Origin of the sequence: Pseudomonas sp. MWU13-2100, assembly GCF_023242365.1 — a bacterium.
Classification (GTDB): domain Bacteria; phylum Pseudomonadota; class Gammaproteobacteria; order Pseudomonadales; family Pseudomonadaceae; genus Aquipseudomonas.
In genome coordinates this window covers 1-42,231 of the sequence record NZ_JALLIX010000052.1, presented here as the reverse complement: position 1 = coordinate 42,231, position 42,231 = coordinate 1, and the positions used below count along the sequence as shown (strand labels likewise).

The 42,231-nt window shown below is 63.1% G+C and carries 43 protein-coding genes; 22 read left to right on the top strand and 21 right to left on the bottom strand.

The features are described from left to right. Positions 1–156: 156 nt before the first annotated feature. Together M5B99_RS26300 and M5B99_RS26295 are read right to left on the bottom strand one after the other, a co-directional pair. Positions 157–753 (bottom strand): YceI family protein, encoded by a 597-nt coding sequence (locus tag M5B99_RS26300; RefSeq protein ID WP_248806800.1) that lies wholly within the window; start codon positions 751–753, stop codon positions 157–159. 31 nt (positions 754–784) lie between these two features. Beyond that, positions 785–1,336 (bottom strand): cytochrome b, encoded by a 552-nt coding sequence (locus M5B99_RS26295; protein ID WP_248806799.1) that lies wholly within the window; start codon positions 1,334–1,336, stop codon positions 785–787. Positions 1,337–1,620: 284 nt separating this feature from the next. Between M5B99_RS26295 and M5B99_RS26290 the strand changes: the two genes are divergently transcribed. Next, positions 1,621–3,027 (top strand): adenosylmethionine--8-amino-7-oxononanoate transaminase, encoded by a 1,407-nt coding sequence (locus M5B99_RS26290; protein WP_248806798.1) that lies wholly within the window; start codon positions 1,621–1,623, stop codon positions 3,025–3,027. Positions 3,028–3,226: 199 nt separating this feature from the next. Beyond that, positions 3,227–3,946, top strand: coding sequence for a 16S rRNA (uracil(1498)-N(3))-methyltransferase (locus M5B99_RS26285; RefSeq protein WP_248806797.1), 720 nt, complete (start codon positions 3,227–3,229; stop codon positions 3,944–3,946). Positions 3,947–4,092: 146 nt separating this feature from the next. Here M5B99_RS26285 and trhA read toward each other — a convergent pair whose 3' ends face one another. Continuing rightward, positions 4,093–4,710, bottom strand: coding sequence for a PAQR family membrane homeostasis protein TrhA (gene trhA / locus M5B99_RS26280; protein ID WP_248806796.1), 618 nt, complete (start codon positions 4,708–4,710; stop codon positions 4,093–4,095). Between the two features lie 211 nt (positions 4,711–4,921). Between trhA and M5B99_RS26275 the strand changes: the two genes are divergently transcribed. Both M5B99_RS26275 and M5B99_RS26270 read left to right on the top strand, forming a co-directional pair. After that, a complete protein-coding gene (locus M5B99_RS26275; protein ID WP_248806795.1) occupies positions 4,922–5,137 on the top strand; it encodes a hypothetical protein in 216 nt (71 codons plus the stop codon). 65 nt (positions 5,138–5,202) lie between these two features. Next, complete coding sequence (locus M5B99_RS26270) at positions 5,203–6,117, top strand: LysR substrate-binding domain-containing protein (protein ID WP_248806794.1); 915 nt, start codon at positions 5,203–5,205, stop codon at positions 6,115–6,117. Between the two features lie 248 nt (positions 6,118–6,365). On the opposite strand, the gene madM is transcribed toward M5B99_RS26270, so the two are convergent. The 9 genes from madM to mdcA all read right to left on the bottom strand — a co-directional run bounded on the left by madM (position 6,366) and on the right by mdcA (position 13,836). Next, positions 6,366–7,130, bottom strand: a complete 765-nt coding sequence (madM, locus tag M5B99_RS26265) for a malonate transporter subunit MadM (protein WP_248806793.1) — start codon at positions 7,128–7,130, stop codon at positions 6,366–6,368. A 1-nt stretch (position 7,131) separates the two neighbouring features. Next, complete coding sequence (gene madL / locus M5B99_RS26260; RefSeq protein ID WP_248806792.1) at positions 7,132–7,548, bottom strand: malonate transporter subunit MadL; 417 nt, start codon at positions 7,546–7,548, stop codon at positions 7,132–7,134. 65 nt (positions 7,549–7,613) lie between these two features. After that, on the bottom strand, positions 7,614–8,543 hold the full coding sequence (mdcH, locus tag M5B99_RS26255; RefSeq protein WP_248806791.1) for a malonate decarboxylase subunit epsilon: 930 nt from the start codon (positions 8,541–8,543) through the stop codon (positions 7,614–7,616). Then, complete coding sequence (locus M5B99_RS26250) at positions 8,540–9,169, bottom strand: malonate decarboxylase holo-ACP synthase (protein ID WP_248806790.1); 630 nt, start codon at positions 9,167–9,169, stop codon at positions 8,540–8,542. The genes mdcH and M5B99_RS26250 overlap by 4 nt, the downstream gene beginning before the upstream one ends. A gap of 6 nt (positions 9,170–9,175) precedes the next feature. Continuing rightward, positions 9,176–9,979 carry a biotin-independent malonate decarboxylase subunit gamma gene (mdcE, locus tag M5B99_RS26245; RefSeq protein WP_248806789.1) on the bottom strand — a complete coding sequence of 268 codons (804 nt, stop codon included), beginning with the start codon at positions 9,977–9,979 and terminating at the stop codon, positions 9,176–9,178. Then, positions 9,976–10,827 carry a biotin-independent malonate decarboxylase subunit beta gene (locus M5B99_RS26240; protein WP_248806788.1) on the bottom strand — a complete coding sequence of 284 codons (852 nt, stop codon included), beginning with the start codon at positions 10,825–10,827 and terminating at the stop codon, positions 9,976–9,978. Before M5B99_RS26240 ends, mdcE begins: the two co-directional genes overlap by 4 nt. Next, a complete protein-coding gene (locus tag M5B99_RS26235) occupies positions 10,820–11,119 on the bottom strand; it encodes a malonate decarboxylase subunit delta (protein ID WP_248806787.1) in 300 nt (99 codons plus the stop codon). Before M5B99_RS26235 ends, M5B99_RS26240 begins: the two co-directional genes overlap by 8 nt. After that, on the bottom strand, positions 11,119–12,162 hold the full coding sequence (locus M5B99_RS26230; RefSeq protein WP_248806786.1) for a triphosphoribosyl-dephospho-CoA synthase: 1,044 nt from the start codon (positions 12,160–12,162) through the stop codon (positions 11,119–11,121). The genes M5B99_RS26235 and M5B99_RS26230 overlap by 1 nt, the downstream gene beginning before the upstream one ends. Beyond that, positions 12,163–13,836 (bottom strand): malonate decarboxylase subunit alpha, encoded by a 1,674-nt coding sequence (gene mdcA, locus M5B99_RS26225; protein ID WP_248806785.1) that lies wholly within the window; start codon positions 13,834–13,836, stop codon positions 12,163–12,165. 470 nt (positions 13,837–14,306) lie between these two features. On the opposite strand from mdcA, the gene M5B99_RS26220 reads away from it, so the two are divergent. Further along, on the top strand, positions 14,307–14,837 hold the full coding sequence (locus M5B99_RS26220) for a hypothetical protein (protein WP_248795140.1): 531 nt from the start codon (positions 14,307–14,309) through the stop codon (positions 14,835–14,837). Positions 14,838–14,886: 49 nt separating this feature from the next. Here M5B99_RS26220 and M5B99_RS26215 read toward each other — a convergent pair whose 3' ends face one another. The 6 genes from M5B99_RS26215 to pilG are packed head-to-tail and all read right to left on the bottom strand — an operon-like array spanning position 14,887 to position 24,709. Continuing rightward, positions 14,887–15,342: a chemotaxis protein CheW gene (locus M5B99_RS26215; protein WP_248795139.1), complete on the bottom strand. Its 456-nt coding sequence runs from the start codon at positions 15,340–15,342 to the stop codon at positions 14,887–14,889. Beyond that, positions 15,335–21,256: an Hpt domain-containing protein gene (locus tag M5B99_RS26210; protein WP_248806784.1), complete on the bottom strand. Its 5,922-nt coding sequence runs from the start codon at positions 21,254–21,256 to the stop codon at positions 15,335–15,337. The genes M5B99_RS26215 and M5B99_RS26210 overlap by 8 nt, the downstream gene beginning before the upstream one ends. A gap of 10 nt (positions 21,257–21,266) precedes the next feature. Then, positions 21,267–23,324, bottom strand: a complete 2,058-nt coding sequence (locus M5B99_RS26205) for a methyl-accepting chemotaxis protein (RefSeq protein ID WP_248806783.1) — start codon at positions 23,322–23,324, stop codon at positions 21,267–21,269. A 3-nt stretch (positions 23,325–23,327) separates the two neighbouring features. Then, complete coding sequence (locus M5B99_RS26200) at positions 23,328–23,879, bottom strand: chemotaxis protein CheW (RefSeq protein ID WP_248806782.1); 552 nt, start codon at positions 23,877–23,879, stop codon at positions 23,328–23,330. Positions 23,880–23,890: 11 nt separating this feature from the next. Beyond that, on the bottom strand, positions 23,891–24,256 hold the full coding sequence (pilH, locus tag M5B99_RS26195) for a twitching motility response regulator PilH (RefSeq protein WP_248806781.1): 366 nt from the start codon (positions 24,254–24,256) through the stop codon (positions 23,891–23,893). A gap of 45 nt (positions 24,257–24,301) precedes the next feature. Then, positions 24,302–24,709 carry a twitching motility response regulator PilG gene (gene pilG / locus M5B99_RS26190; protein WP_100944626.1) on the bottom strand — a complete coding sequence of 136 codons (408 nt, stop codon included), beginning with the start codon at positions 24,707–24,709 and terminating at the stop codon, positions 24,302–24,304. Between the two features lie 251 nt (positions 24,710–24,960). On the opposite strand from pilG, the gene gshB reads away from it, so the two are divergent. The 7 genes from gshB (at position 24,961) to M5B99_RS26155 (ending at position 30,982) form a co-directional block, all read left to right on the top strand. After that, positions 24,961–25,914, top strand: coding sequence for a glutathione synthase (gene gshB / locus M5B99_RS26185; RefSeq protein WP_248806780.1), 954 nt, complete (start codon positions 24,961–24,963; stop codon positions 25,912–25,914). Between the two features lie 77 nt (positions 25,915–25,991). After that, positions 25,992–26,891, top strand: coding sequence for an energy transducer TonB (locus M5B99_RS26180; protein WP_248806779.1), 900 nt, complete (start codon positions 25,992–25,994; stop codon positions 26,889–26,891). A 210-nt stretch (positions 26,892–27,101) separates the two neighbouring features. Beyond that, positions 27,102–27,671, top strand: coding sequence for a YqgE/AlgH family protein (locus M5B99_RS26175; RefSeq protein WP_248806778.1), 570 nt, complete (start codon positions 27,102–27,104; stop codon positions 27,669–27,671). Continuing rightward, on the top strand, positions 27,671–28,111 hold the full coding sequence (gene ruvX / locus M5B99_RS26170) for a Holliday junction resolvase RuvX (RefSeq protein WP_248806777.1): 441 nt from the start codon (positions 27,671–27,673) through the stop codon (positions 28,109–28,111). Before M5B99_RS26175 ends, ruvX begins: the two co-directional genes overlap by 1 nt. A 67-nt stretch (positions 28,112–28,178) precedes the next feature. Then, positions 28,179–28,685, top strand: a complete 507-nt coding sequence (gene pyrR, locus M5B99_RS26165; RefSeq protein ID WP_248806776.1) for a bifunctional pyr operon transcriptional regulator/uracil phosphoribosyltransferase PyrR — start codon at positions 28,179–28,181, stop codon at positions 28,683–28,685. 24 nt (positions 28,686–28,709) lie between these two features. Further along, positions 28,710–29,714, top strand: coding sequence for an aspartate carbamoyltransferase catalytic subunit (locus M5B99_RS26160; protein WP_248806775.1), 1,005 nt, complete (start codon positions 28,710–28,712; stop codon positions 29,712–29,714). After that, positions 29,711–30,982, top strand: coding sequence for a dihydroorotase (locus M5B99_RS26155; protein ID WP_248806774.1), 1,272 nt, complete (start codon positions 29,711–29,713; stop codon positions 30,980–30,982). Before M5B99_RS26160 ends, M5B99_RS26155 begins: the two co-directional genes overlap by 4 nt. Before the next feature lie 193 nt (positions 30,983–31,175). On the opposite strand, the gene M5B99_RS26150 is transcribed toward M5B99_RS26155, so the two are convergent. Further along, the gene (locus M5B99_RS26150; protein WP_248795129.1) at positions 31,176–31,595 is read right to left on the bottom strand and encodes a TM2 domain-containing protein; all 420 of its coding nucleotides are present in this window, start codon (positions 31,593–31,595) and stop codon (positions 31,176–31,178) included. Between the two features lie 252 nt (positions 31,596–31,847). Between M5B99_RS26150 and M5B99_RS26145 the strand changes: the two genes are divergently transcribed. Then, positions 31,848–32,501, top strand: a complete 654-nt coding sequence (locus tag M5B99_RS26145) for a C40 family peptidase (protein WP_248806773.1) — start codon at positions 31,848–31,850, stop codon at positions 32,499–32,501. Positions 32,502–33,029: 528 nt separating this feature from the next. Here the strand turns inward: M5B99_RS26145 and M5B99_RS26140 are convergent. Further along, complete coding sequence (locus M5B99_RS26140) at positions 33,030–34,136, bottom strand: PilT/PilU family type 4a pilus ATPase (protein WP_248806772.1); 1,107 nt, start codon at positions 34,134–34,136, stop codon at positions 33,030–33,032. Positions 34,137–34,200: 64 nt separating this feature from the next. Beyond that, a complete protein-coding gene (locus tag M5B99_RS26135; protein WP_248806771.1) occupies positions 34,201–35,235 on the bottom strand; it encodes a type IV pilus twitching motility protein PilT in 1,035 nt (344 codons plus the stop codon). Positions 35,236–35,297: 62 nt separating this feature from the next. Between M5B99_RS26135 and M5B99_RS26130 the strand changes: the two genes are divergently transcribed. From M5B99_RS26130 to M5B99_RS26090, 9 genes are all read left to right on the top strand, one after another. Next, positions 35,298–35,984, top strand: a complete 687-nt coding sequence (locus M5B99_RS26130) for a YggS family pyridoxal phosphate-dependent enzyme (protein ID WP_248806770.1) — start codon at positions 35,298–35,300, stop codon at positions 35,982–35,984. A 39-nt stretch (positions 35,985–36,023) separates the two neighbouring features. Continuing rightward, the gene (proC, locus tag M5B99_RS26125; RefSeq protein ID WP_248806769.1) at positions 36,024–36,842 is read left to right on the top strand and encodes a pyrroline-5-carboxylate reductase; all 819 of its coding nucleotides are present in this window, start codon (positions 36,024–36,026) and stop codon (positions 36,840–36,842) included. 18 nt (positions 36,843–36,860) lie between these two features. Further along, positions 36,861–37,451 (top strand): YggT family protein, encoded by a 591-nt coding sequence (locus M5B99_RS26120; RefSeq protein ID WP_248806768.1) that lies wholly within the window; start codon positions 36,861–36,863, stop codon positions 37,449–37,451. A gap of 263 nt (positions 37,452–37,714) precedes the next feature. Next, positions 37,715–38,854, top strand: a complete 1,140-nt coding sequence (metX, locus tag M5B99_RS26115) for a homoserine O-succinyltransferase MetX (RefSeq protein ID WP_248806767.1) — start codon at positions 37,715–37,717, stop codon at positions 38,852–38,854. 7 nt (positions 38,855–38,861) lie between these two features. Beyond that, positions 38,862–39,482: a methionine biosynthesis protein MetW gene (metW, locus tag M5B99_RS26110; protein WP_248806766.1), complete on the top strand. Its 621-nt coding sequence runs from the start codon at positions 38,862–38,864 to the stop codon at positions 39,480–39,482. A gap of 26 nt (positions 39,483–39,508) precedes the next feature. Next, entirely contained in the window at positions 39,509–39,943 is a 435-nt protein-coding gene (locus M5B99_RS26105; protein ID WP_248806765.1) for a DUF4426 domain-containing protein, read from the top strand. Next, entirely contained in the window at positions 39,940–40,536 is a 597-nt protein-coding gene (gene rdgB / locus M5B99_RS26100; protein ID WP_248806764.1) for an RdgB/HAM1 family non-canonical purine NTP pyrophosphatase, read from the top strand. Before M5B99_RS26105 ends, rdgB begins: the two co-directional genes overlap by 4 nt. Before the next feature lie 59 nt (positions 40,537–40,595). Further along, positions 40,596–41,735, top strand: coding sequence for a radical SAM family heme chaperone HemW (hemW, locus tag M5B99_RS26095; RefSeq protein WP_248806801.1), 1,140 nt, complete (start codon positions 40,596–40,598; stop codon positions 41,733–41,735). Between the two features lie 9 nt (positions 41,736–41,744). Continuing rightward, entirely contained in the window at positions 41,745–42,068 is a 324-nt protein-coding gene (locus M5B99_RS26090) for a DUF3392 domain-containing protein (protein ID WP_060781995.1), read from the top strand. Positions 42,069–42,231 lie beyond the last annotated feature (163 nt).

The window sequence follows — 42,231 nt, the reverse complement described above, 5'->3', positions numbered from 1 at the left end:
GGGGTCGGTACTGCGGAGACCATCTTGACCCTTGACTCGTAAGTGCGGTCAACACGGTCACTGTGGGAGCAGAGCTTGCTCGCGAAGGGGACCTTGAAGCCGCCAAAAGCTTCGCGGGCAATCGAGCGTCGACCGGCTGCTCCTACAGCCCCAGCATTACTTCGCTTTCACACCCTCAAACGTGACGTACAGCTCTACCGCATCAGACGCTGGACCCAAATCCATCATCTTGCCAAAGTCCGAACGCTTGATGTGCGCTACGCCTTCGAAACCAGCACGGTAGCCGCCCCATGGGTCCTTGCCCTCACCCAGGAAGGTGGCCTTGACCACGATCGACTTGGTCACGCCGTGCAGGGTCAGGTCGCCCGTCACGTCAGCCGTGTCCTTGCCATCGGCATTCTTGCCAGTGGATTTGACGCTGGTGGAGACGAACTTGGCATCGGCAAACTTGGCAACGTCCAGGAAGTCCTTGCTGGAGATGTGCTTGTCACGCTCGGCGTGGTTGGTGAACACGCTGGCGGTACGCACGTTGACTTCGATCTTGCTGTCTTCAGGCTTGGCCGCATCAAAGCTGAACTTGCCGTCCAGGTCCTTGAAGGTACCGGTGATGAAGCTGTAGCCCAGGTGGCTGATCTTGAAGTCGACGAAAGCGTGCTGGCCTTCCTTGTCGATCACGTAATCCGCAGCCATCGCCTGACCGGCAACAAACAGTGCAGAACCGATTGCCAGAGCGGCGAGTGTCTTTTTCAACATACTTCTATTCCTTTTGAGTCGAGGTTGAACATCAGGCTTTGCGACCCAGCATGCGGATCAGCGTCGCATCACGGTCGATAAAGTGGTGTTTCAGAGCAGCCAGACCATGGAGAACCGCAAAGATCACCACCGTCCAGGCCAGGAACAAATGCACACTGCCGGCCACATCCGCCTGATCGGGAATGCTGGAAATCAAGGCAGGTACATCGAACAGGTTGAATACCGGAATCCCGACACCTTCGGCGGTGGAAATCAGGTACCCGGAAAACATCAGGGCAAACAGGCCGAGATAGAGGAACGCATGACCAAACTTGGCACCCAGGCGGGTCAGTCGACCATGATTGGCCGGTGACGGCGGCGGCGGGCTGATAAAACGCCAGATCAGCCGCAACACCATGACCGCGAACAGGGTCAGGCCGATACTTTTATGCAGGTCCGGAGCCGCCTTGCGCCACTCGCTGTAGTAGTCGAGCCCGACCATCCACAAGCCCAGCGCAAAAAGACCGAACACCACCAAGGCGACGCCCCAATGCAGGAAGATACTGACAGCACCGTAGCGAGAGGATGAATTGCGTAGCTGCATTGCCGGAATCCTGTAAGTGATGCGCCCAAGACTAATGGTTTACCTATCGAATTAAAGCGGAAAATTTCGCTTTGAAATATCGAAAAATACGATCATCAGTCTGAAACGAACGGGTTAAGAAAATATTAAGGTCGATTGCTATGGTGAACACCCGGGCGCGACCTTTTATTCGCCGCCACAGGGAGGTGACTGCCCTGCCATGGGTTGTCCTGCGGCCTCGCATTGCATAGGCTTGCGCGATTGTGTGTCCGCCTGCGTCGCGGACTGCCTGCCGGAGAGTGGAAATGAGCCTGAATAACCAGTGGATGCAACGCGACCTCGCGGTGGTCTGGCATCCCTGCACCCAGATGAAAGATCACGAGCAACTGCCGATGATCCCCATCAAGCGCGGCGAAGGCGTCTGGCTGGAGGATTTCGACGGCAAGCGCTACCTCGACGCGGTCAGTTCCTGGTGGGTCAATGTGTTCGGTCACTGCAACCCGCGTATCGGCCAGCGGATCAAGGATCAGGTCGATCAGCTTGAGCATGTCATCCTCGCCGGGTTCAGCCATCAGCCGGTTATCGAATTGTCCGAGCGCCTGGTGAAGATGACGCCCGAAGGGCTGACCCGCTGCTTCTATGCCGACAACGGTTCGTCGTGCATCGAAGTCGCGCTGAAGATGAGCTTTCATTACTGGCTCAACCGCGGCCTACCGGACAAGAAGCGTTATGTCACCCTGACCAACAGCTATCACGGCGAGACCGTCGCGGCGATGTCGGTGGGCGATGTGCCATTGTTCACCGAGACCTACAAGGCCCTGCTGCTGGACACCATCAAGGTGCCCAGCCCGGATTGCTACCTGCGTCCGCAAGGCATGAGCTGGGAAGAGCATTCGCGCAACATGTTCCTGGTCATGGAACAGACCCTGGCGCAAAACCACGCCAGCGTCGCCGCGGTGATCGTCGAGCCGCTGATCCAGGGCGCCGGCGGCATGCGCATGTACCATCCGGTCTACCTCAAGCTGCTGCGCGAGGCCTGCGACCGTTATGGCGTGCATCTGATCCATGATGAAATCGCCGTGGGCTTCGGCCGTACCGGGAGCATGTTCGCCTGCGAGCTGGCCGGTATCCGCCCGGATTTCCTGTGCCTGTCCAAGGCCCTGACCGGCGGCTACCTGCCGCTGGCGGCGTGCCTGACCACCGAGGATGTCTACAGCGCCTTCTACGACGACTATCCGACCCTGCGGGCGTTCCTGCACTCCCACAGCTACACCGGAAACCCACTGGCCTGCGCGGCGGCCTTGGCGACCCTGGATATCTTCGAGCAGGACAACGTCATCGAGAACAACAAGGCCCTGGCCCGGCGCATGGCCAGCTCGACCGCGCACCTGGTGGACCATCCGCATGTCGCGGAGGTCCGCCAGACGGGTATGACCCTGGCGATCGAGATGGTCCAGGACAAGGCGAGCAAGACCGCCTATCCATGGCAGGAGCGCCGTGGCCTGAAGGTCTTCCAGCATGCACTGGAGCGCGGCGCCTTGCTGCGGCCGCTGGGCAGCGTGGTGTATTTCCTGCCGCCGTATGTCATAACGCCGGAGCAGATCGACTTCCTCGCTGAAGTCGCCAGCGAAGGGATCGATATCGCTACCCGCACGGGTGTCAGCGTGGCGGTGCCGGGCAATTTCCATCCGGATTTCCGTGATCCGGGCTAGAGGACAATGATAAAGACCTGTGGCGAGCGGGCTTGCCCGCGCTCGACTGCGAAGCAGTCGTAAAACCGGATATCTTGGTCCATCTGATAGACCGAGTTCGCTGGTTTTAGGGGGAGCTTCGCGCCCCAGCGCGGGCAAGCCCGTTCGCCACAGAGATATCATCCGCCTGAGCAAATACGATTTTCAGCAGAGACTTCAGATGAGACTGTCCCGCTTCTTTATCGACGCCCCCCTGGGCCTTGGCGAACACGAACTGCCCGAGGCCCAGGCCCACTACATCGGCCGCGTGCTGCGCATGGCCGAAGGTGATGCCCTGCAAGTGTTCGACGGTTCGGGCACGGAATTCCTCGGCACCTTGCTGGAGGTCGGCAAGAAGCGCGTGCGCGTGCAACTGGCCGAACGCTTCGCCGGGCAGACCGATTCCCCCCTGCGCATCCACCTCGGCCAGGGCCTGTCCCGGGGCGAGCGGATGGACTGGGCGATCCAGAAGGCCACCGAACTGGGCGTGAGTGAAATCACCCCGATCGTCAGCGAGCGCTGCGAAGTCCGTCTCAAGGACGAGCGCGCCGACAAGCGTCTGGCCCATTGGCGGCAGATCGCGATCAGCGCCTGCGAACAGTGCGGTCGCTCGACGCTTCCGGTGATTCATCCGCCGCTGTTACTGGCCGAGTGGGTGAAACAGACCGAAGCCGAACTCAGGCTGGTGCTGCACCCGGTGGCCGAGCCGCTGACCAGTCATCCCAAACCGGGGACGCTGGCGTTCCTGATCGGGCCGGAAGGTGGGTTATCAGACAACGAAGTGGCCCAGGCCGCGCAAGCCGGTTATCTAGCGGCACGCCTTGGCCCACGGGTATTGCGTACCGAAACCGCGCCGGTGGTGGCCTTGGCCGTGGCCCAGCAGTTGTGGGGCGATTTCTGACCCCACGCACTTCCTGACACAGCGCACACCCTGTGAGAGCCGGCTTGCCGGCGATGGCGCCGATCAGGCGATGCAAGGTCACTGGCCTCATCGCCGGCAAGCCGGCTCCCACAGAGGCCCGCGCTCGACCTTGAGTGATGGATAACTCAGATCACGTACCAGGAAATCGCCACGAAGTGCAGCACGCTGCCGGCAATCACGAACAGATGCCAGATCCCATGGGCATGCCGCAGCCGATAGTCCAGGGCAAAAAAGATAATCCCCAAGGTGTACAGCGCCCCACCTGCCGCCAGCCAGACAAACCCCGCCGTACCCAGCGCAGCGATCAGCGGCTTGACCGCCACCAGCACGATCCAGCCCATCACCGCGTAGATCACGATGGACAGGATCCGCGCTTCGGAACGCGGCTTGATCTCCTGCAGCATGCCGATCACCGCCAGGCCCCAGACGATCCCGAACAGCGTCCAGCCCCAGGGGCCACGTAATGTCACCAGGCAGAACGGCGTATAGCTGCCGGCAATCAACAGGTAGATCGACAGATGATCGACCTTCTGCATGATCACCTTGGCCCGCCCGCGCACGCTGTGATAAACCGTCGACGCGCTGTACAGCAACAACAGGGTCACGCCATAGATCGTTACGCTGACAATCTTCCAGGGGCTGCCGTCCAGGCTCGCCACCACCAACAACCAGATCGCCCCGATACACGCCAATACGGCCCCTACCAGATGGGTCCAGGCGTTGAGTCGTTCCCCGTGATACATCTGCTACTTACCTCGCTTGATCGATACAACTGCGCGCAAGGCTCAGGCCTGGCGGACAAAAGCACAAGGGTCTTGGCGTGGTACCGCCAGGAAGGCGCTTTGTAGCGTTACCTTCCGATAAAAAACAAAGCACCCCGCCTTCTATATATATCGCTCCATAAGTTAAGAAAAAAAGACCTGCCCACACATAAAATGAAATGTCCGGAAAGGTTTGCGCCGGACAACAATACACACCCCGCCCTGCTCCTTGATGGCCATCGGCGGCAACATCGTGGCCCTGGGCGATATCCACCGCTACACCGAGCCCCAGATGAACCGGATCAACGCCGCCGTGGTCTATTTCAGTCGGGTCAATACCCTCTGGCCGATCATCGTCGGCGTCGCGCTTGGCTTGCTGAGTCGCACCCTGGGCGCCAACTGGTTCTGAAAAAAGCCCCAGCCAAAACCCCGGGACTTGGGCACAATCGGGGCATTCGAAAAAGAGCCCACGCCATGCTGATCGACGAAGAGCTGACCCTGAAAAAGCTGGAGGTGTTCCTGGCCTTCATGCGTACCGGCAACCTCGCGCGGGCGGCAGCCGAGTTGCAGACCAGCAACGTCAGCGTGCACCGGGCCATCCACTCCCTGGAAAGCGCCCTGCGCTGCCCGTTGTTCAAGCACGAAGGGCGCAACCTGACGCCGCTGGAAAGTGCCTATGTGCTGGAAGAGCGCGCGCAGAAGCTGATCCAGGATGTGCTGGAGACTGTCCGCATGACCCGCGAGGCCGCCGGCTTCTCCGCCGAGCGCTTCAAGCTCGGATCACTCTACTCGCTGACGGTGAAAACCGTGCCGCAACTGATCATGGGCCTGAAGATCCGTCGCAGCGAACTCAATATCGACCTGATCCTGGGCTCGAACTTCGACCTGCTGTACAAGCTCAAGAACATGGAAGTGGACGCGATTCTGGTGTCGCTGGATGAGACAACCAACGACTCCGACTGCGAGCAGCTGCCGCTGTTTTCCGATGATATTTTCCTGGCGACGCCCGCCGACTCACCACTGTCCCAACAGGACGAAGTTGACTTGGCGGACCTGAAGGACATGACTTTTATTACCTTGACCCAGGGTTTCGCCACGCACCGGGACGGTAATCGGGTGTTCGAGCAGGCGGGATTCGAGCCGAAGGTGGCGATGCAGGTCAACGATATCTTCACGCTGTTGAGCATGGTCAGCTCCGGCGTCGGTTACGCCTTGCTGCCGGGGCGGATTGCGGCGGTGTATGAGAACCGGGTGAAGCTGATCCCATTGCAGGCGCGCTACCGCCTGCAACAGCATATCGGGGTGGTGTTTCTGAAGGCCAAGGAGCGTGATCCCAATTTGTTGGCGCTGTTGGCAGAGTGTCGGATGTATGCCAACAGGTTGACCTGAGCTGCCCATGAGCAGGTTCGATCATGCATTTTCGGTGGTCTCAAGGGCCTCTTCGCGGGCAAGCTCCGCTCCCACAAGTTATGAGTCGTGCGCTCAACCTTCGTCCTCAGTGGACATTGTGGGAGCGGAGCTTGCCCGCGAAAGCGATATGACAGGCAACACATCTTTCCCTGACACAAACCGGCCCGGACATTGTGGGAGCGGAGCTTGCCCGCGAAGGCGTCAGAACAGGCGCCGCACTATCAGGATCAGCCCACCAGCCCACGCACGACAAAGAACAGCACCGAAGGCCCCAGCAGACAGCCCAATCCGGTATGGAAAGTCGCCGTCAGCGCACCATAGGGCACCAGCCGCCGATCCGTCGCCGCAAGCCCCGCGGTCACCCCACTGACCGTCCCCGCCAAACCACCGAACACCATCGCCGAACGCGGGTTGTCCAGGCCCATCCAGCGCGCCGCCACCGGCGTGCCGACCATCACCAGGATCGCCTTGATCAAGCCCGTCGCAATCGACAGCGCCACCACCTCGGAACTCGCGCCAATCGCCGCCCCGGTCACCGGCCCGACGATATAAGTCACTGCCCCGGCGCCAATGGTGGTGATACTCACCGCATCACGATAACCAAAAGCCCAGGCCATGCTTGCCCCGACAATGAACGGCAGCAGGGTACCCAACAGCAAGGCCAACGCGCCGACCAACCCGGCCTTCTTCGCCTCGGTCGCCTGGACCTCGAAGGCCGTTGCGACGATGGCAAAATCCCGCAGCATCGCCCCGCCCATCAAGCCGACACCGGAAAACAGCGCCACATCCGCCAGGCCTTTCTGCCCGCCGGTCAATGTGCCGCCGATCCACGCCAGCAGCAGGCCGATCGCGATGGCAATCGCCGAACCGTGGATCCGGCCATAGGTCAGGCGCTTGGACAACACCACTGACACCCACATCACCACGCCCACACCGGCAAATGCGGTGATCAGCCCATTCTGTCCCAGGTCCTTGCCAATGAGATCCCACATATCAGCGACCTCCCGCAACGGTGGAGGTCGGTGCAAGCGCGACCGGCTCATCCGGCAACGGCTCGCCTTTATGGGTCCGGCTGATCAGGGCAATAGCGCAGCCGCAGACCAGCACCGAACCGATCGCCGCCAGCAGTGCCAATGGCCCGCCATGCAGCGCCGCGACCACGTTCTGGTTGGCCGCCATGGCCACCACCACCGGAATGTACATGGCGCCCCAGAAACCGACGCCCATCTCGCAATCCCTGGTCAGGCCGCCACGCTTGTGCATCCACAAACGGACACAGATCAACAGGATCATCGCGATCCCGACCCCGCCGACATTGGACTTCACACCCAGCAACACGCCCAGCATGTCTCCCAGAATCACCCCTGCCAGCGTACAGATCGCCAGCAACGCCACACCGTAGATAATCATTCTTGTTGTCCTCACATTGCATTGTCGAAGTTGTTGTTTTTGTCCTTCGAAGCAGCAGCCGGTGTTTATCGGTGACGGCGTCCCTCCTCATCCAACAGCGCCTTGAGGGTGTCCAGGCGGGCACCGTCGAACGCAATGACGGTGCCTTGCTCGAATACCCGGCGCGCCAGGCCGGTCAGGACCGACCCCGGAGGCAGTTCGATCTGCAGGCGGGCACCCCGCTCGTAGGCGCTTTGCACGGTGCCGCGCCAATCGACGACGCGGCGCATGTTGAACGCCAGGTCATCGCGGATCTGTTCAGCGCTACGCAGCAGTCGCGCACTGCTGCCGCTGAGGTAACCCAACCGCGGTGCCTGCATCGGCACCGTGGCGAAAGCGGCGGCCAGTACCCGGGCCGGTTCGTCCAGCAGTGGACAGTGGGAAGGCACGCTGACCGCCAGGCGCCGGGCCACGCCGTCCTTTTGCATCAGGGCCACCAGGACGTTCATTGCCGCGTCGCTCCCGGCGATCACGCATTGGTTATCGGCGTTGATATTCGCCAGATACACCGGTGTACGTTCGCTGTGCACCTGGGCCAATAACTTATCCACAGCCGCCAGTTCCAACCCGATCAGGGCGGTCATGCCGTAACCCTGTGGATAAGCCTGCTGCATCAACTCGCCGCGCAGGCTGACCAGGCGCAGGGCATCGCTGAAAGTCAGCGTCTCGGCCAGGACCGCCGCCGGGTAGGCACCGATGGACAAGCCGGCGACATAAGCCGGCGGCGCGCTGTCTTCCAGCAACAGCCGGGCACAGGCCACACCGGCGATCAGCAGGCAAAGCTGGACCGCCCGGGTCGAGGCCAGGGCTTGCGGCGTATCCAGCAACCCGACGTCCTCGCCCAGCACATCACTCGCCTCGTGCAGGCAGCCACGAACGATCGCGGCATCGGCCAGGCGATGTAGCATGCCGGGCTGTTGCGCACCCTGGCCGGGAAACACCAGCAGGCTGCTCATACCACTCGCTCCCGGATATCCCAGGGATCGAGCACCAACCGAACACCGCTGGCCTGCTTGAGCAGGACCCGCCGCGCCGTGCCCGCCCACTCCACAAGCGCCAAGGCACCTGACGGGATTTGCAGTTGCAGGTCGACGCGGCAGAACGGGTTGTCGAGTTGCAGCAACAAACCATTGGCCTGACGGCGCGACAGCGTTTGCGGCGTCCGCAGAATCAGATCCAGGTCGCTCTGTTGATGCAGGGTTGGCAAGCCAGTGGCCAACTCGAAACCGGCACTGCCGCTAACCCCCCACACCAGCCCCGACGCATTCAACAACGGCCGCAGGTAATGCAACGCCTGCAAGGCCGGCCAGTCCTGTGCACAGATTTCAATGTCGACAAGGGCCTCGGGCCGCACACAACGTTCGACCAGTACCCTTGGCATCAGCGTGGCGAAACGCTGCCCACGCAAGGCCCCGCGCACGCCCACCGGCACCTGATCCGGCGCCGTCAGCGCCCGGCGCACCACCACCGGCTGACCGAGAGCCAATGCCTCGGCCACCCAGTCCGGCGCCTCTTTCGGCAACTGCGCCGGGGTCAGCCCCCAGAGCAGGTCGTGGGGCCGGAAGTCGTCCTCAACGCGCATCACGGCTCACCACTGTTCGCGCAACAATTGCCGGACCCGGCTCGACGCCGCGCGATTGCTCGCGCCCAGGCGCCCACTCAAGCCCGTGCCCTTGGCGGCCACATCGTGGATGGCTTCAACCAGACAGTCTTCCACTTGCGCCAGGTCGGCCGCCGTAGGCTGCTCGATCTGCTCCACGCCCAGGGTTTTCCAGAGCAGGCCGAGACTGGCGTAGCTATCAATGTCATAGGCCATTGGCGGCACGCTGGCGGCAAGGGCCTCCAGTTCATCGAGACTGCGCAAGGTCACCCGCGCCGCCGAGGCCTTGCCCATGGCATGCACCATCACTCCAGGGTCACGCAGGGCGATCAGCCGATTGGCCTGATAACCATGGGCGAGAAACGCCCCGGACATCGCCTTGCCCACCAACAGTGCAATCACCGCATGCCCCGCCAGGCGGGCGCGCGCATAACTGTCCGCCGCACCGGCCAGGGCCTGGTGAATCCCCAGGGCCTCTTCACGACGGCCGTAAGCCTGGCTCGGCACATCGACAATGGCGATCAAGGCGCGCTTCTCGGCACGGCCGCTGTCGGCCTCGATCACCTCGTCCACGGCCTTGGCCAGGCCCCAACCTTCCAGCAATCCGACCTCGCCGTTGCGGGCACGGACAAAGCGGTTGGCCGGATCAGCCACCACCGCCAGAAAGCGCACCGGCTGAACGCCGAGTTGGCTGTCGGCAACTTTCAATGAAGGCGGCAGGCCGCGGACTTCAACAGCGTTCGCCGCGAGTGCCTGGAACCAGTGCAAACCACGCAGGGAATAAGCGCTCATGGGCGATCTCCTTGGAAAAGACGGCGTACCGTGGCCGGGTCGATTTGCGGTTCGGCATCCAGTTCAGCGAGCCGTTGCAGATACCAGTCCGCCTGCCGACTGCGCTGTACGTCGGGCAAACCGGCCTCCAGCAACTCGGCGATCTGCTGCCGGATCGAAGCCACATCGTCGGCCACGTAACGATCCACCAGTCCGCTGGCGAAACGCTGCTCGCCGCCGGTCAGACTCCAGATAAACGGCCGGTCACGGGAGTCGTACTCGTCCAGCCCCGCCTCCTGCTCGATCACCTGGGGGCCGTTGAGGCCCAGACGGGCTTCCTGGGTCACCAGCAGATAACTGCACAGTGCCGCCGCGATAGACATGCCGCCAAAACAGCCGACGCTCCCGGCCACCACGCCGATCACCGGCTGATAACGGCGCAGGTCGACAATCGCCGCATGGATATCGGCGATGGCCGCCAGCCCCAGATTGGCCTCCTGCAAGCGCACGCCGCCCGTTTCCAGCAGCAACACGGCGCGGGTCGGAATGCCATTGCGGTTGTCTTCAGCCGCCAGCTCCAGCGCACCGGCGATTTTCGCGCCGCCCACTTCACCGAGGCTGCCGCCCTGGAACGCGCCTTCGATGGCGGCGATCACCACCGGCAAACCATCGATGCTGCCCTTGGCGATCACCACGCCGTCGTCGGCCTGGGGCACCACGCCCTGGCGTTCGAGCCAGGGCGACATGACCCGGGCGAAGGGGTCGAGCAATTCGCGGAAACTGTCGCGGTCGAGCAGGGCCCGCGCACGCTGGCGGGCGCCAAGTTCGACGAAGCTGTGCTTGTGCAACAAACGCTGGCTGTCAGTCATGGCCGATCTCCTCGAAACCTTGTTCCAGACGCAGCCGGACCACACCGGGGGTGGCGCCGAAATCGTGGATATCGATGGCCAATGCCGGCGGCAACTGGCCGTCGAACAGGCGCTCGAACAGGTGCTGCCAGCGCGAAGCGCTGCCGTTTACCGAGGTGGTCACCTGGATCGACAAGATGCCGGGAGGACCGGGCTCCAGCAACACTTCCAGGTCACCCGAGCCGACGCAGCCCACCAGTGCGCGGCCTTTGGGCGGTTGCCCGGCGGGGAATTCAAAGGACAACTTTTCCATCACAAGGCTTCCTGTTCGAGGCGGTCGATCAGCAGGCAGGCGGCAAGCAGATCCGCCGCGCCTCCCGGTGAAGCGTTCATCGCCAACAGCTGTTGATCCAATTCATGCAGGCAGCGGCGGCCGGCCAGGCTGGCACTGCCGCCCGCTTCCAGCACGGCGCGGGCGCCCTGTTGCATGGCCTGCAAACCCGGCACGCCGGCGCGGTAGAGCACGCAGGTGTCAGCCAGGTCGGTCATGATTGCGAGCAAGGCATCCAGCCGGGCGTTCTGTTCGCCGTGGCCGGCAAGCCGGCTGCGTTTGAGTTGCGGCAGGCCGAGGCGGGTCACCGCCGGAAAGCCCAGTTGTGCCTCTTCGCGAGCACCGCGCACGCCGTAGCGTTGGGCGACCTGGCTGCCGTGGCTGGCGGTGCGGGGGGCGTAGCGGTCTTCCAGCAAGGCCAGGCGGGCGGCGCGCAGGGTCAGGGTATTGGCACTGATGGCGCTTGGGTCCAGTGCGGCTGCGGCTACCAACAACCCCAAGGCCCAGATCGCCCCGCGATGGGTGTTCACCCCGCCAGTGGTCTGCAGCATCGCCAGCTCGCCTTCGCGACCGATGCGGCCCAGGGCTTCACGCAACGACAGGTCGATAGCGGTTGCCGGTGACAAGGCGCCGTGTCGGACGGCTGAACGCCCACTTTGTGGGAGCGGAGCTTGCCCGCGAAAGGATCCCTGGGGTCGCCAAAAGCTTCGCGGGCAAGCTCCGCTCCCACAGGCACTCTTGTGCTTTTCAGATAGCACTTCACAGGGGGGCAAGCCCCATCGCCACAATGTCCGCTCTTGGCTGGCGATAGCAGCATCGGCCATCTCCTTGAACATCGGCCACAGCGACAACGCCGAAGCATGCATCAGGCCCAGGTGCAGGTCGGTATGGGCACCGTTGCCACGGCGATCCACCAACGCCGGCTTGGGCGACAGGTCGGCTTCGTCGATCAATGCTTCCACCGCGAAGTCCGCCAGGCGCTCGGCCAGGGACAGGGGTTGGGCTTGCAGATTGAAGGCGTGCATTTACCAGCTCCTGAATTTGGCGGGCGGGTTGTAGAGGCCTCCCGACCATTCCACCAGGTCGGCCACGCTCTTGGCCGCCAGCAATTCGCGACTGGCATCGGTGCGCCGGATACCCAAGTCTTCGGGCAAGGCGATCAGGCCTTCGCGACGCATCCGCAGGGTGTCCTTGGGGTTATGCCGCAAACCGATAGCCGTGACACCGGCTACGGCGGCGATCATTGCCTGACGCTCTTCCAGGGAGCGGGCCTTGTACAGGTAGGCGATGCCCTCTTCGGTGAGCAAATGGGTGACGTCGTCACCGTAGATCATGATCGGCGCCAACGGCATCCCGCTTTTCCTGGCCACTTCCACGGCATCGAGGGTTTCGACGAAGGTCGGTTTTCCGCCCTCCTGGAAGGTCTCGACCATCTGTACCACCAGCTTCTTGCCGCGTTCGAGCAAGGCTTCGGGCGCATCGCTGGTATCCAGGCGCATATCCAGCCAGGCCGCAGTGCCATGCCGGCGACCGCGCGGGTCATGGCCCATGTTCGGCGCCCCGCCGAAACCGGCCAGGCGGCCACGGGTGACGGTAGACGAATGACCGTCACCGTCGACCTGCAAGGTCGCGCCGATAAACAGGTCAACCGCATACTGCCCGGCCAATTGGCAGAACATCCGGTTCGAACGCATCGAACCGTCGCGCCCGGTGAAGAACACATCCGGGCGGGCCGCGATATAGTTTTCCATACCCAGCTCAGTGCCGAAGCAATGCACGCTTTCGACCCAGCCGCTTTCGATGGCGGGAATCAGCGTCGGGTGCGGGTTGAGCGTCCAGTTGCGGCAGATCTTGCCCTTCAGGCCCAGGGACTCACCGTAGGTCGGCAGGATCAGCTCGATGGCCGCGGTGTTGAAACCAATCCCGTGGTTGAGGGACTGCACATTGTGTTTTTCGTAGATCCCGCGAATCGCCATCATTGCCATCAGCACATGCACTGGCTTGATATGACGCGGGTCGCGGGTGAACAGCGGCTCGATATAGAAAGGTTTGTCGGCCACCACCACGAAGTCGACCCAGGACGCGGGAATATCCACCCGGGGCAACTCGCTGACATCATCGACCAGTTGATTGACCTGGACGATCACGATCCCGTCGCTGAAAGCCGCCGGCTCGATCAATGCCGGGGTGTCTTCGGTGCTGGCTCCGGTGTAGATATTGCCGGCGCGGTCTGCCATGAAGCCGGCGCTGAGTACCACGTTGGGGATCAGGTCCACCACCAGGCGCGCATAGAGTTCGATGTAGGTGTGAATCGCGCCGATTTCCAGCAGGCCGTCTTCCAGCAACTGGCTGATGCGCAGGCTCTGGGTGCCGGCGAAGGAGAAGTCGAGCTTGCGGGCGATGCCACGTTCGAACAGGTCCAGGTGCTCGGCGCGACCGACACTGGGCATGATCATGTGCAAATCGTGGAGCTTGGCCGGATCGGCTTTTACCAGGGACCGGGAGAGGAAATCCGCCTGCTTCTGGTTATTGCCCTCCAGCACCACCCGGTCGCCAGGCATGATCAGGACTTCGAGGGCGGCGACGATCTTGTCGGTCGGCAACACCACGCCATCGGCGAGGGCTCGCACCTGCTCGAGACGGCGCTGCTTCTCGGTGCGCCGCCGCGTCCAGCGCGAGTCGGGGGATATTGTTGTCATGCTCACTCCACGGGTTCGCTTTCGTGGAGTAGACAGTAGGAGTGAATCGCCCGGGCATCAATCAAGCCCAGCGGCAGATCGTTACGCTTGGGGTAATGGTTATTGTTGAATAAGCGAGAGGTAGCACACCCGTGAGATTTCTGGCGTCCGGGCCGCCTTCTTCGCGGGCAAGCTCCGCTCCCACAATATTCGGGTAATACGCAAGTTCAGTGTACGACGCAAAAAACGGTGGGAGCGGAGCTTGCCCGCGAAGAGGCCAGCGGCCGTTACGCAAACGCTCGGACTGCCCACGGCGCTTATCAGACCAGCCCGGACTCCAATACAAACCGCTTGTCGGCCAACCGCTTCACCCTGTCAGTTCTGACAGTAGGCAAACGACCGTCTCCAGTTTCTACTGAAAGTTGCGCTGCGACCTCCAATGTCCGGCTCCACGGGCAGGATCAAAAGCGCCTGTGACCGGAGAAACAAACATGAAAAACCTGGATGATTTTACCGATTTCAAAGAAGGTAATTGGAACGGCTGGAAAAATGGCCCGGGAATTCGACCCGCCGGAGAGCTCAAGACCGAAAAAGGTTCGAATACGTTCTGGTCCGGCAAGCTGGAAAAGGAACGGGGGAGCGCGACGGGAATTCAGCCATCCCTTTTTAAAGAGTTTGCTATTCAGGACGGAGAGGAGAGGAAAGCACAGTATCACGTAACGTTCGATTATCGCATTCACCCACTGGAACCGGGTGAAGCGGAACAGATCGCGATCACGGTTACCACGGAGACCACAAGGCAATGGGTCAATAATTGGACGCAGCCTGACACTGAGCTCAACAAGTGGCATCACGTAACGTGGGGCTTTATCGGCAAGCTTTTCGCGGACGGTTCGAAACAAGTCTGGATCGGTACGCGAGGCGGGGCAGATTTCGAAACGTCCCGCAAGGTGGACATTGACAACATCCGAGTCCAGCGACTTTCCTTTCAGTATGAGCAGAGATCCCAAACCTCCGCCTGAACGGCTTGCTCGCGAAGGACCGGCAGCCGTTATGCCAGAGTCCGGGTTGTCAGGCCAACCCGGACTCCAGTACCAACTGCTCCAACCCCAGCAGGTCCGGTACCTTTGCCACCCACTCGCCGACCTGCACCGCCGCCTTCTCCAACCGGTACAGCGGCACATCGACAAAACTCAGCTGGCTGTCGAGCTTGTACGAACGCGGGATCCCCTGGATCACCAGCGCGATGAACTTCAACTCCGGGCGCCCGCCCAGGGCATTGAGCACCACGATCCGTGCCCGATCGCCCACCGCCAGCGGACAGCCGCAGGCCGCCTCGAAGCTGATCAGCGGCAATTGCTGATTACGCCAGGTCACCTGCCGCAAATACCACGGCGGCGCATCACTGGCCGGCTCGCCACGCTGGTAGTCGATCAACTCCGCCACCGCGACGTTGGGCAGCAGCAGGTAACGGTCCGCCAACGGCAGCATCAGCCCCGTCAGGCTGCTGGTGCTGTGCTCATGCATGAAGCGGGCTCCAATAGGCGATGCTCTCCAGCAACGCCGACTCCTGGTACGGCTTGCCCAGGTATTCGTTGACGCCAATGGCCATGGCCCGGTCGCGGTGTTTCTGCCCGGTACGCGAGGTGATCATGATGATCGGCAGATCCTTGAGCCGAGCATCGTTGCGGATCCGTGTCGCCACTTCGAAACCGTCCATGCGCGGCATTTCAATGTCCAGCAGCATCAGGTCCGGGGTGTGCTCCTCCAGCAACATCATGGCATCCACCCCATCCTTGGCCGTCAGCACGTTCATGCCGTTGCGCTCCAGCAGGCGACTGGTGACCTTGCGCACGGTGACCGAGTCGTCCACCACCATGACCAGGGTCGGACGCACCGGCGTGGCATCCACGCCGCCAGCACTGGACAGGGACTGCACCGGCGGCCGCGCCAGGGCGTTGCGCACATGGGCGATCAAATCGAGAATCAACACCACGCGACCGTCACCCAGGATGGTCGCTCCCGATAGCCCCGGTACCGCGGCGAACTGCGGCCCGAGGTTCTTCACCACGATTTCCCGCGAACCGGCCAGGGCATCCACTTGCAACGCCATGCGCTGGTCGTTGCAATGCACCAGCAACACCGGCAACGCCAGGTTCTGGCCGAGCAACTTCGGTTTGCCCACGGTTTGCAACAGCTCACCGAGATAACGCAGTTCGTAGGTCTGTCCGGCGTACTCGTAACGCGGCGGATCCAGTTGGTAATAACTTTCCAGCTCACCCGGCAGCACCCGCACCAGCCCTTCGACGGTGTTCAACGGCACCGCATATTGCTCGTCGGCGCACTGCACCATCAACGCACGGTTCACCGAGACGCTGAACGGCAGGCGGATCTGGAAGTGCACGCCCTGCCCCGGGATGGAATCGATGCGCATGCTGCCGCCCAATTGCCGCACCTCTTCGTGGACCACGTCCATGCCCACGCCGCGTCCGGAAATCTGGGTGATCTTCTCCGCCGTGGAAAAGCCCGGCTGGAGGATGAACTGCAACACGTCGCGGTCGCTGATCGGCATGTCCGGCTCCAACAGGCCGCGCTTGATCGCCTTGCGCCGCACCGCTTCGAGCGGCACCCCGGCGCCGTCGTCGCGAATATCGAAGACGATGTCGCCGCCTTCGTGGGACAGGTCCAGGGTGATCAGCCCCTGCTCCGGCTTGCCGGCGGCACGCCGGCCCTCGGCATTTTCCAGGCCGTGGTCGACGGCATTGCGCAACATATGCTCCAGGGGGGCGACCATGCGTTCCAGCACATTGCGGTCCATCTCGCCCTCGGCATTGCCGACGACGAAATCGACCTCCTTGCCCAACTCCCCCGCCACCTGCCGGACGATGCGCTTGAGGCGCGGCACCAGGCGCTCGAACGGCACCATGCGCGTGCGCATCAGACCTTCCTGCAACTGGGTGTTGACCCGCGCCTGTTGTGCCAACAGGTTTTCCGCATCCTGGTTGCGCCCGGCCAGGGTCTCCTTGAGGTCGAGCAGGTCGGAAGCAGACTCGAACAAGGCCCGCGACAATTGCTGCAACTGCGAATGCCGGTCCATTTCCAACGGGTCGAATTCTTCATAACCCAGGCGCTCGGCTTCCACCTGCTGGCGGCTGAGAATCCGCCCCTGGGTCTCCGTGTCGAGACGCCGCAGCTGGTCACGCATACGCTCGATGGTGGTCTCCATCTCGTTGAGCGCGATCCTGGCGTCGTTGACCTGCTGTTCGATACGGCCACGGAAGATCGAAGTTTCACCGGCCAGGTTGACCAGGTCTTCGAGCACGTCCGCCGAGACCTTGACCATATCCTGGGCCGCCCGCTCGGCCTCGGTCACCGTCGGCACCTCGGGCTTGGCCGCGGCCGGCGCGGCAACCGGGGCCGCGACCGGTAGATTGACCGGCGACTGCCGGCCAAACGCCTGGATATCCTGGATCAGCGCATCGGCGGGCAGCACCGGCTGTTCGGCGCGCACCGCGTCGAGCATCTGCGCCAGCCGGTCATGGCCGGCCTGCAACAAGCCGAACAGTTCGGCACTCGGTTGCAGCAGCCCCGCCGACAACCCTTCGTAGAGAAACTCCAGCTCATGGGCCAAGTCACCGATCGGCGCGATTTCCACCATGCGCGCACTGCCCTTGAGGGTGTGCAGGTCGCGCAGCAGGGTTTCCACGTCCTGCCGATTCGCCGGCTCGGCCTGCCAGCGCAGCAAGGCCGCGCCGGAGCTTTCGAGGATATCGAAGCCTTCTTCGAGGAAGATCTCCAACAACTCCGGGTCGTTGCCGGTAACGGACGCTGACGCTTCGGCGGCCTCGCTCACCTCCTGCGGCGCGCTGCTGCCCTGACGGAACAGGCGCAGACTCTCGATCAGCGCACTCGGATCGCCCAGGGGCTGGTGCCCCTGGAGTTGCTCGAGCAGGATCGCCAGGCGGTCATGGCTTTTCTGCAACAGCAGCGCCAGCTCGGGAGAATGGCTGAAGCGTCGGTCCACCAGGCCTTCGTAGAGATTTTCCAGCTCGTGGGCCAGATCGCCCACCGGGCCGATCTCGGCCATCCGCGCGCCACCCTTGAGGGTGTGCAGGTCCCGTTGCAGGGACAGCAGCGGCGCGGCGTTATCCGGCTCGTCGAGCCAACGCTGCAAGGCCAGCCCGGCACTGTCGAGGATATCCGCGGCCTCTTCGAGAAAGATCACCACGATCTCATCGTCGAGGTCCACTCCATCGAGAGCCAGGCTCGCTTCGGCGGTGGCGGCGCCCAGCTCGGCAATGCTCAAGGCGCGGCTGCCGTCAGTCTTGATCAAGCCGGTGGCGGAGGGGTCGAGGGCCTCGTCGAGCAGCTCGCGCAAGGCTCGGAGTCGTTCCGGCTGCGCCTTGATTTCCTGGCCGGCGGCCAGCTCGTCGAACATGTTGATCAGCGCTTCATGGGCATTCTGCGCCTCATGGAAAAACCGCTCGCTGACCGCCAGGCTGCTTTCTTCCACCGCGCCGTACAGGTCGAGCAAGGCTTCGCAGAGTTCGTCCACCGGGTGCAGGTCGGCACTGTGGGCGCCCTGGCCGAGGGTGGTCAGTTCGTCGAGCAGTTGGTCGAGCTCCTGGCGCTCGCCGGGGTGCTGTTGCCAGCGCAACAGCAGGTTCTCCGCATCGAGCAGGATATCCATGCCCTGGGCGAGGAAGTTGTTGATCAATTGCGGGTCGCGCTTGGTGCCGCTGGCCACGCTGAGCAGGGACTCCAGCCGGGCCGCGAGCAGCGCCTCGGCACGCCGGATCAGCTCCGGGGCGCCGTCGATGGCCGCCAGCGGATCGTCCGCCAGTTGCTTCAAGCCCTGGTGCAACAGGACCTCGGCCTCCAGCAGCAACTCGACCTCGTCCAGGTCCAGTGGCAACAGGTGGGCCTTGAACTCACGCACCAGGTGGTAGAACGGCGCCGCCAGTTCGGCAATCGGCCGCACGCCCGCCACATAGGCGCTGCCCTTGAGGGTGTGCAAGGCCCTTTGCAATTCGTCGCTGGCCGCCAGCGGCAGGTGTTCGGTGGCCTGTTCGAGGAAATGGTTGAGGCTGTCCAGGTGCGTCTCGGCCTCGTTGCGGAAAATATCCAGCAACTGCCGATCGATGGCCTCCTCGTCTGTCTCTCGCGCTTCCCCGCCCCCGACCTCAGCCGAACCCGCCAGCTCATGGGCGCGGGCGGCCAACAGGTCGATATCGTCGCGCTGACGCTGGGCCTGTTCGGCAAATTCACTGACCAGTTCCGGCAACACCTGCAGCACATCGTCGAGCAACTGGTGGACTGGCGCGTCGGCCTCGACGCTGTGTTCGAGCACGCGATTGAGCAAGTTTTCCACGGCCCAGGCCAGTTCGCCGAGCACCAGCGCCCGCACCATCCGGCCGCTGCCCTTGAGCGTGTGGAAAGCGCGGCGCAACTCGGTCAGGGCCGACTTGCTCTCGGTATTCAGCGCCCAACGCGGCAAGTATTCGCGCAGTACATCAAGCACTTCCGCGCACTCTTCCAGGAAGACCTCACGCAATTCATCGTCCACCGCTGCCTCGTCGCCCGGTGGTGGCAGCAAGCTGCCCGGGACCTGGCGGGCCGGCGGGTTGAGGGCGGACACGGGGCTGGCCAGGACATCGGCCAGGGACTGCACCACCTGCGCGTTGTCCAGCACCTGTAAGTCCTGCATCACTTGGGCTTCGTTGGGGCTCAGGACATCCTCGAGCACCGGCACGTCCTGCTCGACAGGCGTATACCCCAGTGCGTCGAGACTTTCCTCGGCCATGTCCAGCACCCGTTCACCCGGCGCCTCGTGGTCTTCGCCGAGGCGTTCGAGGTAGTACTCGATACTCGTCAGCGCATCGGCCAGGCGATCGAGCTGCTGCCAGGACGGCGGTTGCGGACCGTTCAACAGGTGATCGTGGATATAGCGATTACAGGTTTCCAGCAGGCTTGCGGCCCGACCGAGGGGAATCATCGACAAAGCGCCCCGGACCTGGGTCAGCAACTCGGGCAGGGGCAACAGGCGCTCGCGGTCCCAGTCGGCATCGATGTACTCGATGATCAGGTCCTTGGCCTGCTGCAGGCAGATCCGCGACTCCTTGACCACCAACTGGTGGATCTGGGTCAGGTCGGTGGTCGGCAGGCGGCTTTCTTCGCGACTTTCCGGTTCCACGGTGCCGATCATCCCGGCCAGGGTCGCCTCGACATAGAGCAAGGCCCCGGCAACGTCCATCAGCACCGCGTCATTCGGCTCGCGCTGGCCCTGGACCAGGCCCAGGACCACCGCCGTCTGGTCGATGATGACCTTGCGCGGCTGGCCGAAGCCGAGCACCGCCAGGGTATCGGCGATCTGCCGCAGGGGCGCCAGCAGACTGGACAGTTCGTCGGTGTGCTGGCGGTCGCCGCGCACGAACAAGTCCAGGCGCTCCTTGACCCGCACCAACTCCTCGCACAGCGCCGCCACCACCGAACGCATGGCATCACGGTCCGGGCCGGCCAGGCGCGCCCGTTCTTCGTTGACCACCGCCGTATCTGGAAGGGCCTCATCGAGGCCATAACGTTCTTTCAGGACGAGCATCTGCGCCGTCGGTTGCCGCGCCTTGGCGATATAGAACAGCAGGCTTTTGAGCAATTCTTCCGGTGCCGACTGATTGATCCCGGCGATGCCCTGCTCCAGCAGGCGCTTGAGCTCCTTGTCGGAGTCCTTGAGCAGGCTGCGCAGGGCCGGGCTGTTGGCGATGACGCCGGCGAGCATGCCCTCGACCAGCGCCGACTCGACTTGCCAGAGCGCCCCCAGCGGCGCCTCCAGGCAGAGGTTTTCAAGGCGGGCGAAGACCTTGGCCATGTAGCCGAGATTGGTCTCGTCGTCCTGCTCGCGGAGCAAGCCGACCAGGGCGGTCTGCAACATTTGCCGCAACTTGCGCAGCAAGGCCGGCAGTTCCGGCGGGGTCAATCGGGCGAGGCCGGCCTCGTCCAGCGGCGACAGCTCCGGCAGAGTCGGGCTGAACAGGCTGGTTTCCGACAACAGGCTTTCACCGCGGGCGCTGCGCAAGTCGTTGAGCAGCGGCAGTACCACCAACGGCAGATCGCGGCGCGCACTGTGGACCCGGTCCAGGTACAGTGGCATCTGGCCCAGGGCCTGGCGCAGCAATTTCAGCGCTTCCGGCAGATCGACCACCCGCCCTTGTTCCACGGCCAGGGCCAGGGCTTCGGTTTCTTCGGCGAGCAGGGCGGCGCCGTAGAACTCGACCATCTGCAAGCTGCCATGGACCTGGTGAATGCATTCCAGGCATTCGGCGATGTCCTGGGCCGAATGCGTCGGTTCATCGTACGCATCCAGGGCCTGGCGTGCCTGCTTCAGGGTATCGGCGATTTCGCCCTTGACCCATTCGAGGGCCACATAGTCGTGCTGATCGCTCATGACGACTCCACTAACGGGTTTCACGCGCATCTTGCGCCGCGGGCAGGGTAAAGCCGGAGACCGAGCGCCGTAGTTGGCTGGCCATTTTCGCCAGGTTGCCGATACTGTCGGCGGTGGCGGTCGAGCCCGACGAGGTCTGGGTGGTGATCTGCTGGATCACGTTCATGGTCAGCGAAATCTGCCCCGCCGACGTGGTCTGTTGCTGGGCCGCGTTGGAGATGCTCTGGATCAACGCCGCCAGCGTCTTGGACACCCCTTCGATTTCTTCCAGGGCCACCCCGGCATCCTGGGCCAGGCGGGCGCCACGCACCACTTCGGTGGTGGTCTGTTCCATGGAGATCACCGCCTCGTTGGTGTCGGTCTGGATCGCCCGCACCAGGGTCTCGATCTGCCGGGTCGCCGCCGACGAACGTTCCGCCAGGCGCTGGACCTCATCGGCCACCACCGCGAAACCGCGCCCGGCATCGCCGGCCATGGACGCCTGGATCGCCGCGTTGAGGGCGAGGATATTGGTCTGATCGGCAATATCGTCGATCAGACTGACAATATCGCCGATCTCCTGAGAAGACTCGCCCAGTCGCTTGATCCGCTTGGCGGTGTCCTGGATCTGTTCGCGAATATTGTCCATGCCATGAATGGTGTTGTGCACCACCTCGTTGCCCTTGTTGGCGATCTCCACCGAGCGCTCGGCCACCGCCGAGGACTCGGCGGCGTTGGCCGACACCTGGTCAATCGACTCGGCCATGTCGCTGATGGCGGTGGAGGCCTCGGAAATCTGCTGGGCCTGGTGCTCGGAGGCCTCGGCCAGTTGCATCGCGGTGGCCTGGGTTTCCTGCACGGCGGCGGCGACCTGGCCGGCGGTGAGGTTGATGGTGGCCACCAGATCGCGCAACTGGTCGACGGAATAATTGATGGAGTCGGCAATGGTCCCGGTGAAGTCTTCGGTGACCGAGGCAGTCACGGTCAGATCACCGTCGGCCAGATCCTCGATTTCATCCAGCAGGCGCATGATCGCGTGCTGGTTGCGCTCGTTCTTCTCGGCGGTCTCGTGCAGTTGCCGGTTGGTCTCGCGGACCATCACCAGGCCGATCAGGATGATCGAGGCCAGGGCCAGCAGGCCGAGGACATAACCACCGATAGTGTCCAGGGAGCGTTCGCCGGCGAGGTTTTCAAAACCGTTGGCCAGGTGCGAGGCTTCGTCCAGCAGGGTTTGCGACAGGCTGAAGATATTGCCCGCCGACTCGCGGACCTGGAACAACTGTGGCGAGGTTTCGAGGATTTCATCCACCGAGCCGGAGACGAATTCGAACAGCTCGGCGATATCCCCCAGGCGGGTGCGGGCGTCCTTGTCTTCGACCTGGGTGATTTTCAGGGCCGCATTGCCCTGCAACATGCCGTTGAGGACCTGGCCGAAACGGGCGGCGTCGCGACCGAAGGCATCGGCGGCCTGGGACGAGGTTTCGTCACCGGCCAGCACCGTGTTCACCGCCCCGAGGATGCGCTCGGCGAGCAACGACTGGCGCTGGGCCATGGCCACCTGGGCCGCCGGGGCACCGCGTTGCAGGAGGATCTCCACGACCTTTTCGTACTCGACCTGCAACTGCGGCACGGTTTCGGCCAGGGTCGCCGCCACCTGATGCAACGACAGCACGGTCTGTTCGCTGGCGAGGATGGCGTCGGTGTTGCGCAGCAGGTTTTCCCAGTCCTGCTGCACGGCGTGCATTTCCGTACGTACGGCGGGCGGCGCGGCGGGCAGGCCGGTGGCCGGGTCGCCTTTCTTCAGGTAACCCCAGCGCTGGGCGAAATCGTTGCGCGCATCGCTCAGCAGCTTGAACGCCGCGGCCTTGCCGGACGCCGCTTCCGTGGCGTTCTTGGCGATGCGCTGGGACAGCACCCGCAGCTCTCCGGCATGGCTGATGTATTGCTTGTCGTAGGTGGACTGGGTGTTCAGGTAGGCGAAGTTGGCGAACAGCAGCATGATGAACACGATCAGGGCGATAAACAGCACGATGATCTGCGAACGACTGCGCGATGCCTCCAAGGGCTTTCCAGTTTTAGCATTTGTCATCGATCAGGCCCCTGCCTGTAAGGCCACATCCAGAAACCCCGGCGCCTGCGCCAGGGCAAACGGGCTGAACACCCACCAACTGCGCTCACGCTCGAAACGACCCTGGACAAAGGGCGCCACCGCCGCATCCGGCGGCGGCAGCGCAAGCCCCTGCTGGCTGCCGAGGGGAAAATGTTGCAAGCCGGCCACCTCGTCAACCATCAGGCCGGCGAACACATCTTTGTATTCCACCACCAGCACCCGTCGCTGTTTGCGCAATACGGAAAGCTCATGGCCGAAAAACCCACACAGGTCCATGATCGGCAGCAAGCGCCCGCGCAGGTTGGCCACGCCCTTGACCCAGGGCTTGACCCCCGGCAACAGGGTGTGGCGCGGCTCATGCAAGACTTCGCCGACTTCGCCCATGGGCGCCACATACCAGTGCTCGCCGAGACGAAAGCCGATACCGCTCCAGGTGTCCTGGCGGGCCTGTTGCGACGGCAGGTCAGCCGCCAACAGGCGACAGCGCTGGTCGATTTCCAGCAGCAGCTGGAAGGCGGTCTGCGACGGGCTCATGGCGCGGGCCGTCAGCCGGCGAGAACGCTGTTCAGGGTCTTGATCAGGGTGTCTTCTTCAACCGGCTTGGTCAGGTAGTCGCGAGCGCCCTGGCGCGTGCCCCAGACCTTGTCGGTTTCCTGATCCTTGGTGGTGATGATGATCACCGGGATATGGCTGGTTTCACTGTCCTTGGTCAGTTGCCGAGTGGCCTGGAAGCCATTGAGGCCCGGCATGACGATGTCCATCAACACCGCGTCGGGCTTTTCCTGGCGGGCCAGGGCCACGCCGTCGGCACCGTTTTCGGCCTTGAGCACCTCATGACCGTGCTTTTCCAGCATGCTGGTCAATTTGTACATTTCAGTCGGCGAATCATCGACGATCAGGATACGTGCCATGGTGTTCCCCACTGCTTATAAGGCGGGCGGCCAGGCGGCCGACCGTCAATGTGCTTGTTCTACCGCCGCGAACCCGGGCACATGGGCCTTGATCGCAGCCAGCAGTTCTTCCTTGCTGAACGGCTTGGTCAAAAACTGATCGGAACCGACGATACGCCCCTTGGCCTTGTCGAACAGACCGTCCTTGGAGGACAGCATGATCACCGGCGTGGACTTGAACGCACGATTGTTCTTGATCAAGGCGCAGGTCTGGTAGCCATCCAGGCGCGGCATCATGATATCGACGAAGATGATACCCGGATGATGATCGGCGATCTTGGCCAGCGCATCGAAGCCGTCAATGGCCGTGATCACCTCGCAACCCACATGTTTCAACAGCGTCTCGGCGGTTCGGCGAATCGTCTTGGAGTCGTCGATGACCATCACTTTCAAGGCTGTGGAATGCTGTTCCATATCTGCTCTACCATCGCCACAGCGACTCGATTGACTGCATTTAAGCGCTTTTCAGGCGCGAAGCCCTTGATGTGTAAGCGCTTCGAGCGGCATGCGAGCCTTTTTAGCACAGTCTCAAGATGCAATCTATCAACCGCCCCCGGCCCCACCCGGACAGGCGGTTTTTCCTTGACCGGGAATCGGTGTAGCGCCACTCTGACGCCACTTTTTCAAGCCATTTCGGCCATCACGGCCCACAGAGGATATAGCCCATGAGCGTTCGTCTCGGGATTGTCATGGACCCCATCGCCAACATTTCCTATAAAAAGGATAGCTCCCTGGCGATGTTGCTGGCCGCCCAGGCGCGCGGCTGGACCCTGTTCTACATGGAACAGCAGGATCTGTACCAGGACGCCGGCGTGGCACGGGCGCGCATGCGTCCGTTGAAAGTGTTCGCCAACCCCGAGCACTGGTTCGAACTGGAAGCCGAGACCGACACGGCCTTGAGCGATCTGGACGTGATCCTGATGCGCAAGGATCCGCCCTTCGACATGGAGTTCGTCTATTCCACCTACTTGCTGGAACAGGCCGAGCGCGCCGGGGTGCTGGTGGTCAACAAGCCGCAGAGTCTGCGCGACTGCAACGAAAAGCTGTTTGCCACCCAGTTCCCGCAGTGCACGCCCGCCACCCTGGTCAGCCGTCGCGCCGATGTGTTGCGCGAGTTTGCCGCCAAGCACGGTGACGTGATCCTCAAGCCGCTGGACGGCATGGGCGGCACCTCGATCTTCCGCCACCGGGTCGGCGACCCGAACCTGTCGGTGATCCTCGAGACCCTGACCGCCCTGGGCAGCCAGCAGATCATGGCCCAGGCCTATCTGCCGGGGATCAAGGACGGCGACAAGCGCATCCTGATGGTCGACGGCGAGCCGGTGCCGTATTGCCTGGCGCGGATCCCCGCAGCGGGTGAAACCCGTGGCAACCTGGCGGCCGGCGGCCGTGGCGAAGCCCGTCCGCTGACCGAGCGCGATCGCTGGATAGCCGCCCAGGTCGGCCCGACCTTGCGGGAAAAAGGCCTGCTGTTCGTCGGCCTGGACGTGATCGGCGAGCACCTGACGGAAATCAACGTCACCAGCCCGACCTGCATCCGCGAGATCGACAACGCCTTCGGCACTGACATCGGCGGCCTGCTGATGGATGCCATTGAGCGCAAGCTGCAAGCCCGTTGATGTAGAACTGCCGAGAAAAAACCAACATTGCGTTATCATGCCGGGCTCTCGATACGTGCGATGTTGGTTTCCTGGTCATGACGCTTCCCGCCGATCTGCCTCCCGAACTTTCCCGCGCCGGCGTACGCCCGGCGGATCGGCTTGGCTTCACGCTTTTCCTGGCGGCGCTGATCCACCTGGCGCTGCTCCTCGGCGTGGGCTTCAGCGTCATCGAGCCCAAGCAGATCAGCAAGACCCTGGAAATCACCCTGTCCACCTTCAAAAGCGAGAAGCCACCGGAAAAGGCCGACTTCCTCGCTCAGGACAACCAACAAGGCAGCGGCACCCTGGATAAAAAGGCGACTCCCAAGACCACCGAGGTCGCGCCGTTCCAGGACAACAGCATCAACCAGGTCACCCCACCGCCGCCGGCCAGGCAGGAAGTGACAGAAGCGGCGCCGAAGGCGGTGGTCACCACGGTGGCGCCGAAGCCGAAGAAAGCCGTGATCAAGCATGAACAGATCAAGACCGAGGCCGCGCCTCAGCCAGCGGCGCCGACGTTCGACAGCTCGCAGCTGACCAGCGACATTGCCAGCCTCGAAGCGGAACTGGCCAAGGAACAGCAGCTCTACGCCAAGCGACCGCGAATCCAACGCTTGAGCGCGGCCTCGACCATGCGCGACAAGGGCGCCTGGTACAAGGAAGACTGGCGCAAGAAGGTCGAACGCATCGGCAACCTCAATTACCCCGAGGAAGCCCGGCGCCAGCAGATCTACGGCAATTTACGCATGATGGTCTCGATCAATCATGACGGCTCGCTCTATGAAGTGCTGGTGCTGGAGTCCTCCGGACAGCCACTGCTGGACCAGGCGGCGCAACGTATCGTGCGCCTGGCGGCCCCGTTCGCGCCGTTTACCGGCGATCTGTCGGACATCGACCGCCTGGAGATCATCCGTACCTGGCGCTTCGCCCGGGGCGACAAGCTTTCCAGTAATTGACCGCATCCGATTGAATTCCCCTGGCAGGCCTCGAACCTGTGGGAGCGGAGCTTGCCCGCGAAGGCGCCCTCGAGATCGCTAAAAGCTTCGCGGCGGTGCGGCGATCCGACAAGCTCCGCTCCCACAGGTTCCGCGCCCGAAGTGCAAGCGTGCCGCATCAAGCGCTTGATCCGCTTGTCAGGTCGCCCGCCCACGGCCACACTAGGGCTCATGAAAAACCTCACCCCGACGTACCTCAAGCATCACTTCCTGATCGCCATGCCGCACATGGCCGACCCGAATTTCGCGCAGACCGTCACTTATATAGTCGAGCACAGCGCGAACGGTGCCATGGGGCTGGTGATCAACCGTCCGCAAGCGTTGAGCCTGGCCGATATCCTCGAACAGTTGCGCCCGGACATCGAGCCGCCAACCCTTTGCCAGCATGTGCCGATCTATACCGGCGGCCCGGTGCAGACCGACCGCGGTTTTGTCCTGCACCCGATCGGCAAGACCTACCAGGCCACCGTCGAGCTGGAAGGCCTGGCGCTGTCCACGTCCCAGGACGTGCTGTTCGCCATTGCCGACGGCGACGGTCCGCCGCGCAGCCTGATCGCCTTGGGCTATGCCGGCTGGGAAGCCGGGCAACTGGAAGCGGAACTGGCCGACAACGCCTGGCTGACCTGCCCGTTCTCCGCCGACATCCTCTTCGAGACCGACAGCGACGCACGCCTGGCCGCCGCCGCCGCGCACCTGGGCATCAATCTCAGCCTGCTCACCAGCCAGGCGGGCCACGCCTGATGGCCGCCATCCGCCTGTTGCTGGGTTTCGACTACGGCACCAAACAGATCGGCGTCGCCGTCGGCCAGATGATCACCGGGCAAGCCCGCGAGCTCTGCACGCTGAAAGCGCAGAACGGCATTCCCGACTGGAACCAGGTCGAAGCTCTGATAAAGGAATGGAAACCCGACGCCGTGGTGGTCGGCCTGCCGCTGAACATGGACGGCACCCCCAGCGACATGTGCGCCCGGGCGGAAAAATTCGCCCGCCGGCTCAACGGTCGCTACAACCTGCCGTTTTTCACCCAGGACGAACGCCTGACCACCTTCGAAGCCAAGGGCGAACGCATGGCCCGTGGCGGCCAGAAAGGCACCTATCGCGACAACCCGGTGGACGCCATCGCCGCCAAGCTGCTGCTGCAAAGTTGGATCGAAGAACACCCGACGCCCGCCGAGCCCTGAACAGCGGCGGCGCCCGAACGTCTCACCCTCGCCTTGATTCCCCGCAAGGGCCCTTGAAGGAGCAACCATGAGCCTGCCCAATCCCGCCGACCTGATCAGCCAGATGGCCGTCGATCTCAATGCCCACCTGAGCAAACGCGCCATTGCCGAGCCGCGCTTCATCGGCATCCGTACCGGCGGCGTGTGGGTGGCCCAGGCGCTGCTCAAGGCCCTCGGCAGCGCGTCGCCCCTGGGCACCCTGGATGTGTCCTTCTACCGCGACGACTTCAGCCAGAACGGCCTGCACCCGCAGGTGCGCCCGTCCGAGCTGCCGTTCGAGATCGAAGGCCAGCACCTGGTGCTGATCGACGACGTACTGATGAGCGGGCGAACCATCCGCGCCGCCCTCAACGAACTCTTCGACTACGGCCGCCCGGCCAGCGTGACGCTGGTCAGCCTGCTGGACCTCGATGCCGCCGAATTGCCGATCCGTCCCGATGTAGTCGGCGCGACACTGTCGCTGGCGCCTACGGAACGGGTAAAATTGTCCGGCCCCGCGCCGCTCCAACTTGAACTTCAAGACCTGGCCCTTTAAGCACTTAAAAAAGAGTCCTTTGCGATGACGCCTCTAGACGCCAAGCGCCCCCTGCAGCTCAATGATCAGGGCCAGCTGCGCCACTTCCTCTCGCTCGACGGCCTGCGCCGCGAGCTGCTGACCGAAATCCTCGACACCGCCGACTCCTTCCTCGAAGTCGGCGCCCGGGCGGTAAAGAAAGTCCCGCTGCTGCGCGGCAAGACCGTGTGCAACGTGTTCTTCGAGAACTCGACCCGTACCCGCACCACCTTTGAAATGGCCGCCCAGCGGCTGTCGGCGGACGTGATCACCCTGAACGTGTCCACCTCCTCGGCGAGCAAGGGCGAAACCCTGCTCGACACCCTGCGCAACCTCGAGGCCATGGCCGCCGACATGTTCGTCGTGCGTCACGGCGACTCCGGCGCCGCGCATTTCATCGCCGAGCACGTCTGCCCGCAGGTGGCGATCATCAACGGCGGCGACGGCCGCCACGCGCACCCGACCCAGGGCATGCTCGACATGCTGACCATCCGCCGGCACAAGGGCAGCTTCGAGAACCTCTCGGTGGCCATCGTCGGCGATATCCTGCACTCGCGGGTGGCCCGTTCGAACATGCTGGCGCTCAAGACCCTGGGTTGCCCGGATATCCGCGTGATCGCACCGAAGACCTTGCTGCCGATCGGCATCGAGCAATACGGGGTGAAGGTCTACACCGACCTGGCCGCAGGCCTGAAGGATGTCGACGTGGTGATCATGCTGCGCCTGCAGCGTGAACGCATGACCGGCGGCCTGCTGCCCAGCGAAGGCGAGTTCTACCGTCTGTTCGGCCTGACCACCGCGCGCCTGGCCGGCGCCAAGCCGGATGCCATTGTCATGCATCCGGGCCCGATCAACCGTGGCGTGGAAATCGAATCGGCGGTGGCCGACGGTTCCCACTCGGTGATCCTCAACCAAGTGACCTACGGCATCGCCGTACGCATGGCCGTGCTGTCCATGGCCATGAGCGGGCAGACCGCCCAGCGCCAACTCGACCAGGAGAACGCCCAGTGAAACTCAGCATACTCGGCGCCCGCGTCATCGATCCGAGCAGCGGCCTGGATCAAGTGACCGACCTGCACCTGGAAGCCGGCAAGCTTGTTGCCATCGGCGCCGCCCCGGCGGGTTTCGCCGCCGTCGAAGTCATCGATGCCAAAGGGCTGGTGGCCGCTCCCGGGCTGGTGGACCTGAACGTTTCCCTGCGCGAGCCGGGCTACAGCCGCAAGGGCAATATCGCCAGCGAAACCCGCGCGGCCGCGGCCGGTGGCGTCACCAGCCTGTGCTGCCCGCCGAAGACCAAGCCGGTGCTGGACACTTCGGCGGTGGCCGAACTGATCCTCGACCGCGCCCGCGAAGCCGGCAACACCAAGGTGTTCCCCATCGGCGCCCTGAGCAAAGGCCTGGAAGGCGAGCAACTGGCCGAACTGGTGGCCTTGCGCGACGCCGGTTGCGTAGCCTTCGGCAATGGCCTGGAGAGCTTCCGCAACACCCGCACCCTGTGTCGGGCGCTGGAATATGCGGCGACTTTCGACCTGACGGTGATTTTCCACTCCCAGGACCATGACCTCGCCCATGGCGGCCTGGCCCACGAAGGTCCTACCGCCAGCTTCCTCGGCCTGCCGGGGATTCCGGAAACCGCCGAGACCGTGGCCCTGGCCCGGGACCTGCTGCTGGTGGAACAGAGTGGCGTGCGTGCGCACTTCAGCCAACTGACCAGCGCTCGTGGCGTGGCCCTGATCGCCCAGGCCCAGGCCCGTGGCTTGCCAGTGACCGCCGATGTGGCCTTGTACCAGTTGATCCTGACCGATGAAGCGCTGATCGACTTCTCCAGCCTCTATCACGTGCAACCGCCGCTACGCACCCGCGCCGACCGCGACGGTTTGCGCGCGGCGGTGAAATCCGGGGTGGTGAGCGCCATCTCCAGCCATCACCAACCCCATGAGCGCGATGCCAAGCTGGCGCCGTTCGGCGAGACCGAGCCGGGCATCAGCAGCGTCGAGCTGTTGCTGCCGCTGGCGTTGAGTCTGGTGGAAGATGGCCTGCTGGACCTGCCGACCCTGCTCAAACGCCTGAGCGCCGGTCCTGCCGAGGCCTTGCGCCTGCCGGCGGGCAAGCTGGCGGTGGGCGCGGCGGCGGATCTGGTGCTGTTCGATCCGAACACCTCGACCGTGGCCGGTGAGCACTGGTTGTCCAAGGGCGAGAACTGCCCGTTCCTCGGCCATGCATTGCCGGGAAGCGTGCGTTATACGCTGATGGATGGGCGGATCACGCACCAGGCCTGATCCCCACCTGTAATTGTGGGATGGCTATAACTGTGGCGAGCGGGCTTGCCCGCGTTCGGCTGCGAAGCAGTCGTAAAACCGATCACCTCGGTCAACCTGATGTACCGAGGTTTCTGGTTTCAGGGCCGCTTCGCGCCCCAGCGCGGGCAAGCCCGCTCGCCACAGGACCGCGCTCGACTTCAAACTTTCTGATTCAGCCCCGCCCGCTGTTCCTCAGCGACACCTGGTCATTCAGCGTCCAGAAGTCATACAGCACGCCCAACCCCAGCAACCCGCCCGTCACCAGGTAAAGCAGCCCGGTCAGCCACTTGCCCATGTACATCCGGTGCACACCGAGCAGCCCCAGGAACGTCAGCAGCAACCAGGCGACGTTGTAGTCCAGCGGACCCGCAGTGAAACGCAGGTCCGCCTCGCGGTCCATGCTCGGAATCAGGAACAGGTCGATCAGCCAACCGATCCCGAATACCCCGAAGGTAAAAAACCAGATCGTCCCGGTGATCGGCTTGCCGTAATAGAAGCGGTGTGAACCGGTAAAACCAAAAATCCACAGTAAATACCCGAGTAAAACGTTGTGGGTATTCGCTGGTGTGCCGTCCTGCCGATAGGTGTTCATCAACGCCGTCTCCGAGCCCGATAGATAAATATTTCGTAATTTCGTGTGACTTTTTTACTGTCTCAAAACATGTAACAAACCCTTACCAGAAATCGCTGAAAGCCTTGCGGGGCCTGACTTTCACGTGACCCATGGGTCGGTTTGCGCAGCTGCGGGCCACTTCAACCCCCTGTATTGATTCGACAAACGGGCCCAGAAGTGACCAAAAAGCTGTTATAAAGTTGCGCGATTACCTATTTAGAGCCTTGCCGAATGCGACCTTTTTTCAAGACATGGCTAACCATCTGCCTATTAGTGCCACTGGCCGCCCACGCCACCAACCGTGAGCAACGTCTTCCTTCCGTCAACGGTCACACTGCCAAATCACCGGCTTCCGTTGCCCATGCTACCGATCTGACCGCACCTGTGGTCAAGCGCCCGGGCAAGCACAGCAGCCATGGCAAAGCTCATCATAATACCGTGGCGGCCATCAATCCGGCGGCACCGAACGCCAAGCAGAGCAGCGCCGTGCTCAGCCGTGCGGTGAACGTGCTGGGGACGCCGTATCGCTGGGGCGGCAGCAGCCCGAGCAAGGGCTTCGATTGCAGCGGCCTGGTCAAGTATGCCTTCAACGGTGTAGCTGCCAGTGACCTGCCGCGTACGTCCAATGCCATGGCCGCCGGCCACGGGCAGAAAGTCGCGCGCAAGGACCTCAAGCCTGGCGACCTGTTGTTCTTCACCCTCAAGAGCCGCAAGGTCAACCACGTAGCCATCTACCTGGGCAACGACCGGTTCATCCATGCACCGCGGCGCGGCAAGTCAGTGACCATCGATACCCTGAAGAAGCCGTACTGGGACAGCCATTATGTGATTGCCAAGCGGGTGATCCCGAAAGAGCAGAATCATATGCGGGTTGTGCAGCGCTGATCGGACTGGTGGGGCGCCTGTGAAGCTTTAGGCGCTCTCGAGGGCCTCTTCGCGGGCAAGCTCCGCTCCCACAATGTCCGTGTCGAACTCAAGGCCTGGGTACACCCGGGCCATCATGCGGGAGCGTTGATCCGACAGGCTTCACTTCCACGATGTCCGTGTCGAACTCAAGGCCTGGGTACACCCGGGCCATCATGCGGGAGCGTTGATCCGACAGGCTTCACTCCCACGATGTCCGTGTCGAACTCAAGACCTGGGTACACCCTGGCCATCATGCGGGAGCGTTGATCCGACAGGCTCCGCTCCCACAATGTCCGTGTCGAACTCAAGACCTGGGTACATCCGGGCCATCATGCGGGAGCGTTGATCCGACAGGCTCCACTCCCACAATGACCGAGTCAATCTCAAAGTTTGGATCCACCCGGCTCCCACAGGTTTTCAGTCGTACACAAGACACAGGCACGACCCGAATCTAGTGTGGGAGCGGAGCTTGCCCGCGAATACGGCAGAACAGCCACCACAAGACTCCTAGGCCGGCCCCAGGCTCAAGCTATCCGCCCCCTCGCCACCCGCGCCCTTCTCCAGCTTGATCATCAGCCGCAAGTCATTGGCCGAGTCGGCGTATGCCAGCGCATCGCGGTAGCTGATCGCGCCCTCCTGATACAAGGCATACAACGCCTGGTCCAAGGTCTGCATACCCTGTTCGGTCGAGCGTTTCATCAACGGCTTGAGGGCCTTGATCTCGCCCTTGCGAATCAGATCGGCCATCAACGGCGTATTCAGCAACACCTCCACCACCACGCGCCGGCCCTTGCCATCGCGGCTCGGAATCAGTTGCTGGGCAACAATCGCCCGCAGGTTGAGTGACAGCTCCATCCAGATCTGCGGATGACGGTCCACGGGAAAGAAGTTGATGATCCGCTCCAGCGCCTGGTCGGCATTCGGCGCGTGCAGGGTCGCCAGGCACAGGTGCCCGGTTTCCGCGAAAGCCAGCGCATGCCCCATGGTTTCCCGGGTACGCACTTCACCGATCATGATCAGGTCCGGGGCCTGGCGCAGGGTGTTTTTCAGCGCCACCTCGTAGGAATCGGTGTCAATGCCCACTTCGCGCTGGGTAATGATGCAGTTCTGGTGTTCGTGGACGAACTCGATGGGGTCCTCGACCGTGACAATATGGCCACTGCCTTGCCGGTTGCGGTGGCCGATCATCGCCGCCAGGGTCGTCGACTTGCCGGTCCCGGTCGCCCCGACCACCATCACCAACCCGCGCTTGAGCAATGCCAGTTGCTCGATGATCGGCGGCAGCTTCAGTTCCGTCAGTTCGGGAATCCGCGTTTCGATGCGCCGCAACACCATGCCCGGCTGACTGCGCTGGTAGAAGGCGCTGACCCGGAAGCGGCCGATGCCCTTGGGATGAATGGCAAAATTACATTCGTGCAGGTGGGTGAAATCCAGCTTCTGGCGTTCGTTCATCAGCCCGAACACCGCCTCCTGGGCCTGCTCCTGGGTCAACGCTGCGTGGTTCACCGGCAGGATCTGGCCATTGAGCTTCAGCGAAGGCGGCAGGCCCGGGGTGATAAACAGGTCGGAACCGCCCTTCTCGACCATCAGGCGCAGCAGTTTCTCGAACTCCATGAGCTTCTCCGCGTCGAATCAGGCACACACCTGTGTGACAGCGTAGAAGCTCGTGGGGCTCGCGTCAGAAGTTGTCCGGGATCTTGGCTTTTTCCCGGGCGTTATCCCGGGTGATCAGGCCCTTGCTCAGCAGGTCCTTGAGGCACATGTCCAGGGTCTGCATGCCCAGCGAGCCGCCGGTCTGGATCGAGGAATACATCTGCGCCACCTTGTCCTCGCGGATCAGGTTCCGGATCGCCGGGGTGCCGAGCATGATCTCGTGGGCGGCGATGCGCCCGCCGCCCACCTTCTTCAACAGGCTCTGGGAAACCACCGCCTGCAGGGATTCGGAGAGCATCGAGCGGACCATGGACTTCTCCTGCGCCGGAAACACGTCGACCACCCGGTCGATGGTCTTGGCCGCCGAGGTGGTGTGCAGCGTGCCGAACACCAGGTGACCGGTTTCCGCGGCGGTCAGGGCCAGGCGGATGGTTTCCAGGTCGCGCATCTCGCCCACCAGGATCACGTCCGGGTCCTCACGCAGGGCCGAACGCAGGGCCGCGGCGAAACTCTGGGTATCGCGGTGCACTTCGCGCTGGTTGACCAGGCACTTCTTCGATTCGTGGACGAACTCGATCGGGTCCTCGATGGTCAGGATATGGTGATGTTTATTGTTGTTCAGGTGGTCGATCATCGCCGCCAGGGTGGTCGACTTGCCCGAACCGGTCGGCCCGGTCACCAGCACCAGCCCGCGCGGCACCTCGGTGATCTTGCGGAACACCTCGCCCATGCCCAGGTCGCTCATGGTCAGGACTTTCGAGGGAATGGTGCGGAACACCGCGCCCGAACCCCGGTTATGGTTGAAGGCGTTGACCCGGAAGCGCGCCACGCCCGGCACCTCGAAGGAGAAGTCGGTCTCCAGGAACTCCTCGTAGTCCTTGCGCTGGCGGTCGTTCATGATGTCGTAGATCAGGTCGTGGACCTGCTTGTGATCCAGCGCCGGCAGGTTGATCCGCCGTACATCGCCGTCGACCCGGATCATCGGCGGCAGGCCCGCCGAGAGGTGCAAGTCCGACGCGCCCTGTTTGGCGCTAAAGGCCAGCAGCTCGGTGATATCCATGAGGCTCCCCAATCCCAATACAGGTAGAATGCCGCAGACTTTTGACCTGCTGGCGAATTTGAATGACCACGATAGCAGACAACATCACCGTCGTTGCAGCCCGCATCGCCGCCGCCGCACAGGCTGCCGGCCGCGACGGCGCCAGTATCGGCTTGCTCGCCGTGAGCAAGACCAAACCCGCCGCCGCCGTGCGCGAAGCCTATGCGGCGGGTCTGCGGGACTTCGGCGAGAATTACTTGCAGGAAGCCCTCGGCAAACAGGTGGAATTGACCGACCTGCCCTTGTGCTGGCACTTCATCGGCCCCATTCAATCGAACAAGACTCGCGCCATTGCCGAGCATTTCGATTGGGTGCACTCCGTGGATCGCCTGAAAATCGCACAACGCCTGTCCGAACAACGCCCGGCTGACCTGCCGCCGCTGAATATCTGCATCCAGGTCAACGTCAGCGGCGAGGCCAGCAAGTCCGGCTGTACCCCGGCCGACCTGCCGGCACTCGCCGCGGCCATCAGCGCCTTGCCGAACCTGAAGCTGCGCGGACTGATGGCGATCCCCGAACCCACCGAAGAGCGTGCCGAACAAGACGCCGCGTTCGCCACCGTGCGGACCTTGCAAGACAGCCTCAACCTGCCGCTCGACACACTTTCCATGGGCATGAGCCACGATCTCGAGTCGGCCATTGCCCAAGGCGCCACCTGGGTGCGGATCGGTACCGCGCTGTTTGGCGCCCGCGATTATGGCCAGGCCTGAAATGGCCTCACACACTCGTTTCAAGGATCCGTCATGAGCATGAGCAAGAATCGAATCACTTTCATCGGTGCCGGCAACATGGCGGCGAGCCTGATCGGCGGCCTGCGCGCCGAGGGCCTGGACGCCGCGCTGATTCGCGCCAGCGATCCCGGGGCCGAGACCCGCGCGCGGGTCCAGGCCGAACACGCTATCGAAGTATTCGCCGACAACGCCGAGGCCATCCTCGGGGCTGACGTGGTGGTGCTGGCGGTCAAGCCCCAGGCCATGAAAGCCGTATGCGAAGCCTTGCGCCCCAGCCTGAAACCCAATCAGTTGGTGGTGTCGATTGCCGCCGGGATCACCTGCGCCAGCATGAACCGCTGGCTGGGCGAGCAGCCGATCGTGCGCTGCATGCCGAACACCCCGGCGCTGCTGCGCCAGGGCGTCAGCGGCCTGTTCGCCACCGCTCAGGTGTCCGCCGAACAGCGCCAACAGGCGCACACCCTGCTGTCGGCGGTCGGCAGCGCCTTCTGGCTGGACGAAGAGCAGCAACTGGACGCGGTTACCGCGGTGTCCGGCAGCGGTCCGGCGTACTTCTTCCTGCTGATCGAAGCCATGACCGCCGCCGGCGAGAAACTCGGCCTGCCGCGTGACATCGCCAGCCAACTGACCCTGCAGACCGCCCTGGGCGCCGCCCACATGGCCGTCTCCAGTGATGTCGAGGCCGCCGAGCTGCGCCGTCGCGTGACGTCGCCGGCCGGCACCACGGAAGCCGCGATCAAGACCTTCCAGGCCGGCGGCTTCGAAGCCCTGGTAGAAAAGGCGCTCGGCGCCGCCGCCCATCGTTCGGCCGAAATGGCCGAGCAACTCGGTCAGTAACCCTCGAGGGAACACTTAATGTTTGCATTCAATAGCGCTGCCATTTTTGTCATTCAAACCCTGGGCAGCCTTTACCTGTTGGTGATTCTGCTGCGTTTCATCCTGCAACTGGTCCGGGCCAACTTCTACAACCCGCTCTGCCAGTTCACCGTCAAGGCCACCCAGCCGTTGCTCAAGCCGCTGCGCCGGATCATTCCGAGCATGTTCGGCCTGGATATGTCCTCGCTGGTGCTGGCGATTATCGTGCAGATGCTGCTGATGGCGGTGATCCTGCTGCTCAGCTACGGCGTCACCGGCAATATCGCCTACCTGCTGATCTGGGCGGTCATCGGCATCACCTCGCTGTTCCTCAAGGTGTTCTTCTTCGCCATGATCATCAGCGTGATCCTCTCCTGGGTCGCGCCCGGCAGCCATAGCCCGGCGGCCGAGTTGGTATTTCAGATCAGCGAACCGGCCCTGGCGCCATTCCGCAAGATCGTGCCGAACCTCGGCGGCCTGGATATCTCGCCGATCCTGGCGTTCCTGGTGATCCAGTTGATCCAGAGCTACGTGATTCCACCGCTTGCGGTCATGAGCGGCATGCCGGAAGTACTGTTCCGCTTGATCTGATCAGTGTAGGGGCGGTGCTTGCGGCGCAAGCAAAGCTGCTGCCGGCACAGCGCTTATTGTGGGAGCGGAGCTTGTCGGATCGCCGCACCGCCGCGAAGCTTTTACGGGCTCAAGGGCCCCTTCGCGGGCAAGCTCCGCTCCCACACAAGCCCTGCTCGCCAATAGGCCGCATGCTTGATCAAATAGATTCCAGTCCGGCCTTTGCTTGCCGCTGCTCCCCCCGCTCATTAGACTTACGCCTCATTCAAGCGTGAGCAGGGTCGATGTCCACTGTCTTTCCCCACGATTCCGTCGGGCTGGTCGTGCCGCAAACGGCACATTTCAGCGAGCCCCTGGCCCTGGCCTGTGGCCGTTCCCTGCCAGCCTACGACCTGATCTACGAAACCTACGGCACCCTCAATCCCGCGGCAAGCAACGCCGTGCTGATCTGCCATGCCCTTTCCGGCCATCACCACGCCGCCGGTTTCCACAGCCCCGACGAGCGCAAGCCCGGCTGGTGGGACAGCTGCATCGGCCCGGGCAAGCCCATCGACACCGACAAGTTCTTCGTCGTCAGCCTGAACAACCTCGGCGGCTGCAACGGCTCCACCGGCCCGAGCAGCCTCAACCCCGAGACCGGCAAGCCGTTCGGCGCCGATTTCCCGGTGCTGACCGTGGAAGACTGGGTCCACAGCCAGGCCCACCTCGCCGACCGCCTGGGCATCGGCCAGTGGGCCGCGGTGATCGGCGGCAGCCTGGGCGGCATGCAGGCCATGCAATGGAGCATCACCTACCCCGACCGCGTGCGCCATTGCGTCGCCATCGCCTCGGCCCCCAAGTTGTCGGCGCAGAACATCGCCTTCAACGAAGTGGCGCGCCAGGCGATCCTCACCGATCCGGAATTCCACGGCGGCTCCTTCCAGGAACACGGCGTGATCCCCAAGCGCGGCCTGATGCTGGCGCGCATGGTCGGACACATCACCTACCTGTCCGATGACTCCATGGGCGAGAAATTCGGCCGTGGCCTCAAGAGCGAGAAGCTCAACTACGACTTCCACAGCGTTGAGTTCCAGGTCGAGAGCTACCTGCGTTACCAGGGCGAGGAATTTTCCGGGCGTTTCGACGCCAACACCTACCTGCTGATGACCAAGGCCCTGGACTACTTCGACCCGGCGGCCAACTTCAACGACGACCTGGCGCGAACCTTCGCCGGTGCCACGGCCAGCTTCTGCGTGATGTCCTTCACCACCGACTGGCGTTTCTCGCCGGCCCGCTCGCGGGAAATCGTCGATGCGCTGATGGCCGCGCGCAAGAACGTCTGCTACCTGGAAATCGACGCCCCGCAAGGCCACGATGCCTTCCTGATCCCGATCCCGCGTTACTTGCAGGCGTTCGGCAACTACATGAACCGAATAACGCTGTGAGGACGCCATGAGAGCCGACCTGGAAATCATCCAAGACTGGATCCCCGCCGGCAGCCGCGTGCTCGACCTCGGCTGCGGCGACGGCGAACTGCTGGCCTGGCTGCGCGACCACAAGCAGGTCAGCGGCTACGGCCTGGAAAACGACCCGGACAACATCGCCACCTGCGTGGCCAAGGGCATCAACGTCATCGAGCAGGACCTGGACAAGGGCCTGGGCAACTTTGCCAGCAACAGCTTCGATATCGTGGTCATGACCCAGGCCCTGCAAGCCGTGCACTACCCGGACAAGATCCTCGACGAAATGCTCCGGGTCGGGCGCCAGTGCATCATCACCTTCCCCAACTTCGGTCACTGGCGCTGCCGCTGGTACCTGGCGAGCAAGGGGCGGATGCCAGTGTCTGAATTCCTCCCGTACACCTGGTACAACACACCGAACATCCACTTCTGCACCTTCGAGGACTTCGAGGCGCTGTGCCGCGAACGGACCGCCAAGGTCATCAACCGGCTTGCCGTGGATCAACAGCACCGCCACGGGTGGGCCAGTAAGCTATGGCCTAATCTATTGGGAGAGATCGGCATTTATCGCGTCAGCGGCCCAGGTCTCACCGATCATCAGGTCGCGGTATAAACCGCACTGTCTCGAGGAGAACGATCATGCTGCGTTCAATTGTGTTTCTAGTGGCGGCCTGTCTCGGTGTCACGGCCATGGCCGCCGATGCCATCAAGGGCGAGCGCCAGGAAGTGTTCGGTGACATCACCGTGCACTACAACACCTTCAACTCCACCTATATCCAACCGGACGTCGCCCGGAGCGTGGAGCTGGTGCGCAGCAAGAACCAGGGCGTGATCAACGTCTCGGTGTCCAAGGCCAACAAGCCGCTGGTCGCGCAGGTCAGCGGCAATGTGAAGGACCTGACCGGCAAGAGCGTCACACTGAACTTCAAGCAGATCACCGAGCAGGGCTTCGTCTACTACCTGGCGCAGTACCCCGTGCCGCAGGCGGAAGACCGTATTTTCGAGATTACCGTCACCACCGCCGGTGACACCCACACTTTCAGCTTCAATCAGGAACTTTTCCCAGGCGAATGATGAATTTCACCCAACTGGTACTGGCCAGCCATAACGTCGGCAAACTCAAAGAACTCCAGGCCATGCTGGGCGGGTCGGTGCAATTGCGCTCGATCGGTGAGTTCAGCAGCGTCGAGCCGGACGAAACCGGTCTGTCGTTTGTCGAAAACGCCATTCTGAAAGCCCGCAATGCCTCACGCATTTCCGGCCTGCCGGCACTGGCCGACGACTCGGGGCTGGCGGTGGACTTTCTCGGCGGCGCGCCGGGGATCTATTCGGCCCGTTATGCCGATGGCCGGGGCGATGCGGCGAACAATGCCAAGCTGCTCGACGCCTTGAAGGACGTCCCCAGCGCCGAGCGCGGCGCGCAGTTCGTCTGCGTGCTGGCCCTGGTTCGGCATGCCGACGACCCGCTGCCGATCCTCTGCGAAGGCCTGTGGCACGGGCGCATCCTCACCGCCGCCAGCGGCGAGCACGGTTTTGGCTACGACCCGCTGTTCTGGGTGCCGGAGCGTGACTGCTCCAGCGCCGAACTGGGTCCGGTCGAAAAGAACCAGCTCAGCCACCGCGCCCGCGCCATGGCCCTGTTGCGCCAGCGCCTGGGCCTGAAATGACCCAGCCCGACTCCGCGCTGCCGCTGATCCACGGCAGCGCACCAACACCCAGGGCGGGCATGTCGCAGTTGCCGCCTCTGGCGCTGTACATCCATATTCCCTGGTGCGTGCGCAAATGCCCGTATTGCGACTTCAATTCCCACACTGCCAGCCCGGTGCTGCCGGAAGAGGAGTATGTCGACGCGCTGCTGGCCGACCTCGACCAGGACCTGCACGCGGTGTATGGCCGTGAGCTGAGTTCGATCTTCTTCGGTGGTGGCACGCCCAGCCTGTTCAGCGCCCAGGCGCTGGGGCGCCTGCTCAAGGGCGTCGAAGCGCGTATCCCGTTTGCCGGCGATATCGAAATCACCCTGGAAGCCAACCCTGGGACCTTCGAGCAGGAAAAATTCGTCGCCTATCGCCAGTTGGGGATCAATCGGCTGTCCATCGGTATCCAGAGTTTCCAGGAAGACAAGCTCAAGGCCCTCGGCCGCATCCATACCGGCGGCGAAGCCGTGCGGGCGGCGGACATGGCGCGCCAGGCCGGCTTCGACAACTTCAATCTTGACCTGATGCACGGTTTGCCGGACCAGTCCCTGGAGGATGCCTTGGGCGATCTTCGCCAGGCCATTGCCTTGAAGCCCACGCATCTGTCCTGGTATCAGCTCACCCTTGAGCCGAACACGGTGTTCTGGAACCAGCCGCCGACGCTGCCGGAAGACGACACCCTATGGGATATCCAGGAAGCCGGTCAGGCGCTGCTGGCCGAGCACGGCTACGCCCAGTACGAAGTCTCGGCCTATGCCCAGCCCGGGCGGGCAGCGCGGCACAACCTCAATTACTGGAGCTTCGGTGATTTCATCGGCATCGGTGCCGGCGCCCATGGCAAGCTCAGCCACCCGGACGGGCGTATCGTCCGGACCTGGAAGACCCGCCTGCCAAAGGACTACCTGAACCCGGCCAAGGCCTTCCAGGCCGGGGAGAAAGCCCTGCTCAACGAAGAGCTGCCGTTCGAATTCCTGATGAACGCCCTGCGCCTGACCGAGGGTGTCGACGCTGTCTTGTTTGCGCAACGTACCGGGCTTAGTCTCGACAGCTTGCACGAAGCACGCGCCGAGGCCGAACAAAGTGGCCTGTTGCAGGTCGAACCGTCACGCCTGGCGGCCACGGCCCGTGGGCAGCTGTTTCTCAACGACCTGCTGCAATACTTTTTGACCTAAGGAAACCCCATGGACCTGGTACTCGACCTGCTCGCCACGGTATCGCGCTGGAGCCGCAGCAACCTGTCGGAAATCGCCCTGGCGCTGGTGGGCTGCCTGCTGGTGCTGTTTGGCGCGGACATCAAGGGTTGGATCGATCAACGTCTGGGCAGCATCGCCGGCGCCTTGCGCGTACCGCTGCTGGCCCTGCTGTGCATGATCGGCAGCGGCGCGGCGTTGATCTATGCCACGCCCTGGGTGGTACGCGGCTTGAGCCAGTTCAACAACTACAGCCTGGCGCCGGTGTTGTTGGTGGTACTGGTGTTGATCGGGGTGGTGGCGGATCGGCGCTGATTGGAAAACGCCGAAACCTGTAGCTCGATTGCCAGCAAAGCTTTTAGTAGTCTTGGGGACTCTTCGCGGCGGGGCGGCGATCCACAAGCTCCGCCCCCACAAGTTCTGTATTCGACCACTCATCTATGGCACAACGGGAATCCTGTGGGAGCGGAGCTTGCCT

Bases quoted from the DNA above. Each gene is read 5' to 3' on its own strand.
- M5B99_RS26300 (WP_248806800.1), bottom strand. From the start codon at position 753: ATGTTGAAAAAGACACTCGCCGCTCTGGCAATCGGTTCTGCACTGTTT.
- M5B99_RS26295 (WP_248806799.1), bottom strand. From the start codon at position 1,336: ATGCAGCTACGCAATTCATCCTCTCGCTACGGTGCTGTCAGTATCTTC.
- M5B99_RS26290 (WP_248806798.1), top strand. From the start codon at position 1,621: ATGAGCCTGAATAACCAGTGGATGCAACGCGACCTCGCGGTGGTCTGG.
- M5B99_RS26285 (WP_248806797.1), top strand. From the start codon at position 3,227: ATGAGACTGTCCCGCTTCTTTATCGACGCCCCCCTGGGCCTTGGCGAA.
- trhA (WP_248806796.1), bottom strand. From the start codon at position 4,710: ATGTATCACGGGGAACGACTCAACGCCTGGACCCATCTGGTAGGGGCC.
- M5B99_RS26270 (WP_248806794.1), top strand. From the start codon at position 5,203: ATGCTGATCGACGAAGAGCTGACCCTGAAAAAGCTGGAGGTGTTCCTG.
- madM (WP_248806793.1), bottom strand. From the start codon at position 7,130: ATGTGGGATCTCATTGGCAAGGACCTGGGACAGAATGGGCTGATCACC.
- madL (WP_248806792.1), bottom strand. From the start codon at position 7,548: ATGATTATCTACGGTGTGGCGTTGCTGGCGATCTGTACGCTGGCAGGG.
- mdcH (WP_248806791.1), bottom strand. From the start codon at position 8,543: ATGAGCAGCCTGCTGGTGTTTCCCGGCCAGGGTGCGCAACAGCCCGGC.
- M5B99_RS26250 (WP_248806790.1), bottom strand. From the start codon at position 9,169: ATGCGCGTTGAGGACGACTTCCGGCCCCACGACCTGCTCTGGGGGCTG.
- mdcE (WP_248806789.1), bottom strand. From the start codon at position 9,979: ATGAGCGCTTATTCCCTGCGTGGTTTGCACTGGTTCCAGGCACTCGCG.
- M5B99_RS26240 (WP_248806788.1), bottom strand. From the start codon at position 10,827: ATGACTGACAGCCAGCGTTTGTTGCACAAGCACAGCTTCGTCGAACTT.
- M5B99_RS26235 (WP_248806787.1), bottom strand. From the start codon at position 11,119: ATGGAAAAGTTGTCCTTTGAATTCCCCGCCGGGCAACCGCCCAAAGGC.
- M5B99_RS26230 (WP_248806786.1), bottom strand. From the start codon at position 12,162: ATGCACGCCTTCAATCTGCAAGCCCAACCCCTGTCCCTGGCCGAGCGC.
- mdcA (WP_248806785.1), bottom strand. From the start codon at position 13,836: ATGACAACAATATCCCCCGACTCGCGCTGGACGCGGCGGCGCACCGAG.
- M5B99_RS26220 (WP_248795140.1), top strand. From the start codon at position 14,307: ATGAAAAACCTGGATGATTTTACCGATTTCAAAGAAGGTAATTGGAAC.
- M5B99_RS26215 (WP_248795139.1), bottom strand. From the start codon at position 15,342: ATGCATGAGCACAGCACCAGCAGCCTGACGGGGCTGATGCTGCCGTTG.
- M5B99_RS26210 (WP_248806784.1), bottom strand. From the start codon at position 21,256: ATGAGCGATCAGCACGACTATGTGGCCCTCGAATGGGTCAAGGGCGAA.
- M5B99_RS26205 (WP_248806783.1), bottom strand. From the start codon at position 23,324: ATGACAAATGCTAAAACTGGAAAGCCCTTGGAGGCATCGCGCAGTCGT.
- M5B99_RS26200 (WP_248806782.1), bottom strand. From the start codon at position 23,879: ATGAGCCCGTCGCAGACCGCCTTCCAGCTGCTGCTGGAAATCGACCAG.
- pilH (WP_248806781.1), bottom strand. From the start codon at position 24,256: ATGGCACGTATCCTGATCGTCGATGATTCGCCGACTGAAATGTACAAA.
- pilG (WP_100944626.1), bottom strand. From the start codon at position 24,709: ATGGAACAGCATTCCACAGCCTTGAAAGTGATGGTCATCGACGACTCC.
- gshB (WP_248806780.1), top strand. From the start codon at position 24,961: ATGAGCGTTCGTCTCGGGATTGTCATGGACCCCATCGCCAACATTTCC.
- M5B99_RS26180 (WP_248806779.1), top strand. From the start codon at position 25,992: ATGACGCTTCCCGCCGATCTGCCTCCCGAACTTTCCCGCGCCGGCGTA.
- M5B99_RS26175 (WP_248806778.1), top strand. From the start codon at position 27,102: ATGAAAAACCTCACCCCGACGTACCTCAAGCATCACTTCCTGATCGCC.
- ruvX (WP_248806777.1), top strand. From the start codon at position 27,671: ATGGCCGCCATCCGCCTGTTGCTGGGTTTCGACTACGGCACCAAACAG.
- pyrR (WP_248806776.1), top strand. From the start codon at position 28,179: ATGAGCCTGCCCAATCCCGCCGACCTGATCAGCCAGATGGCCGTCGAT.
- M5B99_RS26160 (WP_248806775.1), top strand. From the start codon at position 28,710: ATGACGCCTCTAGACGCCAAGCGCCCCCTGCAGCTCAATGATCAGGGC.
- M5B99_RS26150 (WP_248795129.1), bottom strand. From the start codon at position 31,595: ATGAACACCTATCGGCAGGACGGCACACCAGCGAATACCCACAACGTT.
- M5B99_RS26145 (WP_248806773.1), top strand. From the start codon at position 31,848: ATGCGACCTTTTTTCAAGACATGGCTAACCATCTGCCTATTAGTGCCA.
- M5B99_RS26140 (WP_248806772.1), bottom strand. From the start codon at position 34,136: ATGGAGTTCGAGAAACTGCTGCGCCTGATGGTCGAGAAGGGCGGTTCC.
- M5B99_RS26135 (WP_248806771.1), bottom strand. From the start codon at position 35,235: ATGGATATCACCGAGCTGCTGGCCTTTAGCGCCAAACAGGGCGCGTCG.
- M5B99_RS26130 (WP_248806770.1), top strand. From the start codon at position 35,298: ATGACCACGATAGCAGACAACATCACCGTCGTTGCAGCCCGCATCGCC.
- proC (WP_248806769.1), top strand. From the start codon at position 36,024: ATGAGCAAGAATCGAATCACTTTCATCGGTGCCGGCAACATGGCGGCG.
- M5B99_RS26120 (WP_248806768.1), top strand. From the start codon at position 36,861: ATGTTTGCATTCAATAGCGCTGCCATTTTTGTCATTCAAACCCTGGGC.
- metX (WP_248806767.1), top strand. From the start codon at position 37,715: ATGTCCACTGTCTTTCCCCACGATTCCGTCGGGCTGGTCGTGCCGCAA.
- metW (WP_248806766.1), top strand. From the start codon at position 38,862: ATGAGAGCCGACCTGGAAATCATCCAAGACTGGATCCCCGCCGGCAGC.
- M5B99_RS26105 (WP_248806765.1), top strand. From the start codon at position 39,509: ATGCTGCGTTCAATTGTGTTTCTAGTGGCGGCCTGTCTCGGTGTCACG.
- rdgB (WP_248806764.1), top strand. From the start codon at position 39,940: ATGATGAATTTCACCCAACTGGTACTGGCCAGCCATAACGTCGGCAAA.
- hemW (WP_248806801.1), top strand. From the start codon at position 40,596: ATGTCGCAGTTGCCGCCTCTGGCGCTGTACATCCATATTCCCTGGTGC.
- M5B99_RS26090 (WP_060781995.1), top strand. From the start codon at position 41,745: ATGGACCTGGTACTCGACCTGCTCGCCACGGTATCGCGCTGGAGCCGC.